Annotated in this window: 51 protein-coding genes and 1 tRNA gene (2 of these 52 only partly in view); 31 read left to right on the forward strand and 21 right to left on the reverse strand. The window is 65.2% G+C overall.

Going from position 1 to position 57,671, the window contains the following annotated elements:
* From FHS94_RS15615 to FHS94_RS15625, 3 genes are all read left to right on the forward strand, one after another.
* Positions 1-367, forward strand: partial view of a cysteine hydrolase family protein gene (locus FHS94_RS15615; protein WP_184059551.1) — the 3' portion only. The gene continues 221 nt to the left of window position 1, outside the view; 367 of the gene's 588 nt are visible here — the last part of the coding sequence; the start codon falls outside the window, past its left edge; its stop codon occupies positions 365-367.
* 121 nt (positions 368-488) lie between these two features.
* Entirely contained in the window at positions 489-1,163 is a 675-nt protein-coding gene (locus FHS94_RS15620; protein WP_184059714.1) for a DUF2490 domain-containing protein, read from the forward strand.
* Positions 1,164-1,372: 209 nt separating this feature from the next.
* Complete coding sequence (locus tag FHS94_RS15625; protein ID WP_184059553.1) at positions 1,373-1,639, forward strand: DUF6894 family protein; 267 nt, start codon at positions 1,373-1,375, stop codon at positions 1,637-1,639.
* Positions 1,640-1,749: 110 nt separating this feature from the next.
* On the opposite strand, the gene FHS94_RS15630 is transcribed toward FHS94_RS15625, so the two are convergent.
* Complete coding sequence (locus tag FHS94_RS15630) at positions 1,750-2,658, reverse strand: LysR substrate-binding domain-containing protein (protein ID WP_184059555.1); 909 nt, start codon at positions 2,656-2,658, stop codon at positions 1,750-1,752.
* 102 nt (positions 2,659-2,760) lie between these two features.
* Here FHS94_RS15630 and FHS94_RS15635 point away from each other — a divergent pair, with 102 nt between their 5' ends.
* From FHS94_RS15635 to FHS94_RS15655, 5 genes are read left to right on the forward strand one after another with little or no spacing between them, the layout of a single operon-like run.
* The gene (locus FHS94_RS15635) at positions 2,761-4,254 is read left to right on the forward strand and encodes an FAD-linked oxidase C-terminal domain-containing protein (RefSeq protein ID WP_184059557.1); all 1,494 of its coding nucleotides are present in this window, start codon (positions 2,761-2,763) and stop codon (positions 4,252-4,254) included.
* 2 nt (positions 4,255-4,256) lie between these two features.
* On the forward strand, positions 4,257-5,411 hold the full coding sequence (locus FHS94_RS15640) for an FAD-binding protein (RefSeq protein WP_184059558.1): 1,155 nt from the start codon (positions 4,257-4,259) through the stop codon (positions 5,409-5,411).
* Entirely contained in the window at positions 5,412-6,722 is a 1,311-nt protein-coding gene (gene glcF, locus FHS94_RS15645) for a glycolate oxidase subunit GlcF (protein WP_184059560.1), read from the forward strand.
* Complete coding sequence (locus FHS94_RS15650; protein WP_184059566.1) at positions 6,719-7,147, forward strand: GlcG/HbpS family heme-binding protein; 429 nt, start codon at positions 6,719-6,721, stop codon at positions 7,145-7,147. The genes glcF and FHS94_RS15650 overlap by 4 nt, the downstream gene beginning before the upstream one ends.
* A gap of 5 nt (positions 7,148-7,152) precedes the next feature.
* A complete protein-coding gene (locus FHS94_RS15655; RefSeq protein WP_425506192.1) occupies positions 7,153-9,261 on the forward strand; it encodes a malate synthase G in 2,109 nt (702 codons plus the stop codon).
* 48 nt (positions 9,262-9,309) lie between these two features.
* On the opposite strand, the gene FHS94_RS15660 is transcribed toward FHS94_RS15655, so the two are convergent.
* Together FHS94_RS15660 and FHS94_RS15665 are read right to left on the reverse strand one after the other, a co-directional pair.
* Complete coding sequence (locus tag FHS94_RS15660; RefSeq protein WP_184059570.1) at positions 9,310-10,923, reverse strand: L-lactate permease; 1,614 nt, start codon at positions 10,921-10,923, stop codon at positions 9,310-9,312.
* Positions 10,924-11,031: 108 nt separating this feature from the next.
* Entirely contained in the window at positions 11,032-11,826 is a 795-nt protein-coding gene (locus FHS94_RS15665; protein WP_184059572.1) for an FCD domain-containing protein, read from the reverse strand.
* Between the two features lie 158 nt (positions 11,827-11,984).
* On the opposite strand from FHS94_RS15665, the gene FHS94_RS15670 reads away from it, so the two are divergent.
* The 6 genes from FHS94_RS15670 to FHS94_RS15695 all read left to right on the forward strand — a co-directional run bounded on the left by FHS94_RS15670 (position 11,985) and on the right by FHS94_RS15695 (position 22,544).
* Positions 11,985-14,867, forward strand: coding sequence for a TonB-dependent receptor plug domain-containing protein (locus FHS94_RS15670; RefSeq protein ID WP_184059573.1), 2,883 nt, complete (start codon positions 11,985-11,987; stop codon positions 14,865-14,867).
* Between the two features lie 15 nt (positions 14,868-14,882).
* Positions 14,883-17,129: an alpha-amylase family protein gene (locus FHS94_RS15675; protein ID WP_221234807.1), complete on the forward strand. Its 2,247-nt coding sequence runs from the start codon at positions 14,883-14,885 to the stop codon at positions 17,127-17,129.
* Positions 17,130-17,254: 125 nt separating this feature from the next.
* Entirely contained in the window at positions 17,255-18,535 is a 1,281-nt protein-coding gene (locus tag FHS94_RS15680) for a glycerate kinase type-2 family protein (RefSeq protein ID WP_184059575.1), read from the forward strand.
* Positions 18,532-19,311 carry a 2-oxo-tetronate isomerase gene (gene otnI / locus FHS94_RS15685; RefSeq protein WP_184059577.1) on the forward strand — a complete coding sequence of 260 codons (780 nt, stop codon included), beginning with the start codon at positions 18,532-18,534 and terminating at the stop codon, positions 19,309-19,311. The genes FHS94_RS15680 and otnI overlap by 4 nt, the downstream gene beginning before the upstream one ends.
* Before the next feature lie 24 nt (positions 19,312-19,335).
* A complete protein-coding gene (locus FHS94_RS15690) occupies positions 19,336-20,232 on the forward strand; it encodes a 2-hydroxy-3-oxopropionate reductase (protein WP_184059578.1) in 897 nt (298 codons plus the stop codon).
* A gap of 56 nt (positions 20,233-20,288) precedes the next feature.
* Positions 20,289-22,544: a carbohydrate-binding family 6 protein gene (locus FHS94_RS15695; RefSeq protein WP_184059580.1), complete on the forward strand. Its 2,256-nt coding sequence runs from the start codon at positions 20,289-20,291 to the stop codon at positions 22,542-22,544.
* Positions 22,545-22,810: 266 nt separating this feature from the next.
* On the opposite strand, the gene FHS94_RS15700 is transcribed toward FHS94_RS15695, so the two are convergent.
* Both FHS94_RS15700 and FHS94_RS15705 read right to left on the reverse strand, forming a co-directional pair.
* Positions 22,811-23,050 carry a hypothetical protein gene (locus tag FHS94_RS15700; protein ID WP_184059582.1) on the reverse strand — a complete coding sequence of 80 codons (240 nt, stop codon included), beginning with the start codon at positions 23,048-23,050 and terminating at the stop codon, positions 22,811-22,813.
* Positions 23,051-23,334: 284 nt separating this feature from the next.
* Positions 23,335-23,421 (reverse strand) — tRNA-Leu (locus FHS94_RS15705).
* Positions 23,422-23,523: 102 nt separating this feature from the next.
* On the opposite strand from FHS94_RS15705, the gene FHS94_RS15710 reads away from it, so the two are divergent.
* The 5 genes from FHS94_RS15710 to gltB all read left to right on the forward strand — a co-directional run bounded on the left by FHS94_RS15710 (position 23,524) and on the right by gltB (position 31,586).
* The gene (locus tag FHS94_RS15710) at positions 23,524-24,462 is read left to right on the forward strand and encodes a complex I NDUFA9 subunit family protein (protein ID WP_184059584.1); all 939 of its coding nucleotides are present in this window, start codon (positions 23,524-23,526) and stop codon (positions 24,460-24,462) included.
* Between the two features lie 45 nt (positions 24,463-24,507).
* A complete protein-coding gene (locus FHS94_RS15715) occupies positions 24,508-25,317 on the forward strand; it encodes an undecaprenyl-diphosphate phosphatase (RefSeq protein WP_184059586.1) in 810 nt (269 codons plus the stop codon).
* A 148-nt stretch (positions 25,318-25,465) separates the two neighbouring features.
* Positions 25,466-26,914, forward strand: a complete 1,449-nt coding sequence (locus FHS94_RS15720) for an FAD-dependent oxidoreductase (RefSeq protein WP_184059589.1) — start codon at positions 25,466-25,468, stop codon at positions 26,912-26,914.
* Entirely contained in the window at positions 26,911-27,066 is a 156-nt protein-coding gene (locus FHS94_RS15725; RefSeq protein WP_184059591.1) for a hypothetical protein, read from the forward strand. The genes FHS94_RS15720 and FHS94_RS15725 overlap by 4 nt, the downstream gene beginning before the upstream one ends.
* A 2-nt stretch (positions 27,067-27,068) precedes the next feature.
* Positions 27,069-31,586 (forward strand): glutamate synthase large subunit, encoded by a 4,518-nt coding sequence (gene gltB / locus FHS94_RS15730; protein WP_184059592.1) that lies wholly within the window; start codon positions 27,069-27,071, stop codon positions 31,584-31,586.
* A 22-nt stretch (positions 31,587-31,608) separates the two neighbouring features.
* On the opposite strand, the gene FHS94_RS15735 is transcribed toward gltB, so the two are convergent.
* Positions 31,609-32,076 (reverse strand): hypothetical protein, encoded by a 468-nt coding sequence (locus FHS94_RS15735; protein ID WP_184059595.1) that lies wholly within the window; start codon positions 32,074-32,076, stop codon positions 31,609-31,611.
* A 133-nt stretch (positions 32,077-32,209) separates the two neighbouring features.
* On the opposite strand from FHS94_RS15735, the gene FHS94_RS15740 reads away from it, so the two are divergent.
* Positions 32,210-32,881 carry a glutathione S-transferase family protein gene (locus tag FHS94_RS15740; protein ID WP_184059718.1) on the forward strand — a complete coding sequence of 224 codons (672 nt, stop codon included), beginning with the start codon at positions 32,210-32,212 and terminating at the stop codon, positions 32,879-32,881.
* Positions 32,882-32,913: 32 nt separating this feature from the next.
* Positions 32,914-33,249 (forward strand): tRNA-binding protein, encoded by a 336-nt coding sequence (locus FHS94_RS15745; protein ID WP_184059597.1) that lies wholly within the window; start codon positions 32,914-32,916, stop codon positions 33,247-33,249.
* A 3-nt stretch (positions 33,250-33,252) separates the two neighbouring features.
* Here FHS94_RS15745 and FHS94_RS15750 read toward each other — a convergent pair whose 3' ends face one another.
* The 3 genes from FHS94_RS15750 to pepN all read right to left on the reverse strand — a co-directional run bounded on the left by FHS94_RS15750 (position 33,253) and on the right by pepN (position 37,070).
* Entirely contained in the window at positions 33,253-33,531 is a 279-nt protein-coding gene (locus FHS94_RS15750) for a PspC domain-containing protein (protein ID WP_184059599.1), read from the reverse strand.
* A 265-nt stretch (positions 33,532-33,796) separates the two neighbouring features.
* Positions 33,797-34,459, reverse strand: a complete 663-nt coding sequence (locus tag FHS94_RS15755; RefSeq protein ID WP_184059601.1) for an HAD family hydrolase — start codon at positions 34,457-34,459, stop codon at positions 33,797-33,799.
* 4 nt (positions 34,460-34,463) lie between these two features.
* The gene (gene pepN, locus FHS94_RS15760) at positions 34,464-37,070 is read right to left on the reverse strand and encodes an aminopeptidase N (protein ID WP_184059720.1); all 2,607 of its coding nucleotides are present in this window, start codon (positions 37,068-37,070) and stop codon (positions 34,464-34,466) included.
* Between the two features lie 105 nt (positions 37,071-37,175).
* Here pepN and FHS94_RS15765 point away from each other — a divergent pair, with 105 nt between their 5' ends.
* Positions 37,176-38,015: a Rossmann-fold NAD(P)-binding domain-containing protein gene (locus FHS94_RS15765; RefSeq protein WP_184059603.1), complete on the forward strand. Its 840-nt coding sequence runs from the start codon at positions 37,176-37,178 to the stop codon at positions 38,013-38,015.
* Here the strand turns inward: FHS94_RS15765 and FHS94_RS15770 are convergent.
* Both FHS94_RS15770 and FHS94_RS15775 read right to left on the reverse strand, forming a co-directional pair.
* On the reverse strand, positions 37,925-38,839 hold the full coding sequence (locus FHS94_RS15770) for a DMT family transporter (RefSeq protein WP_184059605.1): 915 nt from the start codon (positions 38,837-38,839) through the stop codon (positions 37,925-37,927). The genes FHS94_RS15765 and FHS94_RS15770 overlap by 91 nt on opposite strands.
* 76 nt (positions 38,840-38,915) lie before the next feature.
* Positions 38,916-39,917: a threonine aldolase family protein gene (locus FHS94_RS15775; protein WP_184059722.1), complete on the reverse strand. Its 1,002-nt coding sequence runs from the start codon at positions 39,915-39,917 to the stop codon at positions 38,916-38,918.
* A gap of 146 nt (positions 39,918-40,063) precedes the next feature.
* On the opposite strand from FHS94_RS15775, the gene FHS94_RS15780 reads away from it, so the two are divergent.
* On the forward strand, positions 40,064-40,858 hold the full coding sequence (locus tag FHS94_RS15780; RefSeq protein WP_184059607.1) for a hypothetical protein: 795 nt from the start codon (positions 40,064-40,066) through the stop codon (positions 40,856-40,858).
* A 6-nt stretch (positions 40,859-40,864) separates the two neighbouring features.
* Here FHS94_RS15780 and FHS94_RS15785 read toward each other — a convergent pair whose 3' ends face one another.
* A complete protein-coding gene (locus FHS94_RS15785; protein WP_184059609.1) occupies positions 40,865-43,072 on the reverse strand; it encodes a transglycosylase domain-containing protein in 2,208 nt (735 codons plus the stop codon).
* 107 nt (positions 43,073-43,179) lie between these two features.
* On the opposite strand from FHS94_RS15785, the gene FHS94_RS15790 reads away from it, so the two are divergent.
* Positions 43,180-43,761 (forward strand): NADPH-dependent FMN reductase, encoded by a 582-nt coding sequence (locus FHS94_RS15790; RefSeq protein WP_184059611.1) that lies wholly within the window; start codon positions 43,180-43,182, stop codon positions 43,759-43,761.
* A gap of 9 nt (positions 43,762-43,770) precedes the next feature.
* Here the strand turns inward: FHS94_RS15790 and FHS94_RS15795 are convergent, their stop codons facing one another.
* Positions 43,771-43,968, reverse strand: coding sequence for a hypothetical protein (locus tag FHS94_RS15795; protein ID WP_184059613.1), 198 nt, complete (start codon positions 43,966-43,968; stop codon positions 43,771-43,773).
* Positions 43,969-44,122: 154 nt separating this feature from the next.
* Between FHS94_RS15795 and FHS94_RS15800 the strand changes: the two genes are divergently transcribed.
* Entirely contained in the window at positions 44,123-44,893 is a 771-nt protein-coding gene (locus FHS94_RS15800) for an SDR family oxidoreductase (protein WP_184059615.1), read from the forward strand.
* 74 nt (positions 44,894-44,967) lie between these two features.
* Positions 44,968-45,705, forward strand: a complete 738-nt coding sequence (locus tag FHS94_RS15805; RefSeq protein WP_184059617.1) for a Crp/Fnr family transcriptional regulator — start codon at positions 44,968-44,970, stop codon at positions 45,703-45,705.
* Positions 45,706-45,742: 37 nt separating this feature from the next.
* Here FHS94_RS15805 and gorA read toward each other — a convergent pair whose 3' ends face one another.
* The 4 genes from gorA to pgi are packed head-to-tail and all read right to left on the reverse strand — an operon-like array spanning position 45,743 to position 50,409.
* Positions 45,743-47,092 (reverse strand): glutathione-disulfide reductase, encoded by a 1,350-nt coding sequence (gorA, locus tag FHS94_RS15810; protein ID WP_184059619.1) that lies wholly within the window; start codon positions 47,090-47,092, stop codon positions 45,743-45,745.
* A gap of 59 nt (positions 47,093-47,151) precedes the next feature.
* Positions 47,152-48,438: a glycoside hydrolase family 130 protein gene (locus tag FHS94_RS15815; RefSeq protein WP_184059621.1), complete on the reverse strand. Its 1,287-nt coding sequence runs from the start codon at positions 48,436-48,438 to the stop codon at positions 47,152-47,154.
* Positions 48,439-48,494: 56 nt separating this feature from the next.
* Entirely contained in the window at positions 48,495-48,896 is a 402-nt protein-coding gene (locus FHS94_RS15820) for a DUF4174 domain-containing protein (protein ID WP_184059623.1), read from the reverse strand.
* Positions 48,897-48,921: 25 nt separating this feature from the next.
* Entirely contained in the window at positions 48,922-50,409 is a 1,488-nt protein-coding gene (gene pgi / locus FHS94_RS15825) for a glucose-6-phosphate isomerase (RefSeq protein ID WP_184059625.1), read from the reverse strand.
* A 161-nt stretch (positions 50,410-50,570) separates the two neighbouring features.
* Here pgi and lepB point away from each other — a divergent pair, with 161 nt between their 5' ends.
* Genes lepB through FHS94_RS15850 form a run of 5 tightly spaced genes read left to right on the forward strand, consistent with a single transcriptional unit; the run spans position 50,571 to position 53,794 of the window.
* Positions 50,571-51,362, forward strand: a complete 792-nt coding sequence (gene lepB / locus FHS94_RS15830; RefSeq protein WP_184059627.1) for a signal peptidase I — start codon at positions 50,571-50,573, stop codon at positions 51,360-51,362.
* Complete coding sequence (gene rnc, locus FHS94_RS15835) at positions 51,317-52,024, forward strand: ribonuclease III (protein ID WP_184059629.1); 708 nt, start codon at positions 51,317-51,319, stop codon at positions 52,022-52,024. The genes lepB and rnc overlap by 46 nt, the downstream gene beginning before the upstream one ends.
* Before the next feature lie 33 nt (positions 52,025-52,057).
* The gene (gene era, locus FHS94_RS15840; RefSeq protein WP_184059631.1) at positions 52,058-52,960 is read left to right on the forward strand and encodes a GTPase Era; all 903 of its coding nucleotides are present in this window, start codon (positions 52,058-52,060) and stop codon (positions 52,958-52,960) included.
* 4 nt (positions 52,961-52,964) lie between these two features.
* A complete protein-coding gene (gene gloA2, locus FHS94_RS15845) occupies positions 52,965-53,342 on the forward strand; it encodes an SMU1112c/YaeR family gloxylase I-like metalloprotein (RefSeq protein WP_184059724.1) in 378 nt (125 codons plus the stop codon).
* Between the two features lie 56 nt (positions 53,343-53,398).
* A complete protein-coding gene (locus FHS94_RS15850) occupies positions 53,399-53,794 on the forward strand; it encodes a DUF2501 domain-containing protein (RefSeq protein ID WP_184059633.1) in 396 nt (131 codons plus the stop codon).
* Positions 53,795-53,847: 53 nt separating this feature from the next.
* Here the strand turns inward: FHS94_RS15850 and FHS94_RS15855 are convergent, their stop codons facing one another.
* The 4 genes from FHS94_RS15855 to recN form a co-directional block, all read right to left on the reverse strand.
* Positions 53,848-54,732, reverse strand: a complete 885-nt coding sequence (locus FHS94_RS15855; protein WP_184059635.1) for a manganese catalase family protein — start codon at positions 54,730-54,732, stop codon at positions 53,848-53,850.
* A 173-nt stretch (positions 54,733-54,905) separates the two neighbouring features.
* Positions 54,906-55,619, reverse strand: coding sequence for an NAD-dependent deacylase (locus FHS94_RS15860; protein ID WP_184059637.1), 714 nt, complete (start codon positions 55,617-55,619; stop codon positions 54,906-54,908).
* Between the two features lie 70 nt (positions 55,620-55,689).
* Entirely contained in the window at positions 55,690-56,349 is a 660-nt protein-coding gene (locus tag FHS94_RS19710; RefSeq protein ID WP_221234809.1) for a methyl-accepting chemotaxis protein, read from the reverse strand.
* 73 nt (positions 56,350-56,422) lie between these two features.
* A protein-coding gene (gene recN / locus FHS94_RS15870) for a DNA repair protein RecN (RefSeq protein WP_184059728.1) crosses the window boundary here: on the reverse strand, positions 56,423-57,671 show its 3' portion. 407 nt of this gene lie beyond the right edge of the window; only the last 1,249 of its 1,656 coding nucleotides appear in the window; its start codon lies off the right edge, out of view; the stop codon is at positions 56,423-56,425.

Below are 57,671 nucleotides of genomic sequence, written 5' to 3' on the forward strand. Positions count from 1 at the left end.
GCTGATCGAGCGTGTGGAAGGCAGCCCAGCGGCTGAGGTCGTCCGGCCGCTGATGCCGCAGGATGACGACTTCTTCGTTGTGAAGCCGCAATTCTCTGGCTTCTACGCCACAAACTTGCCCGTGCTGTTGCCAAAGCTGGGTGCAAGCCGCCTGATCCTGACGGGCATTTCTGCAGACATCTGCGTGTTGTTCACCGCTGCCGACGCTCACATGCGCGCCTACGACCTGTGGGTGCCTGCCGATTGCGTCGCCAGCCAGGACGCCCAACGCACTCGCTGGGCGCTCGACATCATGGCGCACAGCATGAAGGCCGAAACCGCTCGGGCAGCGGATCTCGACCTCGCCGACTGGGTGAAAAGGGCGTAAACGAGAGGAAAGGGATCGGCACGGCATGCGCATACCTGCGCGTCCGGGTTCGTGAGCTGGGCAGGCAACTTACCAACCGAAAGAACCGACCGTGCGGACTCTTTTCACTTTGCCAGTCGTCATGTCGGTCCTGGCTGCAACGTTGCTGGTCGCGACGCCCGCCTGTGCGCAGCGGGAGGACGAGCAACTATGGTTGCAGGTGAACACCAATGTTACGCTCAACGACGATGTGCGCCTGACCCTGGAGCAGATTGCCCGGTTCAGCGATCGGCAGGATGGATTGTACCAGACCGAGTTTGGCGGCCTGCTGTCCTATCGTGTGATCAAGGGGGTGGAGCTGGGCTTCGGGTACCGCAAGGTAGGCGCGCACAACGGCAATACGGGCGAGAACGAGGACCGATTGCGCCAACAGGTCGTGGCCAGTTTTGGGCGGGTGACGACCCGTTTTCGCGTGGATGAACGTTTTTACCCGATTGGCAGCGGGGTGGGTGTGCGGATCCGGCCACTCGTCCGCTACAACCACCCGCTTGGCCGCAAGGGGCTCGCGTTGTTCGTCAGCCATGAAAGCTTCATTCTCCCGAACAGCACCAACTGGGGACAGCGCAGCGGCTATGAGCGGATGCGCAATCTGGTGGGCCTGGTGATACCGATCGGGCAACAGGTCAGCGCGGACGTCGGATACCTAAATCAGTTCCGGCCTGACCGGGGGGGCGCACGGGCGCAGATGGATCACGCGCTCAGCGTGCAACTCACCATCAACCTCCATACCGCGCTGGCGCCGCTTACCCACGACTGACTGGCCGGCGGGATTATATTGATCACGCTCAGGCAATCATAATTGCATCAAAGTACTGATTGCCGCCGCCATTACGGCCGTGTTTTTGTTGAATTAAACATTCTAGCCCCTAGAAACTGCGCGCCACTGACACGAACCATGAACCGAACCGCGCAGTCAGCGTTCGGAGGCAAGCATGGTCCTGCGCCGTGTCGCCAGGGAGACTACCCATGTTGTGCTTCTTCAACCTTGCTGGGGCGGTCTATGATCCTGATGTCGTGGGGGTCGATCTGCCAACGCTGGTAGACGCCCGGGTTGAGGCCGCCCGGTACATTGGCGAGGTGATCCGCGACAAGCCGGAGGTCGTATGGGCCGGCGACGAGGTGCGCGTTGAGGTCACCGATGAACGCCGGTTGCTTCTGTTCACGATTGTAGCGTTCGGCGTCGATGCTCCAGCCGTTGCCGGGCAGCCGGCGAGCTTCCGGCCGAACCCCTAAGAGGCTGGGGCCTTCCTGCGACAAGGGCCTTGTCGCCGTCCGTATGCAATCCCCTGACTAACAAGGTCGCAGCTAAATCAAGTTGGCTGACGCAGTCGCGGCCAGCGGCTTCATACGGTGGGGCACGACCCTTCCCATGGCGGCGGATCGAAGGATGTACGCAGAAACGCCACGAACGCGTCCAGCGCTGCCGATCTTCTGGGTGCCTGCAGATGCATGGCGTAGATCCCGAGTTCGCGCTGACCCTCCCATTCTGGCAGCACGCGCACCAGCCGCCCGGCCGAGAGATCCTGGCTGACGTCCCAAAGCGATCGAAGCGCGATGCCGATGCCGGAAATAGCCAGTTCGCGAACGATCTCGCTCGAGTTCGTCCGCACATGGCTGTGCCCGTCGACCTGCTGGCGTCCGCGGCGCGAGACGAGGCGCCAGGGCAGTTGCCCATCCGCCGCCAACAGGTGGTGATCGCGCAGATCGGACAGGCGTTCGGGCGCACCCCGGGCAGCAAGATAGCAAGGAGCCGCCGTCAGGTATCGAGGACTTCTTGCCAGCCGGTGCGCTTCGACACCGGCGGGGACGTCGGCGGTGATCCGGATGGCCAGATCGGTGCGTTCCGACATCAGATCGACATAGCTGTCCGAAAGATCAAGTTCGAGCTTCACGCGCGAATGGCGATTCAGGAATTTATGCAGCCGTGGCGCAATATGCAGCCGGCCAAAGGAGGTCGGCGCCGACACCCGCAAGGGTCCGCCCGGTTCGCGGGCGGTACCGGTCAGCCGCTCCTCTGCTTCCCGTACCGCGCCGAGAATGGCCAGCACGTCCTGGTGAAACATCGCCCCTGCCGCGGTCAGCGCCAGCTTGCGCGTGGTGCGATGGACCAACCGCGTCGCCAACCGCTCCTCTAGGCGGGCCAGCCGCTTGGACACCATCGCCGGTGAGATGCGGAGATGGCGCGCCGCAGCTGAAAGGCTGCCCGCCTCCACGATCGCGGTAAACAGCACATAGTCGGGATCGAGAGGCACCTTTTCCCCCAGGGAATGACTGCTTGCACGATTTGACGACTACTGGAGCAGGTCGGATGCGTCTATCACCGGCGAAGGAGAAGGAGGGCGGAGAACACGCTGATGTCGTTGGTGATGCCCGAGCCGGACCTGACGACGCTGGCCCGCCGTGCGGAGATCGTCGCCGCTTTGCGCGCGATCGTGCCCGGCGAGGGCGTGATCGACGACCCTGACGAGCTGGTTCCGTATGAATCGGACGGGCTGACCGCGTACCGCCAGCCGCCTCTCCTGGCAGTTCTGCCGGGAACAACCGCCGAAGTCTCCGCCATCCTCGCCTGGTGCCATGCCAACCAAGTCAGGGTCGTGCCGCGAGGATCGGGCACCTCGCTGTCTGGCGGTGCGCTACCGCTCGCCGATGCGGTGCTGCTGGGCCTTGGCAAGTTCAACAAGATTCTCGACATCAACTATGTGGACCGGATCGCCGTGGTGCAGCCGGGCGTCACCAACCTGGCAGACACTCGCGCCGTGGAGGATGCGGGCTTCTATTACGCCCCGGACCCATCAAGCCAGATCGCCTGCTCGATCGGCGGCAATGTCGCTGAGAATTCCGGCGGGGTGCATTGCCTGAAATACGGTTTGACCACCAACAACGTCCTCGGGTGCGAATTCGTGATGATGGACGGGGAAGTGGTCCGCATCGGGGGTACGCAGCTCGACCCGGCTGGGCTCGACCTGCTGGGCGTCGTCGTCGGGTCGGAAGGCTTGCTCGGCGTCGTCACCGAGGTGACCGTGCGCATCCTGCCGAAGCCGGAAACGGCACGCGCGCTGCTGATCGGGTTCTCGACCGTGGAGGGCGCAGGGCAGTGCGTTGCCGACACGATCGCAGCCGGCATCATCCCCGCCGGCATGGAGATGATGGACCGCCCTGCCATCCATGCAGCCGAAGCATTCGTGAATGTCGGCTACCCCCTGGACGTCGATGCGCTGCTGATCGTCGAGCTCGACGGCGTGGGGGCGGAGTGCGACCACCTTCTCGGCGAGATCGAACGGATCGCTCTGGCGAACGGCGCCGTGTCGGTGCGCATGTCCGTCGACGAGGCCGAGCGCGTTGCCTTTTGGGCCGGTCGCAAGGCGGCTTTCCCGGCTGTGGGTCGGATTTCGCCCGATTATTACTGCATGGACGGCACGATACCGCGTCGGCGGCTGCGCGAGGTGCTGGAGCGGATCAGGGCTCTGTCCGACCTATATGGTCTGGGCGTCGCCAACGTTTTCCATGCGGGTGACGGCAACCTGCATCCGTTGATCCTGTACGATGCCAATGTACCGGGCGAACTGAATCGTGCCGAAGCGTTCGGCAGCGACATCCTGCGACTATGTGTCGAGGTCGGCGGCGTGCTGACGGGCGAGCATGGGGTGGGGGTCGAAAAGCGCGACCTGATGCCCGAAATGTTCACGGATGCCGACCTGAAGCAGCAGCAGCGCCTGAAATGCGCCTTTGATCCCAAGTCGCTGCTCAATCCCGGCAAAGTGTTCCCGCAGCTTCACCGTTGTGCCGAGCTGGGCCGGATGCACGTCCATGCTGGACGAGTGACGCATCCCGATCTGCCGCGGTTTTGAGAATGGCCGAAGCAGCTTTCCCGGCCAGTGAGAGCGACGTGGCCGATGCGGTTGCGGATGCAGTGCGGGCAGGGGAGCGGCTGGCGATCACGGGCGGGGGCAGCAAGGCCGGCAGCGGTGGCGATTTGCCAGGGCGAGCCTTGCCGATGAACCGCCTGGCCGGCGTGGTCGACTATGACCCGGCCGAGCTCGTCCTGACGGTGCGTCCCGGCACACCGCTGGCCAAGGTCACGACGCTAGTCGCCGGGGAGCGGCAGATGCTGGCATTCGAGCCGTTCGACCATGGCCCTGTCTTTGGACGAGAGAGCGGCGCCGCCACGATCGGCGGGGTCGTCGCGGCGGGCGTGGCCGGGTCACGCCGCGTGTCGGCCGGCGGTGCGCGCGATCATCTGCTCGGTCTGCGCGCGGTTTCCGGGCGAGGGGAGATCTTCGTAGCGGGCGCCAAGGTGGTCAAGAACGTCACCGGGTTCGACCTGCCCAAGCTTGCGGCAGGAAGCTGGGGCCGCCTGTTCGCGATGACCGAACTGACGCTCAAGGTGTTGCCGAGGCCAGAGACGACGGCAACGCTGTTCCTGTCCCGCCTCGATCCACAGGAGGCCGTACAGGCCATGGCGGCTGCGATGGGCAGCCAGGCAGTGGTGGCTTGTGCCGCCCATCGGCCCGCCCGCGACGGGGAGCCATCCCTCACCGCGTTGCGCCTGGAGGGTTTTGCGCCATCGGTTGCGGCGCGCGCCGCGATGCTTGAACGGGTGCTCGCCGACTACGGCCCGCTCAATCATGCTGGTGAGATTGAGGGCGAGGATTTCTGGGCGGGCGTCCGCACGCTGGCGCTGCTTCCGCTTGCACCTGCCCTCTGGCGGATCAACGTCCCGCCCAGCGCAGGCGCGGCTGTCGCGGCCGTCATGGAAAGGCTGGGCGCTGCGTGGCTGATGGACTGGGCGGGCGGCCTGATCTGGGCGGCGGTCGACGGAGCTGGCGAAGAGGTCCGCGCCGCAGCTGATCGGGCCGGCGGCCATGCGACCCTGGTTCGTTCAAGCGCGCAGGAACGCGCCACAGTGCCGGCATTTCACCCTCCAGCGCCGGGTCTTGCGGCCCTGGAGGAGCGGGTGCGACGGGCCTTCGACCCTGACGGCGTCTTCGAAACAGGGCGGTTCTGAATGCAGACGCGATTTTCCCCCGCTGCCCTGTCGGTTCCGGCGATGGCCGCTTCGGAGGCGGTCATCCGCAAGTGCGTCCATTGTGGCTTCTGCACCGCGACCTGCCCCACCTATGTGTTGCTGGGAGACGAGCTAGATAGCCCACGCGGTCGCATCTACCTGATCAAGGAGATGCTGGAAAAGAAGCGCCAGCCAACGGCCGAGGTGGTCAAGCACATCGACCGATGCCTGTCCTGCCTCTCGTGCATGACGACTTGCCCGTCGGGCGTGAACTACATGCACCTGGTCGATCATGCCCGGGTCTATGTTGAGGAGCGTTACCGTCGACCGTGGAAGGAGCGGTTCTTTCGCTCCATGCTCGCCTGGGTGCTGCCGCATCCGGGGCGGTTCCGCCTGGCCCTGCGCCTCGCTCGGCTCGCAAGGCCAGCCGCACCTGCGATTGGCAGGATCGATGCGCTGAAACCAATGGCAGCGATGCTCGCGCTAGCCCCCCGAGTGTTGTCCCCCAAACCGGGCGGCGACGATGCTCCGGTACCGAACGCGAAAGGCCGGGTGGCGTTGCTGGGCGGATGTGCCGAGCCGGTACTGCGGCCAGAGTTCCGCGCCGCCGCCGTCCGGCTGCTCAATCGCGCTGGCTACGACGTCATCTTTGCCGCGGGCGAGGCATGCTGCGGAGCGCTGATCCACCATATGGGCCGCGATGCCGATGCCTTGGCGGACGCGCGCCGAAACGTCGATGCGTGGACGCGCGAGATCGAGGGCGGCGGACTGGCCGCGATCATCGTCACCGCATCAGGCTGTGGCACGACGATCAAGGATTACGGGTTCATGCTCCGCAGCGATGTTGCCTACGCAGACAAGGCGGCCCGTGTCTCCGCATTGACGAGGGATATATCGGAGTTTCTGATCGAGGCGGATCTGCCCAAGGGCAAGGCGCAGGGGCTGACCGTCGCTTATCACGCCGCCTGCGCGCTTCAACACGGGCAGAGGGTAACAGAGGCACCCAAGCGATTGCTGGCCGGTGCCGGCTACGTGGTTCGCACCGCGGTCGAGGCGCATCTGTGCTGCGGTTCGGCCGGTACCTACAACATTCTCCAGCCAGAGATCGCCGGGCAGCTTGGCGATCGCAAGGTCGCCAACATCGAACGGCTACATCCCGACGTGATCGCGACGGGGAATATCGGCTGCGCAGTGCAGATCGGCCAGCGCACCGGCATCCCCGTCGTTCACACGGTTGAATTGCTCGACTGGGCGACCGGCGGCCCGGTTCCGGCCTCCCTTCACCACATCCATGCAAGGATATCCGAATGAGCGACATCACGCTCGATCAGGCGAACACCATCCTGTCCGCCGCCTTCGACAAAGGGCGCGAACTCGGCCTCAAGCCGCTCAGCATCGCTGTGCTTGACGCAGGCGGGCACCTGGTCGCCTTCGCTCGGCAGGATGGTGCCTCGACATTGCGGCCGCAGATCGCGTGCGGAAAGGCGGGCGGCGCACTGGCACTGGGCGTGTCGAGCCGCAAGATCGCAGACATGGCTGCCGAACGGCCGAGCTTCATTGCCTCGCTTGGCCCGATCAGCCCTCACGGCGTGATCCCTGCCGCCGGCGGCATCATCGTGGTGGACGGGTATGGGGAGCCGATCGGCGCGGTCGGCATCACCGGTGACCTCAGTGACAATGACGAGGCATGCGCGCTGGCGGGAATAGTCGCGGCCGGCCTGACGGCACAGGGATGAACATGATGAGCGATGTGATCAACAAGGCCGGCTTGCAGGTAGCCGAGCCGCTGGCGACGTTCCTGGAGCAACAGGCGCTGCCCGGCACCGGCGTGGCACCCGATGCTTTCTGGGCGGGTGTCGCGGACATCTACGCGCGCTTCGCGCCCGAAAACGCGCGGCTGCTATCCGTTCGCGACGACATGCAGGCGCGGATCGATGGCTGGCATCAGGAGCGGGCCGGTCGGCCGATCGACATGGCTGAATACCAGGCGTTCCTGCGCGAGATCGGCTATCTTGTCGAGGAGCCGGCGCCTTTCGCGATCGCGCCCACGAAGGTGGACGACGAGGTCGCCCGCATCGCCGGACCACAGCTGGTCGTGCCGATCCTCAACGCGCGCTTCCTGCTCAACGCCGCGAACGCCAGGTGGGGCAGCCTTTACGACGCGCTGTACGGTACCGATGCGATCCCCGGCACGGCGCAGGGAAGCGGCTATGATGCGAAACGTGGCGAACAGGTGATTGCCTGGGCCAAGAGCTTCCTGGATCGCGCCGCGCCATTGGCTAAGGGTAGCTGGAGAGATCATGCGGGGGACCTGCCAGAGCTGGCCGATCCCGCGCAACTGGTCGGCCGGGCCGGTGACAACCTGCTGCTGCGGCACAACAATCTGCACATCGAAGTGGTCATCGACCGGAATCACCCCATCGGCCGGAACGACCCGGCGGGGATCGCGGATGTGGTGCTGGAATCCGCGGTGTCGACCATCTGCGACCTGGAAGATTCCGTTGCGGCGGTGGACGCTGCAGACAAGGTTGCCGCTTATGCCAATTGGCTCGGCTTGATGAAGGGCGATCTGGAGGAAACGTTCGAGAAGAACGGAAGGCCGCTCACTCGCCGACAGAATACCGATCGGCGCTACACAGCGCCGGATGGCGGAGAACTAGTCCTGTCGGGCCGCAGCCTGTTGTTCGTGCGGAACGTCGGTCATCTGATGACCACGCCAGCCGTGCTGCTGCGAGACGGGGGGCAAGCGCCCGAGGGCATATTGGATGCGATCGTCACCAGCCTTGTCGCTGTCCACGATCTGAAGCGGCTTGGTACGCGCACCAACAGCCGGGCGGGGTCGATCTATATTGTGAAGCCCAAGATGCATGGCCCCGAGGAGGTGGCCTTCACTAACCGTCTGTTCGATGCGGTGGAAGATCTGCTCGGACTGGAGCGCCATACGATCAAGGTCGGGGTGATGGACGAGGAGCGGCGCACCTCCGCCAACCTGGCCGCGTGCATTGCGGCCGTGAAGGACCGCATCGTCTTCATCAATACCGGTTTCCTCGATCGAACCGGTGACGAAATGCACACGTCGATGCGTGCCGGCCCGATGATCCGCAAAGGCGACATGAAGAACGCCGACTGGATCAAGGCGTACGAAGATCGCAACGTACAGATCGGCCTCGCCTGCGGCCTGTCCGGCAAGGCGCAGATCGGCAAGGGCATGTGGGCCGCGCCGGACAAGATGGGCGACATGCTGGAGCAGAAGGTCGCGCATCCGCGCACGGGCGCCAGCACCGCCTGGGTGCCGAGCCCTACCGCGGCAACGCTGCATGCGACCCATTATCATGACGTAGACGTCTTTGCTCGCCAGGCTGAGCGTCGGGGCGAGCCGGTGGCGCCGCTCGACAAGCTGCTCGCAATCCCTGTTGCGCATGGACAGAACTGGTCACCCCAGGACATCTCGGACGAATTGGAGAACAACGCCCAGGGCATTCTTGGTTATGTGGTGCGCTGGGTCGATCAGGGTGTCGGCTGTTCAAAGGTTCCCGACATTCACGACGTCGGATTGATGGAGGATCGCGCAACACTGCGCATCTCGTCACAGCACATGGCCAACTGGATGCTGCATGGCGCCGCCAGCCCAGCCGAGGTCGACGCTGCCTTCGCCAAGATGGCTGCGAAGGTGGACGCGCAGAACGCGAGCGATCCGCTTTATCGTTCAATGGCGGGTCGTGAGGATTCAAGCCTGGCGTTTCAGGCGGCCCGTGCGCTGGTCTTTCAAGGGTTGGAGCAGCCAAATGGCTATACCGAGCCGTTGCTCCATCGCTTTCGCGAGCGCGTGAAGGAGGGGGAAGTGGCCTGAAAGGCGCCCCTTCCTGACGGCCGCTCAAGACCAGGTTTCGGAGATCTCTCAGCCGGGGATGATCTGGGGCACGAAGTATTGTTGCGCCATCACCAACAAGCCGAGCGCGAGCGTGAGTATAACACTGTGCTTGAAGGTGCGCGCGAGCACCTGGCCCTCCATGCCCTGCAGCTGTGTGACAGACGTGCCCGTGGAGATGTTCTGGGGAGAGATCATCTTGCCCATCACGCCGCCCGATGAGTTGGTGGCAGCCATCAGCACCGGGCTGAGTCCGAGCTGGCGTGCGGCTACCACCTGAAGATTGCCGAACAGGGCGTTGCCTGACGTATCGCTGCCCGACAGGAACACCGCCAGCCAGCCGAGGAAGGCCGACAACAACGGGAAAAGTCCGCCAGCCGACGCCACCGCAAGACCGAGCGTGTAAGCCATGCCGGAATAGTTCATGAGGTAGGCGAGCCCGATGATCAGCGTCGTTGTCAGCGCGGGCAGTCGAACCTGCCGCAGGGACAGGCGCGCGGCACCGAGGAACTGTACAGGCGAGGCCCGGACAAGCAGAGCAGTCACCACTGTGGCGGCGAGAATGGCCGTTCCGGTCGCCAGGGGCTGGAAGCTCCACATGGCCGCGTAAGGCGTACCGTACACGGTGATGAACACGGACTTGTGCAAGCCAGGCCATTCGATCGCCTGCTGTCCGATCTGCGGGATCTTCAGATGAATCCAGGCAATCACGACAGCGGTGAGGACCAGCCACGGAATCCAGCCGTGCCAGGAGGCCAGCGTTGATCGGTCCGACTCCGCCTTGGGAAGCGACGGTCGCGACGCGCCAAGGGCATATTCCGGCTCGTGCGGGACGCGCCAGATCTTGAGAAAGCCGATCGTCAGTACCAGCGAGACGGACGAGGAGATCACATCCGTCAGCGCGTAACCGATATAGTTGGCCGACACGAACTGCCCGATGGCGAAGCTGCCGCCTGCCACCAGCAGCACCGGCCATATACCCCGCCATGCGCGGACGCCGCCGTACACGGCGATGACATAGAATGGCAGCAGCACGGCAAGTACCGGGAGCTGGCGCCCGATCATCGCGCCAAGCACATGGTCGGGCAACTGAGTGACCGCCGCAAGGGTGGTCACCGGCGCGCCCAATGCGCCGAACGCAACCGGCGCGGTATTGAACATCAACGTGAACACCAGCGCGTCGATGGCGCTGAAGCCAAGCGCGATGAGCAAAGCGCTTGTGATCGCGATGGGCGTGCCAAAGCCCGACACGCCTTCCAGCAGGCAGCCGAACGAAAAGCCGATTACCACCAGTACCACGCGTCGATCATCGGGAAGGTGTGTGAGGAGCCACGCGCGGAACGCGTCAAATCGCCCGGTGGCGACAGACAGGTTGAACAGCAACAGGCCATTGAACACGATCCACATCACCGGCCACAGCGCAAAGGCGGCGCCAGCGGCGATGCTATCCAGGCCGAGCGAAAGAGGAAGCTGCCACACCGCGGTTGCAAGCAGCAGGGCAACTGCCAACCCGGCTGCGGATGCTTGCCAGGCAGGGCGCCGCAGTACGCCAAGAAGCACCAGAACAACGGCGATCGGAAGCGCGGCCGTCAGAAACGACAAGGCCAGGCTGGCACCCACCGGGGTCACGAGTTGGTGAAACATCATCCCTCCCAGCCCGGACGGTCGAACGCCGCCTGATGGGCATGGCATGGGTAAGGGGGCGATCCAATCCGCGCAACTGGTAAAATCAGTTAGCCAACTCGCAACGACTTATGCTGAACGTGAACGCTTCTTGGGTGGTGCAACCAGGTCGTTGCGGACGAGTCGCCTTATCGACGCCTCCAGCCGCTTTTCGCTTTCCTGAATGGCACGCTGGGTTTGCATGGCTGACAGCATGTGATGGCGAGCGGCGTCCTGAGCCGCCAACACGTCTCGCGCCATGATCGCGTCGAATATCGCGCGGTGCTCAGCCAGCTGTGACTCGCGTGCAACCCTGTGCTCGTAAAGGTTCTTGCGGTTGAGATATACGTTCGACCTGATGATCGTCTCCAGGCTTCGCATCAGGTGGATCATCATTAAATTGTGACTGGCGTTGTAAATCGCGAAGTGAAACTCTGCGTCCGTGCGAGCGATCTCGTCGACATCGCTTTGCTGGTGGGCGCTGACCATGGCCGCAAAGCAGGCGCGGATTGAATCGCGATCTATTTCGGATGCGCGCTCGGCTGCGAAGCCTGCGGCGGCGGCTTCGACTACGGAACGAAACTCCATGCAGTCGCCGCGGGCGTCGGGGTTGTCCATCAGCATGATCAAGGGATCACGCAAGCTCTGCCCGATGGTCTCACTGACGTAGGACGTGCCTTGAGCATCCGTCGCGATCAGTCCCCGGCCGATCAACTTGTCCAAGGCTTCGCGCAATGAAGGACGTGATACCTCCAGTTTCATGGACAACTCGCGCTCGGACAACAACCGCTCGCCGGGCTGGATCGCACCTTCAAGGATAAGTTGCTGAATGTGCTCGGCTATGGCGTCGGCCAGTTTGGCCGGCTTGATGGGGGGCAGGGTCATGACAGGTCCTATCGCGGCAGGTGCAACCGTCCCACGGCGACCTTGATGGGTCAACAAGGACCACGAATATAGCCGTTGCGCAAAACGGTAAAACATTATAGCCAAATGTGGAGCCGGCGGCACAGCAGTGTACAGCCAGCAGACGGAGGAGAGGGGTTATGCGGAATTCAGCAAAGGCGCTGCTGCTCGCGAGTGCGTGCATGACATGCCCGGCTACGGGTTGGGCGCAGGCGTCGCCCCAGGAAGCCCCGAGCGCGGCGGCCGGGCCGGACGGGCCCGGCAAGGCAGCGCAGGTGCAGGCCGCCAACCCGGACGCTCCAACCGGTGCCATGATCGGACAGGTGCCGCCGGCCGACTCCTCTGCGCCCGCCCTCGAGCAACAGCCGGAGACTGCGGCGCAGGCGCCCGATCAGGACGTGGTGGTGACGGGCAGCCGTCTGGCGCGTTCGACGTTCGAGACACCCACGCCCGTCACCTCCATCGGCGAACGGCAATTGCAGGCGAAGGCCGCGACCAGTGTGCCAGACCTGTTGCGCGATTTGCCAGCGCTGCGTCCGAACCGCAACAACGGCTCCGCCACCGACGTCGGTGCGTCGACCTTTAACATTCGCTCGCTTGGGCCAACGCGCACCCTGCTGTTGATCGACGGACAGCGCGTGCTCAATTCCAGTCCTACTGGCGGATTCGACCTCAATCTCCTTCCCGCACCGCTGATCCGCCGGCTGGAGGTTGTGACCGGCGGTGCATCGTCCGTGTACGGATCGGACGCGGTCACCGGTGTCGTAAACGTCTTCCTGGACAGCAAGATGGAGGGCGGGCGGGCCGACGTTCAAAGCACGATCAGCAGTCGCGGCGACACCCAGACCATCTCCGCCAGCTTGGCTTATGGCACTAAATTCGCAGGCGACCGTGGTCACCTTGTTGTTGCCGGGTCGTACTTCGACCGTCCGGACATCCTGTACCAGGGCACGCGCGAATGGGGAGCGAAGGGTTACACGCTGATCCCCAACTCCACCTACACGGCGACCAACGGGCAGTTCAGGCAGCTTATCGTGCCGAACGTGCAGTTGGCCCAAATGACCTATGGCGGGGTGATCACCACGGCGGGAGCGCTAAAGAACATCCAGTTCGGTCCGGGCGGCGCACAAAGCCGCTTTGTTCAGGGCACCAACATCAGCTCGGTCTGGATGCAGGGCGGCGAGGGGCTGTCACTCCAACCGGAGCTAGGAGTGTTGATCCCGTCCAACCAGCGGCTCAACGGTTATGCGCGGCTGAGCTTCGACCTGACCCCGGCACTCGAATTCCACCTCGACGTCTTGGCTGCGCGCACGAAGCAGAGGCAGACCAACGTCTACAACTATAACAATGGCGACATCACGATCCGTCGCGACAACCCGTTCCTGCCTGCCAACATCCTTGCGGGGATGATCGCGAACAATCTCCAGACCATCAGCCTTGGCCGGCTCAATACGGAACTGGGGATCAACGACAACACCACCACGAACACCTACATACGCACGTCCGGCGGGTTGTCGGGCAAGCTGTTCGAAGGCTTCACCTGGGACGGCAACGTCAACTACACGCACGCGATCTACGACAATCAGAGTAAGAACAATCGCAACAACGCCAGGTGGACACTTGCACTTGATGCGGTGACCGGGCCGAACGGGCAGCCAATCTGTCGGTCCACGCTGACCAATCCCAACAACGGCTGCGTTGCCGCCAACGTCTTCGGCGTGAACACAGTGTCGCCCGAAGCGGTCGCCTATGCAGCCGGAACCTCGTTCATCAAGGCGTACTCGACCCAGTTCGACGCCAACTTGAATACCAGGGGATCGCCCTTCTCGACATGGGCGGCGCCGGTGCAGGTCGCGGTGAGCGCGGAATACCGGCGCGAGACAGTGAACCTGGAATCGGACCCAATCTCTGCAGTCAACGGCTGGCGCCAGGCGAGCTCTGCCCCGTATCGCGGGTCGGTCGACGTCAAGGAAGCATCGATCGAGGTCGGGATCCCGCTCGCCCGTGACGTGAAGTTCCTCAAGAACCTCGAGCTCGACCTTGCGGGACGCTACGTCGATTACAGTACCAGCGGCGGCACCTTTGTGTGGAAGGTTGGCGGTAACTGGAGCGTCAGCAACGCGGTCCGCTTCCGCGGCACCTACTCACGGGATTTCCGCGCGCCAACCGTCAACGAACTGTTTGCGGCAACCACGTTGCGCCAGGGCGCGGTGGTGCTCGACCGGTTCAGCACGGGCAACCAGTCGACGGTCACGGCAACCGCTTCAGGCGGGAATCGCGACCTGGATCCTGAGTCGGCCCATACCGTCACGTTCGGCGTCGTGCTGCGCCCAGATTTCCTGCGCGGTTTTCAGTTCTCGGTCGACGCATTCGACATCAAGCTTGATGATGCGATTTCCGTGCTTGGGGCGCAGGAAGTGATTGATCGCTGCTTTGCGGGAGGGACCGACTTCTGCGCGGGTATCACCCGCAACGCGGCCGGCACGATCACAACCGTTCGCACCACCACATTCAACGCCCAGACCCTGAAGACACGTGGTCTGGATTTCGAGGCATCGTTCACCCAGCCGGTAGGCGCGGGGAACCTGACGGTGGCCCAACTGGCGACCTATGTGGATCGCCTGATCACCGTGTCGAATGGCGTGACGGTCGACACCGCAGGCCAGTTGACCGGCACCAATGCGACGCCGAAGTGGCGTACTTCAACGACGCTGACCTACAGCAACGGACCCTTGTTGCTGCGAGCGCTGGGCAACTTCGTCGGGGGCGGGCGCTACGACAACACCTATGGTCCGCTTGACCTGGACCCGCAGCACTTCAAAGGCCGCTTCTACCTCGACCTGTCGGCACAGTATGACGTTACCGACCACTTCCAGATCTATGGAAAGATGGAGAACATCACCAACGTCGATCCGCCGCTGCTGGCGGAGAACAGCGTGATCCGTGCGGGCGCGGCCAATGCGTCGGGCTTCTACGACGTGATCGGACGCAATTACGGCGTCGGCGTGCGCGTCAAGTTCTGAACGGGAAACGGGGGCATGGACATGACGGATGTGGAAACCGGGCTCGATCGGCGCACCTTGATGAAGGGCGCGGCGGCTGCGGGCATGTTGTCCGCCCTTTCCGAAGCCGCAGTCGCGCAGACCGCGACGGCACCGGCGAACGGCGCCGGGTCCGGCTGGGAATGGGAGCCAATGCGCTGGGTCCAGATCTGCGCCACGGACGACGACCCGGGCCGCTACGACAAGGGTTTCTGGATCGACTTCCTTGGCCGCACCAAGACGCAGGGCGTGTGCTTGAGCGCTGGCGGCGTGACCGCCTTCTACCCGACCAAGGTTCCGTTTCATTACCGGACGCCATTCCTCGGCAATGGCGACATGCTGGGCGAGCTGGCGCACGAGTGCAAGCGCATGGGCATTCGCGTGCTCGGCCGCGTCGACCCGCACGCCGCGCACGAAGACATGCTGAAGGCGCATCCGGACTGGATCGCACATTCGGCGGACGGCACGCCGAAGCGACACCCCACCGATCCGGAACTTTACCTCACCTGCCCCAATGGCCCGGTCACCTTCGAATGGATGCCGCAGGTGCTGAAGGAAATTGTGGGAAGCTATCCCGTCGACGGCATCTTCGGCAACCGCTGGGCGGGCAGCGCAGGCATCTGCCACTGCCCAGTCTGCACGCGGGAGTTCAAGGCGGCGAGCGGTTATCCGGTCCCGACGTCGCTCGCCAATCCGCAGGACCCGGCGGCGCGCGCCTACCTGACTTGGGACGATGGCAAGCGCTACGAGCAGCTGAAGCTTTGGAGTGACACGGTCACGTCCATCAATCCCCAGGCGTTCTTCACGCCCGGCACATGGGGGCGGCTTGACCCCAAGCGGCTGCGCCAGACGATCCGGTCGATCTACGCCGATCGCCAGGGCCGCAACGGCACCGATCCGGCGTGGGCGAACGGCCGCAGCGCCAAGGAGGCCTATTGCCTGATGCAGGATCGGCCCGTCAGCGGCATCTTCGCGGTTGGCGAAACGTCGACGCCGTATCGCTTCATGGATTCCGTGCAGGCCAGTCCGGAGATCACCGCCTATATCCATGACGGCCTGGCGCACGGATTTCGCCCCTGGATGACCAAGTTCAAGGCAGAGGTGTTCGACAAGCGCTGGGTCCCAGCCGTCGAAAAGGCGTATACCTGGCACGCCGAGCATGAGGAGTACTTCCGGAACACCGCCAATCTGGCGCGCGTGGCAATGGTCCAGTCGGTCCAGACAACAACCTACTACAAGCCGGAGATGTCGACAGCGGCGTCGTCCATGCCACTCGATGCGCAATCACTGCACAGCGGCGGTAATGACGCGGTCACCGGGTTCTACCAGGCGTTGGTAGAGTCCCGTATTCCATTCAACTTCGCCGATGAGAGGCAACTCGAGCCCGAGTTCATCGGCGGGTACAAGGTTCTGATCCTGGCGAACACGGCGGCGCTGTCCGACGCACAATGCGCTCGCATCCGCCGCTTTGTGGCAAATGGCGGATCGATTGTCGCGACGGGTGAAACGTCGTTGTACGATGAATGGGGTACGCGTCGCGCGAACTTCGGCCTCGCGGACCTGTTCGGCTGTGATTTCGCCGGCACGGTCGATTACCGTGTCCAGAATTCCTACATGACCGTGCACGGACCGGGGCCGATGACGGTCGGGTTCGACGACACGCCGCGGATCATGTCGGGCACGCGGCTGGTGCACGTGAAACCACGGCCGGGGCTGGGCCGGGCGGCGCTGACGCTGGTACCTTCCTATCCCGATCTGCCGATGGAGAAGGTGTTTCCGCGCGTGAAGCAGACGGAAACGCCGATGATCTATGCACGTCAGGTCGGCAAGGGCCGGGTGGTCTACCTTCCGGGCGATATCGACCGCACTTTTTGGGAGGTGTCGAGCCGCGACCACCTGAACCTGTTGCGCAACGCGGTGCTGTGGGCTGCCGAAGAGCAACAGCCTATGGCGGTCAGCGGTCCAGGCTTTGTGGACGTCAGCTATTGGCGCCAGCGTCGGTCGCTGGCTGCCCACCTCGTCAACCTCAACAATCCCATGGCGATGAAGGCATATATGCGGGAGGTGATCCCGGCAGGCCCGTATGAAGTAAGACTGCGCCTGCCATCCGACGCCCGTGACATCCGCCGCGTCCGCTTGCTGGAGTCCGGCACGAATGCGGAGGTCCGCAGGTCGGGCGACACTCTGACCGTAGCCGTGCCGCGTATAGCGGTTCATGAGGTCGTGGCAATTGACCTGGCCTGAGCGATGGGCGCACGACACACAGACCGGCAACTCGTCTGCGGGGCGAGCCGCGCAGCCTGCGGGAACATGCCGAAGGGCAGCCAGAGCGCGCTCGATTGCGGCGGGGCAGGGCGATGATGCCTGGGATGGCTGACCTGTCGACTGGCTGGAGCGATACTCGCGCGAGGAGCGTGCTGCGCGCTTTGTTCGACGCGGCTGTCGCCAGCGCCGACCCCGCCCGGACGATCGCCGCGCACCTCCCGGCGCCTCCCACGGGCCGGTGCGTGGTGGTGGGTGCGGGAAAGGCGGCGGCTTCCATGGCTGCTGCCGTGGAGGCGGCATGGCCAGATGTGCTGCTGTCGGGAGTGGTGGTCACACCCTATGGCTATGGCGCGCAGACACGACGCATCCGCGTCCTCGAAGCTGCGCATCCGGTTCCTGATGCCAACAGCGAAGCCGCGGCGCGGGAGGTCCTGACCGCCGTGCACGGCCTCAGCGACAACGACCTCGTACTGGTGTTGATTTCCGGCGGTGGTTCGTCCGTGATGTCGCTTCCGGTCGAAGGGGTCAGCCTGGCCGACAAGCAGTTGGTCAACCGCCTGCTCCTTGCTTCCGGGCTCGACATCCGCACCATGAATGCCGTTCGTCGTCGATTGTCCGCGATCAAGGGCGGCAAGCTGGCGGCGGCAGCGGCGCCTGCCCGTGTTGTCACGCTGGGCATCAGCGATATTCCGGGCGACGACATCGCGGCAATCGCCTCCGGCCCCTCTGTTCCCGATCCCATGCCGGACGCGGACCTGAGCGACGTGGTGCGACTGCTAGGCCCCGCATTGCCGGAGGCGGTAGCACGACGGTTGCTGATCGCTGATCCGGTACCCGCGGCTTCGGCGCCCGCCGAGTTCCACCTGATCGGCACCCCGGCGGGAGCCCTGCACGCAGCCGCTACATCCGCCCGTGCACAGGGTCTCGATCCAATCATCCTGGGCGACGATCTCGAAGGTGAGAGCCGTGTACTCGGCGCCGAAATGGCGACCCGCGCATCCAGCGCAGTGACAAGGCCCACCGTGATCCTGTCAGGCGGCGAAACCACGGTTACCCTGGCCGGCGGTCCAGCGGGCGTGGGCGGGCGTAATACCGAGTTGTTGCTGTCGATGGTTGTCGCCCTAAACGGTCGCCCGGGTGTCTGGGCACTGGCAGCGGACACGGACGGGGAAGACGGCGCCAGTCGTGCAGCGGGCGCGGTGGCCGGCCCCGACACGATCGCGCGAGCGCGCGCAGCCGGACTGGATCCGGCCTTCTTCCTGCTCAACCACGACAGTGGCAGCCTGTTCGCCGCAACAGATGAGTTGTTGGTGACCGGGCCGACCCGCACCAACGTCAACGATTTCCGGGCCATTCTCGTCCTGCCTCAAGGAACTTTGCCATGACGCGCCTTGCCGCAAACCTGACCATGATGTTCACCGAACTATCCTTCCTTGATCGGTTCGACGCCGCGGCAGGGGCCGGGTTCAAGGCAGTGGAGTGCGTTGCGCCCTATGGCGAGCCGATCGAACTGGTGGCAGAGCGGCTTGGCCGAAACGACCTTTCCTTTGCGCTGTTCAACATGCCGCCGGGTGACTGGGCGGCGGGCGAACGCGGCTTTGCTGCCGATCCTGCACGCACGGCCGAGTTCCGCGCCAGCGTCGACCTGGCCATGGACTATGCGCGGGCCACTGGCTGCCGAAAGCTTCACCTGATGGCGGGCAAGTTTCCCGCCGGCGCCGATCGGAATGCATGGACAAACGCCCTCATCGATAATGTGCGATACGCGGCGGACGTGGTCGGCGAAGATATCACGATCGTGCTCGAGCCCATCAACACCCGCGTCGACATCCCCGGCTATTTTTATGACAGCACCGATGCGGTGGTCGAACTGCTCGAGCGCGCGGACCGCGGCAACGTGAAGCTCCTGTACGATGTCTATCATGTGCAGATCATGGAGGGCGACCTGGCGCGCACGATGGAACGGTTGATGCCGCGGATCGGGCACGTCCAAATCGCCGACAATCCTGGCCGAAACGAACCGGGCACGGGCGAGATCAACTTCCCCTGGCTGCTCTCCCGCCTCGACCAGCTTGGCTACGACGGCTGGGTCGGGTGCGAGTACAAGCCAGCAGCAGCCACGGCCGACGGGCTCGGCTGGGCCGCGCCATATCTTCGCTGACAGCAGGCAATCAGGACAAACCACATGAAGATCGCATTCATTGGGGCTGGCATCATGGGCCGGCCGATGGCGGGGCACTTGCAACAAGCGGGACATGAGCTGCTGCTTGTTCAACATCGCAGCCCGTTGCCGCCCGAGTTGCTCAGCGCCGGTGCCTCAGCGCGCGCGACCGCTCGTGAGGTCACCGCGGAGGCGGAGGTCATCATCCTCATGCTGCCCGACACGCCCGATGTCGAAACGGTCCTGTTCGGTACCGGCGGCGTCGCCGAGGGTCTGACGCCGGGCAAATGCGTCATCGATATGAGCTCGATCGACCCGATCGCGACCAGGCGCTTTGCCGCCCGGATTGCCGAAGCGGGTTGCGACTATGTCGACGCTCCAGTGTCGGGCGGGGAGGTCGGTGCACGCAACGCAGCACTGACCATCATGTGCGGCGCCGAACCACATGTGTTCGAGCGCGTGCGGCCGTTGTTCGAGCTGATGGGCAAGAACATCACTCGTGTCGGCGGGGTTGGAGACGGTCAGGTCGCCAAGGTCGCCAACCAGATCATCGTAGCGCTCAACATCGAGGCTGTGGCGGAAGCGCTGGTGTTCGCGTCCAAGGCAGGCGCGGACCCCGCGCGCGTGCGCGAAGCGCTGATGGGTGGGTTTGCCGCTTCTCGCGTGCTGGAAGTGCATGGCGAGCGCATGATCAAGCGCACCTTTGACCCGGGCTTCCGGATCGAATTGCATCAAAAGGACCTGTCACTCGCGCTCGCAGGGGCACGGAGCCTGGGTCTTGCGCTGCCCAACACCGCATCTACCCAGCAGTTGTTCAGCGCCTGTGTCGCGGCTGGCGGTGGCGCGAAAGACCATTCTGCGATGGTTCAGGCGCTCGAGAGGCTTGCCGGTCATGCCGTTGCTTCGGACGCGGAGGGCTGAGGCGGTCGCACCCCGCCTTCTTCATTCCGCGCGCCTGCCTTCCCGAAAGGACGTCCATGACAGATACCTCTGGCCTTAATCGTCGTGACGTCCTCGCCGGGGTAGCGGCGGGCGCCGCCGCTCTTACCGCAAGCGAGGGATATGCGCGTGCCAGGCGTCCGGGGCCGCTGAGCGCGGCGACCGGCTTTGCTGACGCGGAGATCGCGGCGGCAGCCCGCGCAACCGGGCGCGCTGCGCCTCGGGTGCGCTACGCAGTCGACGAGAAGCTAGGCGCCGAGGGGTACCGGATCGAGGGTTCGGCCAGCACGGCGCTGACCGTCACTGGCGGCGACGCGACGGGCGCCATGTACGGCGGGCTGGACGTTGCCGAGGGCGTCCGCCTTGGCGGCGAAACGCTAGCGATGCTCGGCAACGGGCGGACCCATCGCCCGCACATCGCGAAGCGAGGGATCAAGTACAACATCCCGCTCGACCTAAGGACGCCGAGCTATTCGGATGGTAGCACCAGTTCCCAGCTGAACATCCCCGAAGTCTGGAGCCGCGCTTTTTGGCAGGCCTATTTCGATGAGATGGCGCGCGACCGCTACAACGTCCTGACATTGTGGAGCCTTCATCCTTTTCCGTCGATGGTGAAGGTTCCCGAGTTCGCGGACATCGCGCTCGATGACGTGTGGCGCAGCCGCGAGCCGCTAGACGCCGAGCCGCTCGACTTTCGCGGCCGGGACGCGGTCCACCCCAAGTTCCTCGCCAATCATGAGGTGGTGAAGAAGATCACCATCGGCGAAAAGATCGCGTTCTGGCGCGACGTGATGCAAATGGCGGCCGACCGCGGCATTGCCGTATATGTCTTCACCTGGAACGTGTTCGTCTACGGCACCGCCGGCAAATACGGCATCGATGACAGCATGACCAATACGCGTACCGTCGCCTACATGCGGGCGAGCGTGCGGGAAATGGTGACAACCTATCCACTGCTGGCCGGCATCGGCATCACGGCGGGCGAGAACCTGCCAGCGGGCAACCCCACCGCGACCCAGGAACAATGGCTTTGGTCGACCTATGGCGCGGGCATCAGCGATGCGTTGAAGGCGCAACCGAGCCGCCGATTCGAACTTGTGCACCGTTTCCACGAAACCGAACCCGGCGAGATCGAGCGTAACTGGAGCGCTTACCCGGGCTTCCCCGACAGCTTCACCTATAGCTATAAATATTCCGTCGCCCACATGTACTCGGACCCCAAGCCGCCCTTCATCGCGGAAGCCATTCCGTTCATCAAGGATGGCGTGAAGACCTGGCTGACGGTTCGCAACGATGACCTTTATTCGTTCAGGTGGGGCGACCCGGATTTCGCGCGAGAATACATCCTCAACATGCCGCTGCCGGACAAGCTGGTCGGCTTTTACATGGGTCCGGACGGATTCAACTGGGGGCGCGACTTCTTGGACAGGGCAAACGCCGGCAAGGAACAAGGCGCCGCGCGGCGGCTGGTGACGCAGAAGCAATGGTATAGCTTCGCGATGTGGGGGCGGCTCTCCTACGACCCATCGCTGCCGGACCGGCATTTCGAAGCCATGCTCGCGGCGCGGTTCCCGGGCGTGGACGCCGGGCGGCTTTATGCAGCCTCCAGTGCCGCGTCGAAGATCATTCCCCAGGTTACGCAATTTTTCTGGCAGGACATCGACCTCGAATGGTTCCCGGAGGCCTGCGCTTACAGCCCGCAGAAACGACCGCGCGGCACGCGCTTCTATTCGGTCGCGGACTTCATCAACGGCGTGCCCATGCCCAGGTCCGGCATCTTGTCCATCCGGCGCTGGCGCCAGCGCCTGACCGACAGCCGGCCGCTGGACGCCCTGTCACCGCTGGACGTGGCAACGGCGCTGGCCGGCCTTGCCGACACAACGCTGGACCATGTCGCCGATCTTCGCACCGGCGGGGCGACAAAGGAGGGCGAGCTCGCAAGTACGCTCGCCGACTATGAGGCCATGGCCCATCTCGGCCGCTATTATGCACACAAGATACGGGGCGCATGCGATCTTGCCCTGTACGACCAAAGCTCCCGGCCAAGTGACAAGGGGAGCGCGGTCGTCGAGCTCTTGGCAGCGAAGGACGCATGGAGGCGCTATGCTGCTGTTCGGGATGCGCAATATCTGCCGGCTTTCTACAACCGCATCGGGTATGTTGACGTGACCGCACTGACCGCAAGCGCTGCAAAGGATGTCGAGATCGCACGCACCTGGCGCGCCGGCACGATCACCTTCGACCCGAACGCACCTGAAACCCATTGGGAGAAACTGCTGCCGCGGGACGCCTAATCGCGCGGGTCCGCTTCCGTCGATTTGATGCTCGGGCCGCGAGAAGATGTTGAGATCGGCAGTATCGCTCAGCCTTCCGTGCAGGCGCGGCAAGCGGCCCACCACGTCCGAGTGCCTGTTCTGCTATCTCGCGACGTCGGAGTTGAGGGCCGGGAAGACCCTTCGGTGCGGTCGTCGGACAGGCTCGCCCATGTGGCCGGTGTTGGCCGCCCCGTTCATCGCCTCAGGCGAGCGGATAAATGCGTGCGACTCTCGCCGCCCTCTGCTCAGCTATCGGGAAGCTCGCTTCGGCACCGACCCAACGGCAGAAAGCGGATGGCGACGATATCGTCCGCACCATATTCCACATACTGGTCGTGCCACCAACGCAAGTCAGCCGCGCGCATCGTCACGATCGAACCATATCTGCGCCTGACCGTCACGCGACTGTCGGGCGGCACCGGACAACTGCCTCCGGTCCAGGGCCGCCATTCCGCGTCTGGCTCACTCACATCGGGTTCGGTCACGGGTCCTGAGTGGATTGGGACAGCCGCATTGTCAAAGGCCGATCCATCGCGTGCTTCGCGGACGAGTGCTTCGCTGTGCGAGCAGGGCGAGCGAAGGGGATCGCTGCCACGCCCGGTTCGCTGTTCCGCTCTGCGAGCGAATGCCAGACGTCCGGTGGGGATGACGGGCTGAAAGGACCAAATCCAGCTTCGCCGTCGCCACCGCGTGACACGAAGATGCGTATCGGCGACCCCTAGGGGGCCGTTTACTCGACGGGATCCCGCGCGTAACGCGTCTTAGAAAATGGTGCCCAGAAGAGGACTCGAACCTCCACGACCTTGCGATCGCCAGCACCTGAAGCTGGTGCGTCTACCAATTCCGCCATCTGGGCACGGGGTAGGCCGGCGCCTCTAGGGGAGGGTTACTAAGCTTGTCAACACGCCCGTGTGGCGGCAAGGGCAGCTTCAGCAAATTTCGGGTAAGGGCGAACACGATGTACGAGCTGGTGACGCTGATCGGCGGGGGCGGTTTCGTCGGTCGTTATGCCGCACAGGCCTTGTTGCGGGCCGGCTGGCGGGTGCGCGTGGCGCAGCGTGATCCTCGGCAGGCTTATTACCTGCGGCCCTTGGGCGGGCTTGGCCAGACGCAATTCGTTGCGGCCGATGTTACCCGGCCCGACACGATCGCCCGCGCGGTTGAGGGTGCGTCCGCGGTCGTGAATTTGGCCGGCAGCTTTGGCGACGCGATGCGGATCCAGGCCACGGGTGCCGAAACGGTGGCCAGGGCGGCGTCAGCAGCCGGCGTGGATGCATTGGTGCACCTGTCCGCAATCGGCGCGGATTCGGCGTCACAGTCCACCTATGGGCGGTCAAAGGGCTTGGGGGAGGAGGCGGTGCGCTCTGCTTTTCCGAATGCCACGATCCTGCGCCCGTCCGTGATCTTCGGGCGGGAAGACCAGTTCCTCAATCGCTTTGCCGACATGATGCGCCGCCTGCCCGTGGTGCCAGTCCTTCGACCGGCGGCCCGGTTCCAGCCGGTCTATGCCGGCGATGTCGGCGATGCGGTTGCGGCCGCCGTCGGCAACCCGGGGCGCTTTGGCGGGCGCACGATCGAATTGGGCGGCCCGGACGTGCTGACCATGCTCGAGCTGCAGCGCTGGATCGCGGAGGCGACCGGTCGCAAGAAGACATTTCTGGAATTGCCGGATGCCATTGGGGGCGCGATTGCTCGACTGGGCTTTCTGCCTGGCGCGCCGATCAGCTGGGATCAATGGCTGATGCTGGGCCGTGACACGGTTGTGTCGCCGGGTGCGGACGGGCTTGAATCGATGGATCTGACAGCGACGCCGATGGTGGCAGTCGCGCCGTCCTGGCTGGTCCGGTTCAAGCGCAAGGGCCGCTTCGCCAAACGCGTTCACGAAGAGGCGGTTTGATTCGCAACCAGCCCTTATGTTCCCTCTTGATGGGTTGCCCCGCCTTTGACTGACCTTTTGACCGTAATCGTGCTCGGCATTGTCGAGGGCATCACCGAGTTTCTGCCGGTGTCATCCACCGGCCACCTGATCCTGGCGACCCGCCTGCTCGGCTATGATGCCGAACGCTGGGCGCTGTTCAACGTGGTGATCCAGCTTGGCGCGATCCTGGCGATCACCGTTTTGTACTGGCGAACGGTGTGGACGGTGATGTCGGGCATGTTGCGCGGGGACGCGGGGTCGATCCGCTTCGTGCGCAACGTCCTGGTCGGCTTCCTGCCCGCTGCCGCGGTCGGGCTGGTCGTTCATCGCCAGGTCGAAGCGTTGCTGGGTAATGCCGAGGTGGTCGCGATCGCGCTTGCGGTCGGCGGTGTCGCCATCTTGCTTGTTGAGCGGCTGGCCAAGCCCGGCACGGTACGCGGCGTTGCGGATATACCCCTGCCAACCGTGGTGGCGATCGGCTTCATTCAGTGCCTGGCCATGGTGCCAGGGGTGAGCCGTTCAGGCGCAACCATCCTTGGCGCGCTGTCGCTGGGCGTCGAACGCCGCACCGCGGCTGAGTTCTCCTTCTTCCTCGCGATCCCGACCATGCTCGGTGCCAGCGCCCTCGAGATTTTCAAGAACCGGCACGCTCTGACGGCTGGCGGGGCAGTTGGGCCGTTGTCGATCGCCATCGGCTTCGTGGTGTCCTTTGTGGTCGCCCTGGTGGTCGTTCGCTGGTTCATTAATCTGGTCGGCCGGCACGGCTTTGGCCCGTTTGCCTGGTACCGTATCGTCGCGGGCTCGGCTGCACTGGTCTGGCTTCTGAACGGGTAGGTCCGACCCGGCCTTACTCTTGTGGCAGTAAATAGTGTGCCAATGGCAAAGAGCTGAGTTGATCCTTAAAGTAGGACAGCAAAGCTGACTTGATGCTCGGAACGGTCCTGCTATGTCGTCCTGCGTACTCACGCTGGAAGGTATCGCTGTGGCCGACAGTCCGATGTTGAAGTTTGTCGACCGCGTTCAGGCTTACCCCGCAAAGCGTGCGCCCGAGCTTCGTGCGGAGGACTTCCGGGAGATTGCCGACCGCTTTGCGGTGCCCGCGGCAGAGGAGCAGGCTGGGCGCTGCTCGCAATGTGGCGTGCCCTATTGTTCGGTACATTGCCCGCTCCACAACCATATCCCCGATTGGCTGCGGCTGACCGCGGAGGGGCGGCTGCGGGACGCCTATGAGTTGAGCAACGCGACCTCCACCATGCCGGAGATCTGCGGCCGCATCTGCCCGCAGGATAGGCTGTGCGAGGGCAATTGCGTGATCGAGTTTACCGGTCATGGCGCGGTGACGATCGGGTCGGTCGAGAAGTTCATCACCGACAAGGCCTGGGAGGAGGGCTGGGTCGAGCCGCTCGTGCCCGGGCCGGCGCGGGGGCAGTCGGTGGCGGTGATCGGAGCAGGCCCAGCAGGGCTGACCGCGGCCGAATATCTGCGCGGCAACGGCTACGAGGTCCATGTTTATGACCGGCATGATCGGGCCGGCGGGCTGCTGACCTATGGCATCCCTGGCTTCAAGCTCGAAAAGCCGGTGGTGATGCGTCGCGTCGACCGGCTCAAGGACGGCGGGATCGTCTTCCACGAAGGCTTTGAGGTCGGCCGCGATGCGTCGCTCGACGACCTGCGCCAGCGGCATGATGCCGTTCTGGTCGCAACGGGCGTGTACAAGGCGCGCGCGATTGAGGCACCGGGCGTGGGCGCCGGGGGCGTGGTCGAAGCGCTCGATTACCTGATCGCTTCCAACCGGCGCGGATTTGGCGACGTCGTGCCGGAGGAGGAGGCTCAGTCTCTGGATGCGACCGGCCGGAACGTGGTGGTGATCGGCGGCGGCGACACCGCGATGGACTGCGTTCGCACCGCCATTCGTCAGGGTGCAGCGTCGGTGAAGTGCCTGTATCGCCGCGACCGCGCCAATATGCCGGGAAGCCAGCGTGAGGTGGCGAACGCCGAGGAGGAGGGCGCGGAGTTCGTCTGGCTTTCGGCACCCGAGGCCTTCCACAGTGTGAGCGAGGGCAGCGTCTCCAGCGTCGCTGTTCGTGGCATGCGGCTCGGCGCGCCCGATGCCAGCGGCCGTCGTGCGCCCGAGCATGATCCCGGCAGCGACACGCAGATGCCTGCCGACCTGGTGATCAAGGCGTTGGGCTTCGATGCGGAAGACCTGCCCGGTTTGTGGGGAGCGCCCGAGCTTGGCGTGTCGCGCTGGGGCACGGTGCTGGTCGACGGCAAGACCCTGATGACCAGCCTGGATGGCGTGTTCGCCGCGGGTGACATCGTCCGTGGCGCGAGCCTGGTGGTGTGGGCGATCCGCGACGGCCGTGACGTAGCGGCAGCGATGCACAAGTGGCTGAAGGCCAAAGCGGCGGGCGAGAGGAAGGCAGCGTGAGGAGGTTGGGACTTCCCCCGGCCGCAACCGTGGTGGCCGTTCCCGGCGCAGCACAGGGCGTTGGCCCGCAGGCCGACATGGACGCGGGCCGGCACGACCGTTCACCTGCGTCTCTCGATCTACTGGGCATCATGCCCAAGCTGAAGGCATGAACATGACCGACCCTCGCACTTATCTCGCCGAGCACGGCATGTATCGCCCCGACTTCGAGGGGGACGCGTGCGGAGTCGGCCTGGTCGCCGCGACCGATGGCACGCCCTCGCGCCGTGTGGTCCAGTCCGCGATCGACGCGCTTAAGGCGGTATGGCACCGCGGTGCCGTCGATGCGGATGGGAAAACGGGCGATGGTGCTGGCCTCCATGTCGACTTGCCGCACCGCTTCTTCGACGATGCTGTGGCCGCTTCCGGGCATCGCCTGCTGCCGAACCGGCTCGCCGTGGGCATGGTCTTCCTGCCGCGCACCGATCTGGGAGCGCAGGAAACCTGCCGCACGATCGTGGAAAGCGCGATCATCGAGGCTGGCTACACCATCTATGGCTGGCGCCAGGTGCCGGTCGACGTGTCGGTGATCGGCCTGAAGGCGCAGGCGACCCGGCCCGAGATCGAGCAGATCATGATCGCCGGCCCCATGCCGGACGCGGTGTCGGTCGAGGAGTTCGAGAAGAACCTGTATCTTGTCCGCCGCCGGATCGAGAAGCGGGTGATCGCGGCCCAGATCCAGGGCTTCTACATCTGCTCGCTGTCGTGCCGGTCGATCGTGTACAAGGGCCTGTTCCTGGCCGAGAGCCTGTCGCTGTTTTACCCGGACCTGCAGGATCAACGATTCGAAAGCCGCGTCGCGATCTTTCACCAGCGTTATTCAACCAACACCTTCCCGCAATGGTGGTTGGCCCAGCCGTTCCGCTGCCTCGCCCATAACGGCGAGGTCAACACGATCCGCGGCAACAAGAACTGGATGCTGAGCCACGAGATCCGGATGGCAAGCATCGCGTTTGGCGAGCACTCGGAGGATATCAAACCGGTGATCCCGGCGGGCGCGTCGGATACTGCCGCTCTCGACGCGGTGTTCGAGGCAATCTGCCGCTCGGGCCGCGATGCGCCGACCGCCAAGCTGATGCTGGTTCCAGAGGCCGCGCGCGACGACATGCCGGCGCCCCATGCAGCGATGTACAATTACCTCGCATCGGTGATGGAGCCGTGGGACGGCCCCGCGGCGCTGGCGATGACCGATGGGCGATGGGCGGTGGCGGGCGTCGACCGCAACGCGCTTCGGCCGCTTCGCTATACCCGCACCAGCGATGGGCTGCTGATCGTCGGATCCGAGACGGGCATGGTGCCGGTGCCGGAATCCACCGTGGTCACCAAGGGGCGGCTAGGGCCTGGGCAGATGATCGCCGTCGACTTGCATGAAGGCGTCGTGCTGGACGATATGGCCGTAAAGGACCGGATCGCGGGCGAGCAGGACTATGCCGCCATGACCGGCGCTTTCCACACGCTCGCCGACCTGCCCGAGGTGGGCGACGCAGTGGTCCATTACCCGCGCGCCGAGCTCGCCCGGCGTCAGGTAGCCGCCGGCCAGACGCTGGAGGACATGGAGCTGATCCTGTCGCCCATGGTCGAATCCGGCAAGGAAGCGATCGGCTCGATGGGAGATGACACGCCGCTTGCCGTCATTTCCGACAAGCCGCGACTGATCAGCCAGTTCTTCCGCCAGAACTTCAGTCAGGTCACCAACCCGCCTATCGACCCGCTGCGCGAGCGGCATGTGATGAGCCTGAAGACCCGTTTCGGCAATCTCGCCAACATCCTGGACGTGCGCGACCGGCGTGAGCGGGTGCTGGTGCTCGATTCACCAGTGCTGACGGGCACGCACTGGGCGCGGTTGCGCGCGCATTTCGGGCGCAGCGCGGCGGAGATCGACTGCACCTTCGACGCAGGTGGCGGCCCGGAGAAACTGCGCGAGGCCATTGCCCGCATCCGTGCCGAGGCCGAACAGGCAGTGCGGATGGGCCAGTCGGAGCTGTTCCTGACTGACGAGCATGTCAGCGAGGACCGGGTGGCGATCGCCGGCGTGCTGGCCGCCGCGGCGGTGCACACGCACCTCGTTCGCCGGGGCCTGCGCTCTTATGCCTCGATCAACGTGCGCTCGGCCGAGTGCCTGGACACTCACTATTATGCGGTGCTGATCGGGGTGGGGGCGACCACCGTCAACGCCTACCTTGCCGAGGCCGCGATTGCGGATCGCCAGGCGCGCGGGCTCTTCGGCGACCTGTCGCTGGACGAATGCCTCAAGCGTCACCGTAGCGCAGTGGAAGAGGGGTTGCTCAAGATCCTGTCGAAGATGGGGATCGCGGTGATCTCCTCCTATCGCGGCGGCTACAACTTTGAGGCAGTCGGCCTGTCGCGCAGCCTGGTGGCGGACCTGTTCCCGGGCATGCCCGCCAAGATCTCGGGTGAGGGCTATGCCTCGCTCCACCTTAATGCCTCGATCCGGCATGAGGCGGCGTTCGACAGCGCGGTCGCGACCCTGCCGGTCGGCGGCTTTTATCGTCAGCGGCACCAGGGCGAGACGCACGCTTATTCGGCGCAGCTGATGCACCTGCTGCAAACGGCCGTATCGACGGACAGCTACACCAGCTACCTCCAGTTCAGCCGCGGCGTCGCCGACCTGCCTCCCGTTTACCTGCGCGACCTGCTGCAATTCAACTTCCCGGCCGAGGGCATCGCACCCGATCAGGTGGAGGCGATCACCGAGATCAGGAAGCGCTTCGTGACGCCCGGCATGAGCCTTGGCGCGCTGTCGCCGGAGGCGCACGAAACGCTCGCGATCGCAATGAACCGCATCGGCGCGAAGGCGGTTTCGGGCGAGGGTGGGGAGGACCAGGTCCGCTACAAGCCCTATGCCAATGGCGACAACGCCAATTCGGGCGTGAAGCAGATCGCTTCGGGCCGCTTCGGCGTGACGGCGGAGTATCTGAACGCCTGCGAGGAGATCGAGATCAAGGTGGCGCAGGGCGCCAAGCCTGGCGAGGGCGGGCAGCTGCCCGGCTTCAAGGTGACCGAGTTCATCGCCAAGCTGCGCCACGCCACCCCCGGCGTGACGCTGATCAGCCCGCCGCCGCACCACGACATCTATTCGATCGAGGATCTGGCGCAGCTCATCTACGACCTGAAGCAGATCAACCCGCGCGCGCGCGTCTGCGTGAAGCTCGTCTCGTCTGCGGGCATCGGCACGGTCGCGGCGGGCGTTGCCAAGGCTCACGCGGACGTCATTCTGGTGTCCGGCCATGTCGGCGGCACCGGCGCGTCGCCCCAGACCAGCATTAAATATGCCGGTACGCCCTGGGAAATGGGCCTGTCGGAAGTCAACCAGACGCTGACCCTCAACGGCCTGCGCGGTCGCATCCGCCTGCGCGCGGACGGCGGGCTGAAGACGGGGCGCGACATCGTCATTGCCGCGATCCTGGGTGCCGAGGAGTTCGGCATCGGCACGCTCAGCCTTGTCGCGATGGGCTGCATCATGGTGCGCCAGTGTCATTCCAACACCTGCCCGGTTGGCGTCTGCACCCAGGATGCGCGCCTGCGGGAGAAGTTCGTCGGCACGCCCGAAAAGGTCATCAACCTGATGACCTTCATCGCCGAGGAAGTGCGCGACATCCTGGCGCGGCTCGGCTTCCGCAGCCTGGACGAGGTGATCGGCCGCACCGAACTGCTCCGCCAGGTCAGCCGCGGTGCCGAGCATCTCGACGACCTCGACCTCAATCCCATACTGGCAAAGGTCGACGCTACCGATGCGGAACGACGCTTTTCGCTCAACACCTTCCGCAACGAGGTGCCCGACAGCCTCGATGCGCAGATGATCAAGGACGCCAACGCCGTGTTCGAGCGTGGCGAGAAGATGCAACTGACTTATTCGGTCAGGAACACGCACCGCGCCGTCGGCACGCGCCTGTCGAGTGAGATCGTGCGCCGGTATGGCTCGTCCAAGCTTGCCGAGGGGCACGTCACCGTGCGGCTGCGCGGCAGTGCGGGCCAGTCGCTTGGCGCGTTCCTGGTCCAGGGCGTGACGCTGGAAGTGTTCGGCGATTCCAATGATTATGTGGGCAAGGGACTGTCCGGCGGCACGATCATCGTTCGCCCGGCGGTGTCATCGCCGCTGCGGAGCCAGGAAAATACCATCATCGGCAACACGGTGCTGTACGGCGCCACCAGCGGGAGGCTGTTCGCGGCGGGGCAGGCGGGCGAGCGGTTTGCGGTGCGCAATTCCGGCGCAACCGTGATCGTCGAGGGCTGCGGCGCGAATGGCTGCGAGTACATGACCGGCGGCACCGCGGTGGTTCTGGGGCCGGTCGGCGCCAACTTCGGTGCCGGCATGACGGGCGGCATGGCCTTCATCTACGATCCGGAAGGCACGTTCGAGCGCCGCGCGAACCCGGACAGCATTACCTGGCATCGCCTGTCCTCGCGTCATTGGGGAGGCGTGCTACACCAGCTCGTCTGCGATCATGCCGACGTGACGGACAGCAAATGGTCGCGCGGGATCCTGGACAATTGGGAGCGGGCGTCCCGCCACTTCTGGCAGGTCGTCCCGCGCGAGATGCTGACGCGGCTGTCGCACCCGATCACGGACGAGCCGGACTCGGTGGCGGGCGAGCTCGTCGCGGCGGAGTGATCGCCGGGACGGGCCGGCCGGGTTAAGACCCGATCTGCCCGTCCAGCATCGCTTTGCGATAAGCATCCGCCTCGGCCGGCATGATCGCTGGCGCAAGGCGGAGGTAAGCGCGACCCTGGATCATGTCGCGGGTCGCCGCGTCCGCGCTCCGGGTGAGCTGTTCACCCCGCCGCATGGCGTCGGGAACGGTTGCGAACAGCTCGATCACGTTCTCCGTATCGAGTCCGGTGCCCGGATGCCGGGCGTCCCGGAATGTCACCTTGCTCGTGTAGGAGCCGGGCTTGCCGAGCAGGTGATCCCGGTCCGTAGCGGCCGTCACAGCGACCACGCCCGTGACGGGCAGTCCCGCTCCCTTGAGCGCCTGGGCGACACTGGCCGCGTCGGCCACCGGTGCAGGACTGGCCGCCGCGCTCGGCTGTTCGCTTTCCTGCGAGCAAGCGGCGAGGCTCGCGCTCGCGATCGCAGCCAGCAACACGGTCCTGTACGTCATCCTCGCCTCCCGTTTGAGATCAAGCATAGGCGCCGGGCGTAGCAACTGGGAACCGGAAAGCGGCCCCGTGCGATCGATTGCCGCAGCACAAAGTCTTTCATCGAGTGAAAGGCGGCTCTACGACGCTATGACCATGTGGCAGCTTTACCAATTTCCCCTGTGCCCGTTCTCGCGCAAACTGCGCCTTCTGCTGGGGGAAAAGGGCGTCGGCTATGAACTGGTGCGCGAATCACCTTGGGCGCGGCGCGACGAATTCCTCGACATGAACCCCGCCGGACAGACGCCAGTGATGGTGGATACGCAGCGCGGCACCGTGCTGATCGATTCGATGGCGATCTGTGAATATTTTGAAGAAACCGTCGAAAAGGCGGCGATGATCAACGGCACTGCCGCCAATCGGGCAGAGATTCGCCGCCTGGTCGCCTGGTTCGACAACAACTTCTATCATGATGTGACCGGCCCGCTGCTCGGGGAGCGCATGATCAAACGCCTTGCCCACCGCCAGGCGCCTGAGGCCAAGGCGCTACGCCAGTCGATGAAGGCCGCGATCGAGCACCTCGACTATATCGACTATCTGCTCGACCACCGAAACTGGTTGGCCGGCGCGACGCTCAGCCTCGCCGACCTTGCGGCGGCTGCGCAAATCTCGGTTGCCGACTATCTGGGCGGGATCGACTGGAAGGGTCATGAGCAGACGGCACGCTGGTATCGCGGGTTGAAAAGCCGTCCTTCCTTCCGCCCGCTCCTGTCCGAGCGAATGGAAGTGATCGGGCCGCCTGCGCACTACGACAATGTCGATTTCTGATGAGTGCCGGGCATTGCCGCGGGATTGAGAACATGACGATCACCATGGATGATTTCCACCGCGTCGACATTCGTGTCGGCACGATCGTCGAAGCTGAGCCGTTTCCCGAAGCGCGCAAACCCGCCATCAAGCTGCGTATCGATTTCGGGCCGGAGATCGGTGTCAAGCGATCCTCGGCGCAGATCACCCGTCACTATACCCCCGACGCGCTGGTAGGGCGGCAGGTCGCGGCGGTGATCAACTTTCCACCGCGCCAGATCGGCCCGATCATGAGCGAGGTGCTGACACTTGGCTTTCCGGACGCCGATGGTGAGGTTGTGCTGCTCGCCCCCGAACGGCCGGTGCCGAACGGGGGCAGGTTGTTCTGACCCTCAGGCGGCCAGCGGCAGCTGGTCGTCTTCGCTATCCGGCGTCGGCGTATCCGTCGCCAGGCTCGACGTTGCGGTGCGGGGACCGCGGAACAGCAGCCGCGACGCGAGCACCACCACGCCCAGGCCCAGATACACAAGCACGCTCCACTTCAGGCTGACGAACAGCCCGAAGGCGAACAGCACGCGCAAGTACAGGGGATTGAACCCGAAATCGTCTGCGATCGACTGACAAATGCCAACCATCGTATCGGAGCGAGTGAACGGGTTGCTGTTCGACATGGACCTGAACTCCTGGCGGCGGGATCATCCTGCCTTTGCCATCTACTTCGCACAGGCCATGCCAGTTTGGGTTCTAACGCAATGTGAACGAGTTAGTGTGGAATGCCGTCCAGAGGAGATGCTGTGATCCGGCGCGTTTCGCTATTAACTGGTGTGTTTTGCCGGATGGTCAGCTGACCACCCAGCCGACAAGCGTCGAGGCTGGCCACACCCGCGCGCCGTTGACCACAATCAGCAACGCTGCGGGTGTCGTCAGTGTCCGCCGTCACTGCGCGAGCGGCGTGGCGTCAAAGCGTGCCAGCAGCTCGGCCACGTCATCAACGATCATCTGAGCGCCTGCCCGGCTCAGCGTATCGTCATCAAAGCCGCCGGACCGGACGGCGACACGGGTCATGCCGCATTTGGCAGCGGCTTCCATGTCATAAGGCGCGTCCCCTACAACGACGACGCTCGCCGCCTCCACTCCCGCCTTTTTGGCGGCGACCGCAAAGATGTCCGGGGCGGGCTTCGTCGCCCCGACATCGTCGCTGGTCGTTGAGGTCGATACGGCATCGCGGATGCCAAGCAGGTCCAGGTAATGGTCGCGTTCGCCGGCACCCGCGGAGGACGCGAGCACGGACTGCCGCCCGCTGCCGTGCACTCGCCTGACCAGTTCAGCGGCGCCCGGAAGAGGGCGAACTCGATCTAGATAATCCGCCTTGAAGAACTGGCCGTGCAATGTACCCAGCCGCTCAACCTCCGGATCCGACAAGTCGGGAAACAGGGCCGGCACGAGATTGTCCGTACCCTTGCCGATCTGCTCCGTGATGCGTTCGCGTGCCACTGGCCGGCCGGTTGCCGCAAAGACGCGATACCAGGCTTCCACATGATAGCCGTTGCTGTCTACCAGCGTTCCGTCGATGTCGAAGAATACCGCTTGTGTGCGCATGGGATCAGCCCTCCAGGCTCTTAGAGGCCTGTTCGAACAGGTCCTTGGACAAGCCCGGCACCGCAACGATCCGCTCGAGCTCAGCACGCATCATCACCGCTCGGGTCGCATCAAAGCGGCGCCAGCGACCCAGGGGCGGCAGCAGCTTGGCCGCGGTCTGCGGATTAAGCTTGTCTAGCTGGATCAGCTGATCGGCAAGGAACCGGTAGCCGGCCCCGTCCGCCCGATTGAGCGCGCGCTGGTTGACGCCGAATGCCCCCACCAGCGAACGCGCGCGGTTGGGGTTGGCCAGGCTGAAATCAGGGTGCCTTGACAGTTCCGCCACAATCTCCACCGTGTCGGCGCGGGTGGCAAGAGCCTGAGTCTGGAACCACTTGTCGAGCACCAGAGCGTTGTCTGCATAACGATTGTAGAAGATGTCGAGCGCCGCGACCCGTTCGTCGCTGTCGCCGTTGGCGAGTACCTGCAACGCACCCTGGCGATCGGTCATGTTGTCCGCCGCGGCGAACTGGGTGAAGGCAAGCTTGCCTGCGTCACCGGTATTAGTCGCCGCCAGGTAGCCGAGCGCAACGTTGCGCAGCCGCCGCGACCCCTTGGCCCGTGGCGTATAGGCATATGGTTCGCGCGGGCCGTCATAAGCGGCGCGCCATTGTTCCTCCAACTGCCGGGCAAGGTCGGAACGCAGAGCCTGGCGCGCGGCGAACACCGCCTCTGGATCGACCACGGCTAGCTGGTCGGCGATGAACCCCTCAGCGGGGAGCAGCACGGCTTCCGCAACAAAAGCGGGATCGAGCGAGGGGTCGGACAGCGTCGCCGATACGGCCCGGATCACCGCGTCATGATTAGTCCGCCCGCCCTCGATCGCGCCGGCAACAAGCGTGTCGAGCATCAACTGCTGCGTCGCCTCGTAACGGGCGAAGGGATCGTCATCGGTACCGGACAGGAACGCGAGCTCGTCCGGGGTGCGGTCGCTCTCGATCACCACGGGCGCGGAGAAGCCGCGATTGATCGACAGCACCGGCCGTTCGGTCACGCCTTCGTACACGATGGTGTCCGATGCCTGGTTAAGCATTACCAGTTGCTCGTCCGTCAGCGGCCGGCCCGTAGCGGCGCCGAACAAGCGCAGCTTGAGCGGAATCACCATCGGCTCCTTGTCGCTCTGGCCGGGGGTGGCGGGCACCTGTTGACCCAGGCGCAGCGTCGCGCGCCCGCTACCGGCGTCGTGCGTAACGCTGGCCGACACGCGCGGGGTGCCTGCCTGGCTATACCAAAGGCGGAACTGGGTCAGGTCAACCCCGCCTGCATCCTCCATGCATTGCACAAAGTCCTCGCAAGTGGCCGCCGTGCCATCGAAGCGATCGAAATACAGGTCGGTCGCCGCGCGGAAGCGCTGCGGGCCCAGGATCGTCGCCATCATGCGGACGATCTCCGCCCCCTTGTTGTAGATGGTGGCGGTGTAGAAATTGGAGATCTCGAGATAGCTTTCGGGCCGGATCGGATGCGCGAGCGGCCCCGCATCTTCGGGAAACTGGCTGGCCCGGAGCGCGCGCACGTCCTCGATCCGCTTCACTGCGGCCGATCCCTGGTCGGCGGAGAAGCCCTGGTCGCGGAAGACCGTGAAACCTTCCTTCAGGCTCAGCTGGAACCAGTCGCGGCAGGTGACGCGGTTACCCGACCAATTGTGGAAATACTCATGCGCGACCACGCCCGCGACATGGTCGTAATCCATGTCGGTCGCGGTGTCCGGGTCGGCCAGGACATAGCGGCTGTTGAAGATGTTCAGCCCCTTGTTCTCCATCGCGCCGAAGTTGAAATCGTCCACCGCGACGATGTTGAACACGTCCAGATCATATTCCCGGCCGTACACATGCTCGTCCCACGCCATCGACAGCTTCAGCGCATGAAGCGCGTGATGCGTGCGGGGCAGGTCCGCCTCTCGCACCCAGATGCCAAGCTCTACCTCGCGGCCCGACTGCGTGGTGAAGCTGCTGCGATTACAGGCCAGGTCGCCCGCGACCAAGGCGAACAGGTAGGACGGCTTGGGAAAGGGGTCGTGCCATTCCGCCCAGTGGCGGCCGTCGGGCAGATCGCCCGACGCGATCGGGTCGCCGTTGGCAAGCAGCACGGGGAAGCGCGCCTTGTCCGCGCTCATGCGCACGCGATATCGTGCAAGCACGTCGGGACGGTCGGGGAAGTAGGTGATGCGCCGAAAGCCCTCAGCCTCGCACTGAGTGCACAGGATGCCGTTCGAGGCATAAAGCCCCATCAGCTGGGTATTGGCGTCGGGCGCGATTTCCACCTCCGTCTCGACCACGTGCGTGTCGCCGGTCAGCGGGACCTCCAGCGTGTCGCCGTCTAGCCGCCAATCGTTGATCGCGACCCCATCGACCAGCACCGACACCAGCCGCTGCCCCGCGCCATCGAGGCGCAGCGGCTCCACCGTGTCCTCGCGCCGACTTACCTCCAGCCGTGCACGTACGCGGGTCGTTGCGGGGTCCAGGTCGAAGTCGAGCGACACCTCCGGCACCGTCCAGGCGGGCGGGCGATAGTCCTCGCGCCGGATTGCCTGGGGCTGGGCGGGGACAGGCGGGGCGTGGTTGGCATCGAGCATCATGGGGATATACGCCTGAGATCGCGCTTGGCTACCGAGGGTTGCGCGACGGCTGGGCCCTGTTAGCCATGACGCGGTGTGCTGCCGTTATGAACGCTTGGCCCGGTGAGCCGGTTGCTTGTCTTCGGACTGGGCTACACCGCCCGGCGCCTGGCCGACACGCTGGCGGACAAGGGGTGGCGCGTGGTCGGCACGACTCGCGACGGGCGCGGAGGGAGCATCGCCTTTCACGACGTCGAGCGGGTTCGCGCGGAGATTGCGGCGGCGACCCACATCCTGTCCTCCGTTCCGCCGGAAGGGGAGGCCGACCCGGTGCTGGCCGCTTACCGTGATCCGATTGCGACCGCGGGCGGGTGGATGGGCTATCTGTCCTCCACCGGAGTGTACGGCGACACGGGCGGCGCCTGGGTCGACGAGAGTGCGCCAACGGGGTCAGGCCGGCGAGGCGCGCGTGCGGCGGCGGACGGGGCGTGGCGAGCGCTTGGCGCGCGAGTGTTCCGGCTGCCCGGCATCTATGGCCCGGGCCGCTCACCGCTCGACCGGGTGCGAGAAGGGCGGGCGCATCGCGTCGGACTGCCAGGCCAGGTGTTCAGCCGCGTCCATGTCGATGACATCGTGAGCGGCGTGACCGCCGGGCTGTCCGGGCCGGCTGGTGCCTACAACCTCGCCGACGACACTCCTTGCGATCAGGATCAGGTGATCGCCTATGCCGCGGCGCTGCTCGGCCTGCCATTGCCGCCCGTGGTGTCGGTTGAGAGCCTGTCGCCAATGGCCCGCGGCTTTTATGCCGAGAACCGACGCGTGTCGGCGCTGAAGGCGAAGCGGGTGCTCGGCTGGGCGCCGCGCTATCCCGACTACCGGTTCGGCCTCCGCGCCCTCAACGCCACAACCAGCCCGGCGCCGGTCAGTATCGCCCCCGCTATCGCCAGCGTGCTCCAGCGATAACCCTCGAACAAGGTCGACAGCAGCATCGCGATCACCGGCACGATGACGCTGGAATAGGACGCCTTGGCCGGGCCGATCACCCGCAGCACGCGGTAATAGAGCGGAAAAGCGAGCGCGGAGGCGAACAGGCCCAGGTATAGGATGCCGAGCGTATAGCTTGGCCGCGGGTCAAACCGGGGTGGCCCGCTCATGAAATAGGCGAACGTCGCGTCGAGCGCGGCGCCGCCGAGCATGGCGATGGCCAGGGTCGGCGCCATGGGAAAGCGTTTCGCGATGTTCGTTCCCTGCAACACGTTGGCGCTGGAGGCGCAGATGATCGCGGCTGCGGTGAAGCCGATGCCGGCCATCGCAGTGGCGCCGCCACTCGGGTCCACGCGAACCTCGCGGATGAGAAGCAGTATCACCCCTGCCATGGCGATCGCGGAGCCAAGGATCAGTTGCCGCCCCATCCGCTGGCCCAGGAAGATGCGAGCAAGCAATGCGTTGGGGACGAGCAGCAGCGCGAACAGCACGGCAACCAGGCCGGAGGTGATGAACCGTTCCGCCTGATATACGAAGTTGAAGTTGCCGACGAACTGCAACGTGCCGACTGCCAGCGCGAAAAGGACGCCAGCGGGCCCGATCGCCCAGCTATCCCGCCGCCACAGGGCGGCCCCCGTCATCGCAAGTCCCGCGACCAGGAAGCGATAGCTGACGGACCAGCCGGCCGGCACCACCGTCAACTGGTCGCGGATGACCAGCCAGGTCGATCCCCATATGAGCGTGACGAGCGCAAAGGGGACCAGGATCGCGGCGCGGGTCGATTGCGGGGTTTCAGGGGTCATCCAGCCTTGTGCTCCCGCGCGCAGCACCCTTGGCCATGAGGTCCCGCTTGCACTGAAGCGCAAGGCCGGTTGTGGCTCACAGCGCTGCGATGGCCTCTGCCAGCGGGCGCACGCCGTCGGCCTGCTGGTCCCAGGAGGTTACCAGCCGGATCTCGCCCGCCGCCCAGTCATAGAAGTCGAACCCCTTTGCCCGCAGCGCTGCCGCTTCGTCCGGGGTAGCGCGCAGGAACACCTCGTTTGCCTCAACGGAGTGGATCAGCCGGTCGCCCGCACCCGCCGCCAACATGGTCGCGTTGGCATTGGCGGAGCGCGCATTGGCGAGCCACAGGTCGTCATCGAGCATGGCGAGCACCTGAGCGGCAAGGTAGCGGCCCTTGGAGAAGAGCAGCCCTGCGCGCTTGCGCCGCTGCGGCGTCGCGCCAACAAGGTCCGGGTCGAAGAACACCAGCACTTCCGCATTCATGCCGCCATTCTTGATAAAGCCGAAGGACAAGGCCTCGACCCCCGCCTGCCAGGTCATTTCCGCGGGCGAGCAGCCGGCGGTTGCCATCGCATTGGCGAAACGCGCGCCGTCCATGTGGAACTTGAGCCCGCGCGATCGGGCAAGCTCGCCAATCGCGGCTACCTCATGGGGCAGGTAAACCCGGCCATATTCGGTCGCGTTGGTAATCGACACGGCATAGGGCTGAACGCGGTGAACGTCAGCGGCGATCGCGTCGAGCACGGTCTGAACGGTGTGGGGCGTGACCTTTGCTCCCTCGCCGTCGGCCAGCATCAGTTTTGCGCCGTGCGTGTAGAATTCGGGCGCACCGCATTCGTCGTTCTGGATATGCGCGTCACGATGGCAGACGACGCCGCCATAGGGCGGGCAGATCGCAGCCAGCGCCAGGCAGTTCGCCGCCGTGCCGCTCGGCACCCAGAGCGCGCGGACGTCGCGTTCGAACAACTCGGAAAAACGGGCGTCGAGCCGCTTCGACCAGGCATCGCCATCGTAGGCGGTATCCAGGCTGTTGGCAGCTGCCATTGCCTCCATAACGCGGGGATGCACGGGGGCGGCGTTGTCGGAGAAGAAGCGCATGTGCAGGGCCATAGGCGTTCGGCTTGGGGGCGCAACATCAACTCTTGTCGGAGCCGAGTGACACCGATCGCGCCAGCGAAGGAACTCGGCATACACTTGCTCGACATGCCCGGGCGCGTAAGCTGCGCCGAAAAGAGGGGGAGCCTATGCCAGTGGAGCAGCGGGTCGACTGGCTGACGATGGCGGGGCTGGGCGCGCTGCTGATGCCGTTGCTGACGATGTGGCACGAACTAGGGGGCCATGCGGCCGCCTGCGTCATGGAAGCTGGGCGGGTCGTGGAGATCGGCGCCTTTTACGTCGATTGCAGCATCCCGGCGGGCTGGTCGCGGTTCGTGGTCGATGTCGCTGGCGTGGCAGTCAACGTCGTCCTGTCATTGCTGGCCTTTCTGCTCTGGCAGCGCACCCGGAGCGATGTCGCGCGGCTGGTGCTCTGGCTGGTTTGGGTGAGCGAGGCCTTTGTTGCTGCCGGTTATTTCTGCTTCTCGGGCGCGACGGGGTTGGGGGACCTCGGGACCGGAACTGATGGGGCACTGTCGGGCCTGCACGCGCCGTTTGCATGGCAGGCGGGCGTGCTGCTGGTCGGGTTGATCGCCTATGTCGTGATCGTCCGGGCCGCGATCAGTGGCTTGGACGATCTGCTCGGCACCGGTCCTGCCACCCGGCCGGCGCGCAAACGGATCGCACATACCTATTACGCTGCGGCCGGAGCGGGCGCGGTGCTGGTCGGGTTGTTCAATCCCGTCGGCCTGTTCGTGACAATCGCGTCGGCGGCGGCATCTTCCTTCGGCGGGCTGGCCGGGTTCATCTCGATTGGGTTTGCCGCGCGCGGGCCGGATGCGCCGCGGCCAGTCACGCTTCGGCGAAATTGGGCAGTCATCGCTGCGGGGGTGGTTGCGCTCGCGCTTTTTGCCAGGGTGCTCGGGCCGTCGATCCGGCCCTGAGCGGGGTTACTCGTTCCCGTCTTCCTCATCCGGCGGGCGCCGGTCTTCACGGGGCGGGGGCGGCCCCTGCCGGTCGCGACCGCGGGCGGGACCGACGCTGATCGAGCCGTCGTCGCCGCGGCGAAGGTCGATGCCCAGGTCACGCAGGCTGTCCCCCGCAGTGCCGATCGCGTCGCCCACCGCCCGGTCGATCTGGTCGCCGACATCGGCACCGTCGATTACCGCTTCCGGATCGATCGCGTTCTCCTCGACCACCACCGGTGCGCGGACGGGGGCGATCCCCAGGCCCGCCACCATGAAATTGCGCCAGATCTGCGCGGGGATGCCGCCGCCATGAAGGCCGGGATTGGGAGTGTTGTTGTCATTGCCGACCCAGACGCCCACGACCAGGTCGCCGGCCCAGCCAATGAACCAGGCATCCCGGCCCGATTGGGACGTGCCGGTCTTGCCGTAAGCGTCAATGGTCAGCCGTGCCTCTCGCCCCGTGCCGCGCAAGGACGAACCGAGCAGGGACTTCATCTCGTCCTGAATGTTGCCGGGCATCTGGCGCGTGCCGCCGGTCAGCGATTGATACCAGCTCTTGTCGCCATGTTCCTCCAGCCCGCGCGGGCGCACCGGATAGCGGCCATTGGCGATACCGGCATAGGCGGCGGTAAGCTCCAGCAACGTCACTTCCGACGTGCCAAGACCAATGGTCGCCTCGTTGGCGATGGGGGTGGAAATGCCGAGGTCGCGCGCCGCCTTGATCACGTTGCGCACGCCGACCTGCTGGGTCAGCCGCGCCGCGGCAACATTGGACGAACGGGCAAAGGCGCGGGCGAGGCTGATCTCGCCCAGGTAGCGGCCATCATCGTTGCGCGGCTTCCACCCGGCGATCTCAACCGGTGAATCGTCCACGGTGGACGAGGGGGTCATCCCCGCGCGCATCGCGGCGAGGTACACGAACAGCTTGAAGGTCGAGCCGGGCTGTCGTTTGGCCTGTGTCGCCCGGTTGAACGGGCTGTCGACATAGGACCGGCCGCCCACCATCGCGACCACCTGGCCGTCAGGGCGCATCGCGACCAGCGCTGCCTGTGCCTGGCGCAGGCCAGCCTGGCGGATCACGCGTTCCGCCTGTCTTTGCAGCTTTGGGTCGAGAGTGGTGCGGACGCTCGCTTCGGTCTTGATCTCACCGGCCTGGTCGCGCGCTTCCGGCAGGACCCAATCGGCGAAGTACGTGCCGGACGGCACCTGTTGCGGCGCCCGCGCAAGCACGCGCTGCGGCTGCACCGCGCGGCCCTGCGCCGGGGTGAGGAAGCCCGCGTCGACCATGGCGCCGACCACGACCGCCTCTCGCTTGCGCGCGCCGGCCAGGTTGCCCGTGGGGGCCAGGCGCGATGGTGCCTTGACCAGCCCGGCCAACATCGCTGCCTGGCCGACGTTGAGCTTGTCGGGCGTGCGGCCAAAATAGTGCTTTGATGCCGCGGTCAGGCCGTAGACATTGTCGCCGAAGTACACGTTGGACAGGTAGCGCGACAGGATCTCGTTCTTGGACAGCCATGCTTCCAGCCAGAACGCAATCATGACCTCGCGCAGCTTGCGTGCCGCGGTACGGTCGGAGTCCAGAAACGCGTTCTTCGCGAGCTGCTGCGTAATGGTCGAGCCGCCCTCCCGAACGCCGCCCGCGCCAACATTGTGCCAGGCCGCGCGCAGGATGCCACGCGGATCGATGCCCCAGTGCGAATTGAAGCGCCGATCCTCGATCGCCATGAATGCCTGCGCGACATGGGGCGGCAGCTTGGACGCGTCGACCGGGGTGCCGAGAATGGCGCCACGGCGGGCGATGGGGGTGCCATCGGACGCCAGGAGGGTGATCGAAGGTGGCGTTGGCGGCTTGAGCGAACGCGACAAGGGCGCCGTGACCGCAAGCCAGCCGATCGCGATGACCAGCAGAATAACGCTCAGACCCAGCCCGCGCATGATCCAGCGCAATGCCGTGCGCAGGCGCGAGCGTCGGCGCGGATAATCACCGCCATCATTGCCGCCGCTGCCACCACCACGACCTTCATCATCGCCCAGCACGGCATCGTAGCCGTTGAGCTGACGCTGCAGTTCGTCACGCGAGTAGGAGCGGTAGGGGCGATCTTCCTCCTCCCACTCCGCCGCGTCGGGGGCGTAGCGAAGGGGGCGGGGATTGGCGTCGCGGTCGGGCCGGCGCGGGTCGAAGAGACTCATGAGTAGCCATGTGTATTACAGCGCTACGACACCGCCCGCAAGCGCGTCGGGCCGTTGCGCCATATCAGCGGCGACAGCGCGTGGCAAAGTGGGTATTCCAAGGGTCTATGACTAACGTCTCCTCCCTTTCCCAGCCGCTGGTCGTCGGCATCGGCGGCACCATCGGCGGGGTGTCCTCGACCGAACGGGCACTTCGGATCGCGCTGGACGCGGCATGTGGGCAAGGGTTCCGGACCCGGATGTTCGGCGGCGCCGACATGGCCAAGCTGCCGCTCTATGATCCGCGGGCGACCAGCCGCACGGCCGAAGAGCAGGCGTTCGTGGAGGCGGTGCGCTCCGCGTCGGCGGTGATCATCTCCAGCCCGGGCTATCACGGCTCGATTTCCGGGGTGGTCAAGAACGCACTGGACCTGCTGGAGGAAACCGCCCGTGACGAGCGGCCCTACCTCGCCGACATGCCCGTGGGGCTGATCGCCACCGCTTATGGGTGGCAGGCGACAGGATCGACCATCGCCGCGCTTCGCTCGATCGTGCACGCCCTGCGCGGTTGGCCGACCCCGTTCGCCGCCGCGATCAACACGCAGTTGACCAAGTTCGACGACGATGGCGGCGTCAATGACCCCGCCGTGCTGGAGCAGTTGCGGCTGATCGGGCGCCAGGTCGCCCGGTTCGCGCCGCTCGCGGCCTGACGGGACCGATCAATCGGGGTTGGGGGCGATCGGCGCACCAAGCTTTGCCGCTGCGCGCCGTACCTCCTCGTCGGTCGGTGCCTCCGGCGGGCCGTCCTCTCCCGGGAAGAGCGCGTCGTCCGGGATGCCCGGGCCGGTCCCCGCAATCGTGTCGTTGAGCGAATGGGCATTGGTGCCGTTGCTGATTCCGGTGTCGCGATCGGGCATTGGTGGTCTCCTCGGCGCAACAACGATCGGCCACGCCGGCTGATCCGCCCAACCCGGTCGCGATTCGCCCAACAGCTTGCCGGCCGGGCCATCATTGGCGAAGGGCACGGCAGGGCGGGCCGAACGTTGAGCGCCGACTGTTAACGGAGTGAACATGGCAACGCAGACCAACGTCCCCAATGTGGTCCTCGTTACCGGGGCCAGCGCCGGCTTTGGCACCGCGATCGCGCGGCGGTTCGTGCAGGCGGGGGCGCGGGTGATCGCGACCGGGCGCCGGGTGGAGCGACTGGAATCCCTGCGCGACGAACTTGGCGACGCCGTCTTGCCCGTCGCCTTCGACATCGCCGATCGCGCTGCCATGGAGGGGGCCCTGGCCGGCCTGCCCGAGCAGTTCGGCGACATTGACTGCCTGGTCAACAATGCCGGCCTGGCGCTTGGCATGGGCAAGGCGCAGGAAGCCGACCCCGACGATTGGGATCGCATGATCGACACCAATTGCCGCGGCCTTGTTCAGATGACCCGCGTGGTGCTGCCCGGCATGATCGCGCGGGGGCGGGGTCATATCGTCAATCTGGGCTCGATCGCGGGGACCTATCCCTATCCCGGCGGCAACATCTATGGGGCGACCAAGGCGTTCGTGCGCCAGTTCAGCCTAAATCTTCGATCCGACTTGATGGGCACGCCCGTGCGCGTCACCAACATAGAGCCGGGCATGTGCGGCGGCACCGAGTTCTCCACCGTCCGCTTCAACGGTGATCAGGCGCGCGCCGACGCCCTATACGCGGGCATGCAGCCGCTGACCGCGGAGGACATCGCCGAAACGGTGATGTGGACCGCAACCCTGCCGGCGCATGTCAACATCAACACAGTGGAGATGATGCCGGTCGCTCAAAGCTTCGCCGGCTTCCAGGTCGCACGGGGCTGAAATCCACCTCCGGCGTGGGAGCGGGAACCGCAACGGCCCAGTGTCGATTTGTGACGGTGGAGGAATGACAATCGATGCGAACAAGCGCCCTGGTCCAGCGGCTGGACCGCTACATCAAGTTGACGCCGGCCGAACGTGACGCGTTGGACTGGGCGGAACGCCGCGAAACAAAGGTTCCGGCCGGGGCGAAGTTGCTGATCGAGGGAGAGGAAAGCAACACGCTCTTTGTGGTCCAGATGGGCTGGTTCCACGCTGCCATCCGGCTGGCCAATGGCGGGCGGCAGATCCTGCGCTTCCACTTTCCCGGCGACCTGATGGGCACGTCCAGCATGGCCTGGGCCTTTGCCGTTCATGATTTCACCGCGGTGTCGGACTGCATCGTGTCCGAACTCAGCAAGCCCAACCTTGGCCGGATATTCCGCGAGCAGCCGCGCTTGGCGGGCATGTTGTTCGCCATGAGCGCCGCGGAGAACGTCGCCTTGTCCGATCGGCTGACCTCCATTGGGCGGATGGACAGCGTGGAACGGGTGTCGACACTGATCCTCGACGTGCTCGCCCGGCTGCGGGTCACTGCGGGCGGGGTGGTCGACTCTTTCGATTTCCCGCTGACCCAGACCGACATCGGCGACGCGGTCGGGCTGACCAAGGTCCATGTCAGCCGTACGCTCGGCAAGATGGAGGATCAGGGACTGATCGAGCGCAATGGCAAGCGGGTGAAGGTGCTGGACGAGGCCCGTATGATTACCATGACCGGCTTCATCGACCGCTATCACGAGATCGACTCGGAGTGGCTGATCACCGCGGAAGTGTGACAATGCGCCCCCGGCCAATTGGGCCGGGGGGCATCACTCAGCGCAGCAAAACCAGTTCTTCCGCCATGGACGGGTGAAGCGCGACCGTGGCGTCGAAATCCGCCTTGGTCAGCCCCGCCTTCACCGCCACGGCGGCTGCCTGAAGGATTTCGGGAGCGTCCGGGCCGATCATGTGGATGCCGACCACGCGGTCGGTCTCCCCATCGCAGACCATCTTGTAGAGTGCGCGCTCCTGACGCCCGGCAAGCACGTTCTTCATTGGCCGGAAGTCCGACGAATAGACCTTCACGGACCCAAGCTTTTGCCGTGCCTGGCTTTCGGTCAGGCCGACGCCGGCAAGAGGCGGGTGACTGAACACAGCGCTCGGAATGCAGTTATAGTCGACCCGGGTCGGCTTGTTGCCATATTTCGTATCGGCAAAGGCCTGACCTTCGCGGATCGCGACGGGAGTCAGCTGAACGCGATTGGTGACATCGCCCACCGCATAGATTGACGGGCAGGACGAGCGATTGTCCTCGTCCACCCTGATCGCGCCCGTGTCGTCCAGTTCGACACCCGCACTTTCCAGCCCAAGCCCGCGCGTGTTGGGAACGCGCCCGGTCGCGAACATGACCATGTCCACCGTGATCGGCTCATGCCCGCTCATGTGCACGGTCAGGCAGCCATCGTCGTCGCGAACGATCTTCTCGAAAGTGGCATCGAAGCGGAAATCCAGCCCCTTCATCATCGAGATCTGAAGCAGCCGGTCGCGGATCTGAAGGTCATAGCCGCGCAGAATATCCTGCGTGCGGTTCATCAGCGTCACATGGGCGCCGAACTGGTGAAAAATGCCGGCGAATTCGTTGGCAATATAGCCTGCGCCCGCGATCAGGATGCGGCGGGGCACCGCGTCGAGGTTGAACGCCTCGTTGGAGGTGATGCCGAACTCCTTGCCCTCGACGTCGGGAATGGCGGGATGGGCGCCGACCGCCACCAGGATCGTTTCAGCCGTCACCTCGCGTCCGTCCGACAGGCGTAGCGAATGCGGGCCGGTCACCTCGGCACGGGCGTTGATGATCTCCACGCCGTGGTTGGTCAGCGTCTGCGTATAGGCGGCGTTCAGCCGGTCCACTTCCGCCAGGACATTGTCCCGCAGCGTCGGCCAGCTAAATTCGAGAGGATCGGGGACGTTCCACCCAAACTTCTTGGCGTCGCGCAGGTCCTCAGCAAAATGCGCGCCATACACCAGCAGCTTCTTGGGTACGCAGCCGCGAATCACGCAGGTGCCGCCGACCCGATATTCCTCCGCCACCGCGACCTTGGCGCCATGCGCCGCGGACACCCGCGCGGCACGAGTGCCGCCCGAGCCCGCGCCAATGACGAACAGGTCGTAATCATAATCAGCCATGTACCGTGGGTCTTTCGAGGAATGTTCAACAACCAAGGTCGGCACGCGCCGACCCCGCTTCAAGCAGGCTCCATGGCGCTCAACAGATCATCGACGCTGCCCACCGCGAACGCGCTGAACTCATCGCCGATCGCGTAAGGCACCAGCAACTGTCGTTTATGCAGCAGCGCCCCGCAGCTATAGGTGACGTTGGGAACATAGCCGCCGCGCTGCTCTGCGGAGGGGAACAGCAGCGGCGAGGGCGTGCGCGCCAGCACCTTGGTCGGATCTTCCTTGTCGAGCAGGCACGCGCCAATGCAATAGCCGCGCACCAGGCCGACGCCGTGAGTGAAGACGAGCCAGCCCTCCTCGATCTCGATCGGGGAGCCGCAATTGCCGATCTGCACGAACTCCCATGGGTATTTGGGACCCATGATGCGGGTGCCGGTTTCCCAGGTGAACAGGTCGTCGGAGAAAAGGATGTACAGGTTCTCGCTGTCCTGCCGGCCCAGCATGGCGAACTGGCCGTTCACGCGCCGGGGGAACAGCGCCATGCCCTTGTACGCCGCCATCGCGCCAGTCAGCGCCCGCATCTCATAGGTGCGAAGGTCGATACCCCGCAGCAGCTCGGCCCGAGCATCCTTCCCGTCGAACGCGGTATAGGTGCCGATCACGCTCTGAACGCCGTCCAGGTCCGTAAAGTGGGTCAGCCGCAGGTCCTCGACGCCCTGGCGCTGGCTCGGCAGGATCGGGAAGATCACGGTTTCGGAGATGTTCTGGCTTTCCTCCGACCGCATCCGCACCCAGCCCTCGTTATCACTTTCGATCTGCGGCGGCACGCCCGCCGGGCTTGGCGGCTCGATGACCAATCCATGCCCTGCATCCCAGGTGCCGGTGCGGAAGGTGACGGACGAGATGTGCCCTTCACCAATCCCGCGAAGCGAGAGGATGAACCGGATCGAGTCGTCGTTGGGGTCCTGATCGGGGATCGTGACGATGCTGGGGTTGAACAGCGCCGCAGATTCAAACGCGTACTCCTGGCCGAAATAGGCGCCGAGAAGCAGTTGGTCGCGCTGCTCGGGCACGTCGAGGTCCCCCAGGTCGCCGCGCACCTCGTCGAAACGGCGCAGGAACATGCCATCAACGTCGCGATGGCGCGGGCATAGCGCCTCGTACATCAGGTGCAGCATGCGATCCCGCGTTGTTGTGTCGAGCGCCATCAGCCGGTCTGCCACTTGGCGCATCCGGGGGGTGCGCCCCTCGGCAAAGGCGGCGGGGTAGCCGAACCCGAAGGGGCGGATAACGGTGCGCGACGGGTCAGGCTTGAGCTCGAGCGGCAGCTTGGTGAAGACATCGGCAGCGTTCATGGGTTTCCTAACCGACTGGTGGATTAAAAGTGACCCGGGCGCCCCGCCGGGACGGGTCAGCGTCGGCCGGCGCGGCGCATCGGCATGGCATCGATGGCGGACTGCAAGGCGTCGGGCGCGATCGGTGCGGCCTGGCGGATCGCGACATGTCCATCCTTGCCGATCAGCAGTGCTGCGAAGCCGTTGACCGGCAAGTGGTAGCGCGTACGCAGCGCGGCTGCGGTGTCGCGGACCCCCGACACCGTGGGCCCGGCGATTTCGACCACATGGAGGTCCCGCTCCGCAGCGCCTTCCTTCCACGCCGACAATATCCGACGCTGTTCCAGCAGGGCATGGTCGCCGGCGACGGGGGCCGCGACCAGCAGCACGCGTCGGTGCCAGCGCAGCTCGTCCATGCTGGGCGCTGCGGCGGCTGCAAGAAGCGGCACCGCAGCGGCGAGGAGGAGCAACGATTTCATGGCCGCCCCGACGCGCCCGCCCCGATCAACCAAACGCCCGGCGCATCAGGTCGGTGGTGGACGGGTCGAAGTCACCGCCGCCCTTTTCCGCCGCCTTCGCCATTTCCTTGCCGAGTTCGACCCCGAACTGGTCAAAGGAGTTGATGCCGAGCAGCGTGCCCGACACGAACACGCGATGCTCGTAGAACGCGATCAGCGCGCCGAGCGTGCGCGCGTCGAGGTCGTCGAGCAGCAGCGTCGATGACGGTCGATCGCCCGAATAGGAGCGGGCAGGGTCATCGACCTGCTTGCCCTTCATCAGCGCAGCCCCTTGCGCAAAGGCATTGTTGAGGAGGGCGCGGTGATGCACCTCGGGCAGCGTGTCGCCGGGCTCGATCACCGCGACGAACTCGACCGGCACCAGATGGGTGCCTTGGTGCAGAAGCTGGAACACGGCGTGCTGCGCGTCGGTGCCGACGCCGCCCCAGGTAATCGGTGACGTGGGCCGGCCGACCGGCTGGCCATCAACGGTCACGCCCTTGCCATTGGACTCCATCTCCAACTGCTGAAGATAGCTCGGCAGCAGCTTCAGCCGTTCGTCATAGGCGAAGGTCGCGCGCGTCTCCGCGTGACGGTTCTGGGTATAATAAAGGTCGGCAAAAGCGGCGAGGGCGGGCGCGTTTTCGTGCAGCGCAGCCAGCCGGAAATGGCGGTCCATCTCCGCCGCGCCTTCCAGCAGTTGTTCGAACTGGTCCCAGCCGAGCGCGATCGCGGCCGGAAAGCCGATCGACGACCATAGCGAATAACGTCCGCCCACGCCCTCGCTGAACGGCAGCACTCGGGTTTCGTCCACGCCCCATTCGATCGCCTTCTCGGGCGAGGCGGTCAGCGCGATGACGTGGCCGTAAGGGTCCTCCACGCCATGCTCGCTCATCCAGGCGAGCACGCTTTCGGCGTTGGTCATCGTCTCGGTCGTGGTGAAGGTCTTGGAGGCGACCACCAGCAGCGTCGCGTCAGGATCGAAGTCCGCGAACACGTCCTCCAGGGCGACCCCATCGATATTGGACACAATGGCAACGTCGTAGTGTACCTCGTCACGCCCCAGCGCATCCACGAGCAGGTCGGGGCCGAGCGCGGAGCCGCCAATGCCGACATGCAGGATGTGGCGCACGGGGCCGAACGCATCCGCCTCGATCGCATCGATCAGCGCGCGCATCCGGGCATGGTAGCTTGCCGCGCGTGCCACGCTTTCCGGCTTGCCTTCGCCCCGCTCCGCGGTGTGCTCGACCGGGCGGTTCTCGGTCACGTTGACGTTTTCGCCGTTGAACAGCGCCTCGCGCCGACCGGCGAGGTCCTTGGCTTTTGCCAGAGCCACAAACGCGGCGATCGCGTCGGATGTCAGGTGGGTCTTGGACCAGTCGAAATGGATGCCCGCGACGTCGAGCGACAGCTTGCCCAGCCGGTCGGGATCGTTGGCGAACAGGTCGACGAGCTTTTCATGCGGCAGCGCTTCGATCGTGGACCAATCCGACATGCGATATTCCCTTTCGTGCCTTGGCTGACGCCCGGTACGCCATTCATAGAAGCGCGGACCAAGCTTCGCCACTCTCCCGCCGAACGGTTGACGTGGAGCAAGGCTCCCACGCGAACACACGGATGCTTGACGGCTGCGCGCCCTTGGGCGACGCCCGCATCATGGCCAAATCTACCACGCCGCGGTCGGAAACCAGCGACACGGTCCGCTTTCTGCTGAAGCTGGCATTGTTCGTTCTGATTTTCCGAACCTTCCTGCTCGCGCCTTTCTCCATTCCGTCCGAATCGATGCTGCCACGGCTGCTGATCGGTGACTATCTGTTCGTGTCCAAGTGGAACTATGGCTATGGACGCTGGTCCCTGCCCTGGGGCTGGCCACTGCTGCCGGACATGCACTGGTCAACACCGACGCGGGGCGACGTGGTGGTGTTCCGCAGCCCCGGTCCCGACGATCATGACGTGATCAAGCGCGTGATCGGGCTGCCCGGCGACACGATCCAGGTCCGCAGCGGGCAGGTCGTGCTGAACGGCAAACCGATCCCCAAGCAGCGGATCGGCGATTTCACCGTTCCCGTATCGCCGAACTATCGCTGCGAGGCGACATATCGCGACGTGGACGCGAAGGGCGCGCCGATCTGCCGTTATGCCCAGTTCCGCGAAACGTTGCCGGGCGGGCGCAGCTATGCGGTGCTCGACCGGGGCAACTTTCCCGACCGCGACGACACGGGGCTGTATACCGTGCCGGCCGGCAACGTCTTCCTGATGGGGGACAATCGCGACGATTCCGCCGACAGCCGCTTCCCATCCCCAGAAGGCATGGGGTACATTCCCATGGACCGGATCGAGGGGCGGGCGCTGGTCGGCTTCTTCTCCACCGACGGCTCCGCTTCGTTGCTGAAGCCCTGGACATGGGTCAGCGCGGCACGACCGGAACGGATCGGGCAAGGCTTTTGACGACCCCCGCACAGGCGTGGTTGGCGAAGGTGTTCGGGCGCGCGCCCGAGTCCCCCGGGCGTTTCGAACGCGCGCTGACCCATTCAAGCCATGAAGGGCCCGATTACGAACGCCTAGAATTCCTGGGGGACCGGGTGCTGGGGCTGTGCATGGCGCAATGGTTGTTCGAAGAGTTCCCCGACGAAAGCGAAGGGGAATTGTCCAAACGGCTGAACGTGCTGGTCACCGGCGCGACCTGTGCCGAAGTGGCGCGGGAGATCGGAGCGCAGGCACACCTCCGGCTCGGCAAGCAGGCCCGCGACGACGGCGCGGGCGACAGTGACAACGTTCTGGGCGACGTGATGGAAGCGCTGATCGGCGCCTGGTACCTGGAGGCGGGGCTGGCCGGCGCGGACGAGTTCGTTCGCCGGGTCTGGGATGGGCGGCTCCACGCGGACCTGCGCGCGCCGCAGCATCCGAAATCCGCGTTGCAGGAATGGACGGCGGCCAAGGGACGCAAGCCGCCTGTATATGAAATCATCGATCGCTCGGGTCCGCAGCACGCGCCGCGTTTCACGGTAAGGGTAACTGTGGGCCGTCTCGCCAACGCGACGGCGACGGGCGCAAGCAAGCAAGAGGCCGAAACCGCGGCGGCGGCAGCGTTGCTTGATCGAGTGCGTTGAAGGTTCGGTCGCGCCCGGGCGCGGCATGAGGAGATGCAAGTGAACAACACGCGATGCGGCCTGGTCGCGGTGGTCGGCGCCCCTAATGCGGGCAAGTCGACGCTGGTCAATCAGCTGGTCGGACAGAAGGTCGCGATCGTCAGCCCCAAGGCGCATACGACGCGGACCCGGTTGCTGGGCGTCGCCATTCAGGATGACGTGCAGCTGCTGCTGGTCGACACGCCCGGCATATTCGAGCCCAAGCGACGCCTGGACCGCGCCATGGTGGCCGCGGCGTGGAGCGGCGCAGAGGGTGCAGACCTGCTGATGCTGGTCGTCGATGGCAAGGGCGGCGTGGGTGAAAAGGTCACCCGAATTATCGAGGCGCTGAAGGACCGGCCCGAGCCCAAATACCTGGTGCTGAACAAGGTCGACATCGCCGACAAGGCGAAGCTGCTGGTTCATGCCGAGCGTTTGAACGGGTTGGCAACCTTTGCCGATACCTGGTTCGTGTCGGCGGAGACCGGCGACGGCGTCCCCGAGTTGAAAAACGCGCTCGCCGCCGCAATGCCGTCGGGGCCGTGGCATTACCCTGAGGATCAGGTGTCCGACGCGTCCGAGCGCGCGCTGGCCGCCGAGGTAACGCGTGAGCAGCTCTTCCTGCAGCTTCATGCCGAGCTGCCCTATGCCAGCGCCATCGAGACCGAGTCCTTCCAGGAGCGCGAGGACGGATCGGTCGAGATCCATCAGCAGATCATGGTCGAGCGCCCGACTCAGCGTGCAATCGTGCTGGGCAAGGGCGGCGTACGTATCCGGGAGATTGGTGCGCGGGCGCGGGCGCAACTCTCTTCGCTGCTGGAGCGGCCGGTTCACCTGTACTTGCACGTCAAGGTCCGGCCCGGTTGGGACGAAGACCGCGAGGTATATCGCGACATCGGCCTCGACTGGGTGGACTGAGATGCTGGCTGGCATCCACCATGTTGCGGTGATCTGTTCAGACTACGCTCGCTCGCGACGCTTCTATGCCGAGGTGCTGGCGCTGCCGGTTATCCGCGAAGTGTATCGCGAAGAGCGCAGCTCATGGAAATGCGACCTCGACGCCGGCAATGCGCAGATCGAGCTGTTTTCATTTCCCGACCCGCCGCCTCGGCCGAGCCGGCCCGAGGCACAGGGGTTGCGGCATCTGGCCTTTGTCGTGGACGATCTGGACGGGGCTGTCCGGCGCCTGACCGGCCTGGGCGTCGATTGCGAGGAGGTGCGGGTCGATCCCTATACCGATCGCCGCTTCACCTTCTTCGCCGACCCAGACGGTCTGCCGCTGGAACTGTACGAGGCATAGAACCGGGAGCGGGCGCCAGGCGTTGTTGAGGCGAGACGTCAGCAAGGACACACCCCATGACCCGTCTGTTCATCATCCCCGTGCTGCTCGCCGTCGCCGCGCCCGCGGTTGCGCAGGAAACCGCTCCGCCCGCGAGCGGTGGCCTAGGCGGGCTTGGCGGACTGCTCGGCGGTGCGTTGCCTAGTGTAGGCAAGGTCGGCGCCGGCAACGCGGCCGGCGTGATCGGTTATTGCATCAAGAACAACTACCTGTCGCAAGCGAACGCCGGATCAGTGTTGTCGCGGCTGACAGGTCGGCAGGCTGTAACGACGTCGCCGGGCTATACGGCGGGTCAGTCGGGCGTGCTGCAGGCGGGCGAGCAGGCGTTGCCCTTGGCTGACCTGAAAGGGCAGGTGCGTACCAAGCTGTGCAATCTGGTGCTGAAGCGCGGCGCTTCGTTCCTGGGCCGCTGATCGCGCCGTCGAGGTGATGATAGCGGGGCCGGCAAGCCGACCCCGCTGCTCGATTACCGGTTCGAGTCGAGCGTTTGTGGCGCTTCCCCGATCTGAGCGGCCTGGGCGCCGGATTCCGGACGGGCCGCACCCAGCACGGGTTCTTCGCCAAGCGGCTTGTTTTGGAAAACCGTGAACTCGCCGCGTCCATCGATGCTCGGACCGTTGGTCCAGCGTCCCTCGGGCACGGAGCCGTCCGCTGCCGTCGCGTAGAAGTTGTAGTTGTTCTCGTTGTCTTCCTGCGACTGCGGGAAGCTGTTCGGGATCGGCAGGTTGCCGGTCTCCGCGCCCAACTCCTCGATCACTGCCAGCCACTGCTGCTGGTGCATCGTGTCGCGTGCGATCATGTAGTGAAGCATCTTCTTCATGCCCTCGTCATGGGCCATGTTGAACAAGCGTACCGCCAGCACGCGTCCGGTGCTTTCCGCGGCGACATTACAGTACATGTCAGCGGCGACATTGCCGCTGGCGTAGATGTGGCTCATGTTGAAGGGCACGCCGTCCGAGTCCATCGGCATCGCTGCCATGCCGGCGGAAAGCAGGTTCTTGTGGATCACACCCTCGATCTGATGGCGGGGGTTCTCGCCGCCCATTACAGCGCCGACGATCGAGTCCTTGACGCCTTCCTCCTGTAAATGGCTCGGCGCCTTCTCCAGGTTCAGCGCGACTGCCGTCGCCAGCATCTCGATATGGCCGATCTCTTCCGTCGCGGTGTGGAGCAGCATGTCGCGATACTTGGTCGTCGGTGCGCGATTACCCCAGGCCTGGAAGAAATACTGCATGCAAACCCGGATCTCACCCTCGACCCCGCCAATCGCCTGCTGGAGCGCGCGCGCGAACGCGGGATCGGGCTCCGACACGGTCACGGGGTACTGAAGGCGCTTGTCATGATAATACATGGTGTTCTCCCGGAATCATGGCGCACGTGGACGTGTTGTCCCGCGCTGTGACCTGAACACCTGGCCAGCGATCCAGTTTATTGCGACAGCGTATCTATCGTAATCTGTGACGCTACTAGTGGGGCCGGGGAGATCGTATGGAGATACTAGGCCCAATTACTTCAGCACTCGTGCTAATCTGCATCAATGACACCGATCAACTGCGCAACCCAGTCCGGTACCAGCTCCGTTGCCGGGCCATAGCGTCGGTCGGCAAACCAGTCGCTTCCCGCGGAGGGTTCCAGATTAAGCTCCAGCGTATCGGCGCCATGGTAGCGTGCGATCTGGACGAAGCCCGCCGCCGGATAGACCGCGCCCGATGTGCCGATCGACACGAACAGGTCGGCACGTGCAAGCGCGGCCTCGATCTCCTCCATCCCATAGGGGATTTCGCCGAAGAAGACGATGTCGGGCCGCAGCGCCGGCGCCTTGCACGCAGGGCAGATGGTGCCGGGCGGCAGGTCGCCCGACCAATTGCGACGCTCCCAGCAGTTTGCGCATAAAGCGCTGTTGAGCTGGCCATGGATGTGGTGAAGCCGCCGCAATCCGGCGCGCTCGTGCAGATCGTCGACGTTCTGCGTCACCACGAGCAGCTCGCCTGGCCAGGCTGCGTCAAGCCGCGCCAACGCCCGATGCGCCGCGTTGGGCTGCACGGCCGCCAGCGCTTCCCGGCGCGCATCGTAGAAGCGGTGAACGAGATCGGGATCGGCCGCCAGCGCCTCCGGGGTGCAAACGTCCTCGACCCGGTGCCCTTCCCAAAGGCCGCCTGGACCGCGAAACGTGGCAAGGCCCGACTCCGCGGAGGTGCCCGCGCCGGTCAGGACAACGATGGTGCCGGCGTGAGGCATGGCTTATCGTACGTCCGTGGCCGGCATTCTCCAAGCATGGCACCCTTTCCACGGAGGTGCACGTGAGCGGCTAGGCGTCGCCCCCGTGCTGCTCGACCATTCTCGATGCCTTGCTCGTCGCGGCGCTGGTGTTGCTAGCCAACCGCTTCACCTCGCCCGCGACCACGGCAAAGCCGCGACCTGCCTCACCCGCGCGAGCGGCCTCGATCGCGGCGTTGAGCGCGAGCAGGTTGGTCTGCGAGGCGATGGCGGAGATTGATTTCACCACATCAGCCAGGTCGGCCACCGTCGCGCGCAGGGCCGCTTCGCGCTCGGTCACGGCGCGCTCGAGCTCAACTTTCCCGGTGACGTCGGTAGCTACCTTCAGGATGCGGTGGACCTTGTTCGACCTGAACAGCGGATTGTAGGTGGCTTGCAACCACAGCTCCGTCCCGTCACCGCGCCGGCGCGGGTACATGCCGCGGTCGAACTGCCCCGCGCGCAGCTTTGCCCAGAACGCCGCATAGGCCTCTGACCGTCCATAAGCCTCGTCGCACAAGGTCCGATGGTGCTGCCCGACCAGCCGCGACTTGGAATAGCCCACCAGCGTCAGGAACTCGTCATTCGCCCAGGTCACAATGCCGTCTCGGTCGAACTCCACCACCGCCTGTGACCCGCATACCGCGTCCCAGGCATCGCGGCAGTATCGGTCGCCAGGCCTGGATGCTACGGCGTGAATCTGCTCAGTCACCGGTCAACAGTGCACAACGCAAGGTGGAAACGCCAGCCCGGCCGGGCGGCAAGCGACTGATCTGGATTGCCTTTCAGGCAGGTTCCAGCAACCGGTCAGCCTGCGCACGCGCCTCGTCCGTGACGGTCGCCCCGGACAGCATGCGCGCAATTTCCTCGCGCCGCTCGTCCTCGGCGAGCGGGCGGACACCGGTGCGGGTGACGGTTCCGTCATGGGCCTTGGCGATGAGCAGGTGCCGTGCGCCACGCGCCGCGACCTGGGGCGAATGGGTTACCACCAGCAACTGCGTTCGCGCCGCCAGCCGGGCGAGCCGGTCGCCGATGGCAGAAGCAACCGCACCGCCGACGCCACGATCGATCTCGTCAAAGATCATGGTCGCCGCGCCCCCTTCTTCCGCAAGCGCCACCTTCAGTGCCAGGATGAAGCGTGACAGCTCGCCGCCACTCGCGATTTTCGTCAGCGGGGCAAAGGGCGCGCCGGGATTGGTCGCGATCTCGAACTCAACCCGGTCCTTGCCCGCGCCCGACCACCCATCGCGGGGCAGGGGAGCAAGCGCGGTGCGAAAGCGCGCCGCGTCCAGCTTAAGCGGGGCAAGCTCGGTGGCCACCGCTGCGTCCAGCCGTGCCGCTGCCGCACGGCGCCGCTCCGTCAGCGCGTTGGCTGCCGCGTCGAAGGTGGTGCGCGCTGCCTTTACCGTCGCTTCCAGCTTGGCAATCCCGCCTTCGCCCGCCTCCAGCCGCTCAAGTCGGCCGCGCAGCTCTTCGGTCAGGGACGCGAGATCGTCGGGCTGGACACGATGCTTGCGGGCCATGCCGCGCAGCTCGAACAGGCGCGCTTCATCCTCTTCCAGCGCGCGTTCGTCATAGGCAAGTTCCAACCGGGCTTCGCGCAGCCTGTCCTCGGCCACCGCGCCCTCCGCCACCGCACGGTCGACAGCGGCGAGCGCGTCGGCAAGGGTAGGGTGCGCGTCGGCGATCCGCTCCAGAACGCGGCCGGCCTGGCGCAGGTGGGACAGCGCACCGCTCGACCCCTCCAGGTGATCGTCGATCGCGGCGAGCTCCGAGGCGATCTTCTCGGCGCGTTGCATGGTTCGCCGTCGGTCAGCGAGCGCTTCTTCCTCGCCCGGCTCGGGAGCGAGTTGCGTCAGCTCGGCGACGGCATGTTCCAGCCATTCGCGGTCGCGCTGCGCGGTGTCGATTTCGGCCCGCGCGGCCTCTAGGGCGGCTTCTGCGTCGCGCAGGGTCGCCCAAGCCGCCACCGTGTGGGACGGATCAACCCGCCCGAATGCGTCGAGCAGAGAACGATGCCCGCGTGGATTCAGC

Origin of the sequence: Sphingomonas aerophila (assembly GCF_014199305.1) — a bacterium.
Lineage (GTDB): Bacteria > Pseudomonadota > Alphaproteobacteria > Sphingomonadales > Sphingomonadaceae > Sphingomonas > Sphingomonas aerophila.

Coding starts and splice junctions, on each gene's coding strand:
- gorA (WP_184059619.1), bottom strand. CDS start 47,092: ATGGCTGATTATGATTACGACCTGTTCGTCATTGGCGCGGGCTCGGGC.
- FHS94_RS15820 (WP_184059623.1), bottom strand. CDS start 48,896: ATGAAATCGTTGCTCCTCCTCGCCGCTGCGGTGCCGCTTCTTGCAGCC.
- FHS94_RS15755 (WP_184059601.1), bottom strand. CDS start 34,459: ATGCGCACACAAGCGGTATTCTTCGACATCGACGGAACGCTGGTAGAC.
- glcF (WP_184059560.1), top strand. CDS start 5,412: ATGCAGACGCGATTTTCCCCCGCTGCCCTGTCGGTTCCGGCGATGGCC.
- FHS94_RS15780 (WP_184059607.1), top strand. CDS start 40,064: ATGCCAGTGGAGCAGCGGGTCGACTGGCTGACGATGGCGGGGCTGGGC.
- pepN (WP_184059720.1), bottom strand. CDS start 37,070: ATGCTCGATGCCAACCACGCCCCGCCTGTCCCCGCCCAGCCCCAGGCA.
- gltB (WP_184059592.1), top strand. CDS start 27,069: ATGACCGACCCTCGCACTTATCTCGCCGAGCACGGCATGTATCGCCCC.
- FHS94_RS15745 (WP_184059597.1), top strand. CDS start 32,914: ATGACGATCACCATGGATGATTTCCACCGCGTCGACATTCGTGTCGGC.
- FHS94_RS15635 (WP_184059557.1), top strand. CDS start 2,761: ATGTCGTTGGTGATGCCCGAGCCGGACCTGACGACGCTGGCCCGCCGT.
- FHS94_RS15815 (WP_184059621.1), bottom strand. CDS start 48,438: ATGAACGCTGCCGATGTCTTCACCAAGCTGCCGCTCGAGCTCAAGCCT.
- FHS94_RS15800 (WP_184059615.1), top strand. CDS start 44,123: ATGGCAACGCAGACCAACGTCCCCAATGTGGTCCTCGTTACCGGGGCC.
- FHS94_RS15750 (WP_184059599.1), bottom strand. CDS start 33,531: ATGTCGAACAGCAACCCGTTCACTCGCTCCGATACGATGGTTGGCATT.
- FHS94_RS15855 (WP_184059635.1), bottom strand. CDS start 54,732: ATGTATTATCATGACAAGCGCCTTCAGTACCCCGTGACCGTGTCGGAG.
- rnc (WP_184059629.1), top strand. CDS start 51,317: ATGGGTCAGCGCGGCACGACCGGAACGGATCGGGCAAGGCTTTTGACG.
- FHS94_RS15620 (WP_184059714.1), top strand. CDS start 489: ATGTCGGTCCTGGCTGCAACGTTGCTGGTCGCGACGCCCGCCTGTGCG.
- FHS94_RS15735 (WP_184059595.1), bottom strand. CDS start 32,076: ATGACGTACAGGACCGTGTTGCTGGCTGCGATCGCGAGCGCGAGCCTC.
- FHS94_RS15860 (WP_184059637.1), bottom strand. CDS start 55,619: ATGCCTCACGCCGGCACCATCGTTGTCCTGACCGGCGCGGGCACCTCC.
- FHS94_RS15795 (WP_184059613.1), bottom strand. CDS start 43,968: ATGCCCGATCGCGACACCGGAATCAGCAACGGCACCAATGCCCATTCG.
- FHS94_RS15625 (WP_184059553.1), top strand. CDS start 1,373: ATGTTGTGCTTCTTCAACCTTGCTGGGGCGGTCTATGATCCTGATGTC.
- FHS94_RS15670 (WP_184059573.1), top strand. CDS start 11,985: ATGCGGAATTCAGCAAAGGCGCTGCTGCTCGCGAGTGCGTGCATGACA.
- FHS94_RS15710 (WP_184059584.1), top strand. CDS start 23,524: ATGTACGAGCTGGTGACGCTGATCGGCGGGGGCGGTTTCGTCGGTCGT.
- FHS94_RS15770 (WP_184059605.1), bottom strand. CDS start 38,839: ATGACCCCTGAAACCCCGCAATCGACCCGCGCCGCGATCCTGGTCCCC.
- FHS94_RS15740 (WP_184059718.1), top strand. CDS start 32,210: ATGTGGCAGCTTTACCAATTTCCCCTGTGCCCGTTCTCGCGCAAACTG.
- FHS94_RS15805 (WP_184059617.1), top strand. CDS start 44,968: ATGCGAACAAGCGCCCTGGTCCAGCGGCTGGACCGCTACATCAAGTTG.
- FHS94_RS15695 (WP_184059580.1), top strand. CDS start 20,289: ATGACAGATACCTCTGGCCTTAATCGTCGTGACGTCCTCGCCGGGGTA.
- FHS94_RS15675 (WP_221234807.1), top strand. CDS start 14,883: ATGGACATGACGGATGTGGAAACCGGGCTCGATCGGCGCACCTTGATG.
- FHS94_RS15690 (WP_184059578.1), top strand. CDS start 19,336: ATGAAGATCGCATTCATTGGGGCTGGCATCATGGGCCGGCCGATGGCG.
- FHS94_RS15640 (WP_184059558.1), top strand. CDS start 4,257: ATGGCCGAAGCAGCTTTCCCGGCCAGTGAGAGCGACGTGGCCGATGCG.
- FHS94_RS15680 (WP_184059575.1), top strand. CDS start 17,255: ATGGCTGACCTGTCGACTGGCTGGAGCGATACTCGCGCGAGGAGCGTG.
- FHS94_RS15785 (WP_184059609.1), bottom strand. CDS start 43,072: ATGAGTCTCTTCGACCCGCGCCGGCCCGACCGCGACGCCAATCCCCGC.
- pgi (WP_184059625.1), bottom strand. CDS start 50,409: ATGTCGGATTGGTCCACGATCGAAGCGCTGCCGCATGAAAAGCTCGTC.
- FHS94_RS15775 (WP_184059722.1), bottom strand. CDS start 39,917: ATGCGCTTCTTCTCCGACAACGCCGCCCCCGTGCATCCCCGCGTTATG.
- FHS94_RS15665 (WP_184059572.1), bottom strand. CDS start 11,826: ATGACCCTGCCCCCCATCAAGCCGGCCAAACTGGCCGACGCCATAGCC.
- FHS94_RS15650 (WP_184059566.1), top strand. CDS start 6,719: ATGAGCGACATCACGCTCGATCAGGCGAACACCATCCTGTCCGCCGCC.
- FHS94_RS15655 (WP_425506192.1), top strand. CDS start 7,153: ATGAGCGATGTGATCAACAAGGCCGGCTTGCAGGTAGCCGAGCCGCTG.
- FHS94_RS15790 (WP_184059611.1), top strand. CDS start 43,180: ATGACTAACGTCTCCTCCCTTTCCCAGCCGCTGGTCGTCGGCATCGGC.
- FHS94_RS15850 (WP_184059633.1), top strand. CDS start 53,399: ATGACCCGTCTGTTCATCATCCCCGTGCTGCTCGCCGTCGCCGCGCCC.
- FHS94_RS15660 (WP_184059570.1), bottom strand. CDS start 10,923: ATGTTTCACCAACTCGTGACCCCGGTGGGTGCCAGCCTGGCCTTGTCG.
- otnI (WP_184059577.1), top strand. CDS start 18,532: ATGACGCGCCTTGCCGCAAACCTGACCATGATGTTCACCGAACTATCC.
- lepB (WP_184059627.1), top strand. CDS start 50,571: ATGGCCAAATCTACCACGCCGCGGTCGGAAACCAGCGACACGGTCCGC.
- era (WP_184059631.1), top strand. CDS start 52,058: ATGCAAGTGAACAACACGCGATGCGGCCTGGTCGCGGTGGTCGGCGCC.